Origin of the sequence: Nonomuraea sp. NPDC049129 (assembly GCF_040648495.1) — a bacterium.
Classification (GTDB): domain Bacteria; phylum Actinomycetota; class Actinomycetes; order Streptosporangiales; family Streptosporangiaceae; genus Nonomuraea.
Window position 1 is genome coordinate 328,928 of the sequence record NZ_JBEZDU010000006.1, and the last position, 57,671, is coordinate 386,598.

At 69.9% G+C, this 57,671-nt stretch carries 50 protein-coding genes and 2 tRNA genes (1 of these 52 cut by a window edge); 35 read left to right on the forward strand and 17 right to left on the reverse strand.

Annotation, left to right across the window (positions count from 1 at the left end):
* The 3 genes in view from AB0B64_RS21095 to AB0B64_RS21105 are tightly spaced (at most 53 nt apart) and all read left to right on the forward strand, a layout consistent with a single transcriptional unit that may run on beyond the window.
* Positions 1–190 carry the 3' portion of a glyoxalase gene (locus tag AB0B64_RS21095; protein WP_358179183.1) on the forward strand. It extends 146 nt beyond the left edge of the window, so the window shows 190 of its 336 coding nt (coding positions 147–336); the start codon falls outside the window, past its left edge; it ends in the stop codon at positions 188–190.
* A gap of 53 nt (positions 191–243) precedes the next feature.
* Positions 244–1,734: a CYTH and CHAD domain-containing protein gene (locus AB0B64_RS21100; protein ID WP_358179185.1), complete on the forward strand. Its 1,491-nt coding sequence runs from the start codon at positions 244–246 to the stop codon at positions 1,732–1,734.
* Positions 1,731–2,906 (forward strand): cytochrome P450, encoded by a 1,176-nt coding sequence (locus AB0B64_RS21105; protein WP_358179187.1) that lies wholly within the window; start codon positions 1,731–1,733, stop codon positions 2,904–2,906. Before AB0B64_RS21100 ends, AB0B64_RS21105 begins: the two co-directional genes overlap by 4 nt.
* A 3-nt stretch (positions 2,907–2,909) precedes the next feature.
* On the opposite strand, the gene AB0B64_RS21110 is transcribed toward AB0B64_RS21105, so the two are convergent.
* The 4 genes from AB0B64_RS21110 to AB0B64_RS21125 form a co-directional block, all read right to left on the reverse strand.
* Complete coding sequence (locus tag AB0B64_RS21110) at positions 2,910–3,743, reverse strand: NUDIX hydrolase (protein WP_358179189.1); 834 nt, start codon at positions 3,741–3,743, stop codon at positions 2,910–2,912.
* Positions 3,736–5,796 carry an RNA degradosome polyphosphate kinase gene (locus AB0B64_RS21115; RefSeq protein ID WP_357943914.1) on the reverse strand — a complete coding sequence of 687 codons (2,061 nt, stop codon included), beginning with the start codon at positions 5,794–5,796 and terminating at the stop codon, positions 3,736–3,738. The genes AB0B64_RS21110 and AB0B64_RS21115 overlap by 8 nt, the downstream gene beginning before the upstream one ends.
* Before the next feature lie 53 nt (positions 5,797–5,849).
* Complete coding sequence (locus AB0B64_RS21120) at positions 5,850–6,716, reverse strand: TetR family transcriptional regulator (RefSeq protein ID WP_357944594.1); 867 nt, start codon at positions 6,714–6,716, stop codon at positions 5,850–5,852.
* A gap of 94 nt (positions 6,717–6,810) precedes the next feature.
* Entirely contained in the window at positions 6,811–7,749 is a 939-nt protein-coding gene (locus tag AB0B64_RS21125; RefSeq protein WP_357943915.1) for an acyl-CoA desaturase, read from the reverse strand.
* A gap of 232 nt (positions 7,750–7,981) precedes the next feature.
* On the opposite strand from AB0B64_RS21125, the gene AB0B64_RS21130 reads away from it, so the two are divergent.
* The 12 genes from AB0B64_RS21130 to AB0B64_RS21185 all read left to right on the forward strand — a co-directional run bounded on the left by AB0B64_RS21130 (position 7,982) and on the right by AB0B64_RS21185 (position 20,002).
* Positions 7,982–8,053: transfer RNA gene (locus tag AB0B64_RS21130), tRNA-Gln, on the forward strand.
* A gap of 119 nt (positions 8,054–8,172) precedes the next feature.
* Positions 8,173–9,624 (forward strand): bifunctional UDP-N-acetylglucosamine diphosphorylase/glucosamine-1-phosphate N-acetyltransferase GlmU, encoded by a 1,452-nt coding sequence (gene glmU, locus AB0B64_RS21135; RefSeq protein ID WP_358179191.1) that lies wholly within the window; start codon positions 8,173–8,175, stop codon positions 9,622–9,624.
* Positions 9,625–9,688: 64 nt separating this feature from the next.
* Positions 9,689–10,666 (forward strand): ribose-phosphate diphosphokinase, encoded by a 978-nt coding sequence (locus tag AB0B64_RS21140; RefSeq protein ID WP_357943919.1) that lies wholly within the window; start codon positions 9,689–9,691, stop codon positions 10,664–10,666.
* A gap of 92 nt (positions 10,667–10,758) precedes the next feature.
* Entirely contained in the window at positions 10,759–11,373 is a 615-nt protein-coding gene (locus tag AB0B64_RS21145; protein ID WP_225296327.1) for a 50S ribosomal protein L25/general stress protein Ctc, read from the forward strand.
* A 74-nt stretch (positions 11,374–11,447) separates the two neighbouring features.
* Positions 11,448–12,032 (forward strand): aminoacyl-tRNA hydrolase, encoded by a 585-nt coding sequence (pth, locus tag AB0B64_RS21150; RefSeq protein WP_357943921.1) that lies wholly within the window; start codon positions 11,448–11,450, stop codon positions 12,030–12,032.
* 199 nt (positions 12,033–12,231) lie between these two features.
* Entirely contained in the window at positions 12,232–13,584 is a 1,353-nt protein-coding gene (locus AB0B64_RS21155; RefSeq protein ID WP_358179445.1) for a sugar transferase, read from the forward strand.
* Complete coding sequence (locus tag AB0B64_RS21160; protein ID WP_357943923.1) at positions 13,584–14,348, forward strand: 3'(2'),5'-bisphosphate nucleotidase CysQ; 765 nt, start codon at positions 13,584–13,586, stop codon at positions 14,346–14,348. Before AB0B64_RS21155 ends, AB0B64_RS21160 begins: the two co-directional genes overlap by 1 nt.
* Positions 14,349–14,366: 18 nt before the next feature.
* Positions 14,367–15,281 carry a sulfate adenylyltransferase subunit CysD gene (cysD, locus tag AB0B64_RS21165; protein WP_357943925.1) on the forward strand — a complete coding sequence of 305 codons (915 nt, stop codon included), beginning with the start codon at positions 14,367–14,369 and terminating at the stop codon, positions 15,279–15,281.
* A 4-nt stretch (positions 15,282–15,285) separates the two neighbouring features.
* A complete protein-coding gene (gene cysN / locus AB0B64_RS21170) occupies positions 15,286–16,548 on the forward strand; it encodes a sulfate adenylyltransferase subunit CysN (protein ID WP_357943927.1) in 1,263 nt (420 codons plus the stop codon).
* A 269-nt stretch (positions 16,549–16,817) separates the two neighbouring features.
* Positions 16,818–17,726: a sulfotransferase gene (locus AB0B64_RS21175; protein ID WP_357943928.1), complete on the forward strand. Its 909-nt coding sequence runs from the start codon at positions 16,818–16,820 to the stop codon at positions 17,724–17,726.
* Positions 17,727–17,955: 229 nt separating this feature from the next.
* Positions 17,956–18,876, forward strand: coding sequence for a glycosyltransferase family A protein (locus AB0B64_RS21180; RefSeq protein WP_357943930.1), 921 nt, complete (start codon positions 17,956–17,958; stop codon positions 18,874–18,876).
* A gap of 289 nt (positions 18,877–19,165) precedes the next feature.
* The gene (locus AB0B64_RS21185) at positions 19,166–20,002 is read left to right on the forward strand and encodes a WecB/TagA/CpsF family glycosyltransferase (RefSeq protein WP_357943932.1); all 837 of its coding nucleotides are present in this window, start codon (positions 19,166–19,168) and stop codon (positions 20,000–20,002) included.
* A gap of 240 nt (positions 20,003–20,242) precedes the next feature.
* Here the strand turns inward: AB0B64_RS21185 and AB0B64_RS21190 are convergent, their stop codons facing one another.
* The 6 genes from AB0B64_RS21190 to AB0B64_RS21215 form a co-directional block, all read right to left on the reverse strand.
* A complete protein-coding gene (locus AB0B64_RS21190; RefSeq protein WP_358179193.1) occupies positions 20,243–21,139 on the reverse strand; it encodes a sulfotransferase in 897 nt (298 codons plus the stop codon).
* A gap of 115 nt (positions 21,140–21,254) precedes the next feature.
* Positions 21,255–22,526, reverse strand: coding sequence for a polysaccharide biosynthesis C-terminal domain-containing protein (locus tag AB0B64_RS21195; protein ID WP_358179195.1), 1,272 nt, complete (start codon positions 22,524–22,526; stop codon positions 21,255–21,257).
* Positions 22,514–23,359, reverse strand: coding sequence for a sulfotransferase domain-containing protein (locus AB0B64_RS21200; RefSeq protein WP_357944598.1), 846 nt, complete (start codon positions 23,357–23,359; stop codon positions 22,514–22,516). The genes AB0B64_RS21195 and AB0B64_RS21200 overlap by 13 nt, the downstream gene beginning before the upstream one ends.
* Before the next feature lie 5 nt (positions 23,360–23,364).
* Positions 23,365–24,270 (reverse strand): hypothetical protein, encoded by a 906-nt coding sequence (locus AB0B64_RS21205; protein WP_358179197.1) that lies wholly within the window; start codon positions 24,268–24,270, stop codon positions 23,365–23,367.
* Positions 24,267–25,544 carry a hypothetical protein gene (locus tag AB0B64_RS21210; protein ID WP_358179199.1) on the reverse strand — a complete coding sequence of 426 codons (1,278 nt, stop codon included), beginning with the start codon at positions 25,542–25,544 and terminating at the stop codon, positions 24,267–24,269. Before AB0B64_RS21210 ends, AB0B64_RS21205 begins: the two co-directional genes overlap by 4 nt.
* The gene (locus AB0B64_RS21215; protein WP_358179201.1) at positions 25,541–26,842 is read right to left on the reverse strand and encodes a Wzz/FepE/Etk N-terminal domain-containing protein; all 1,302 of its coding nucleotides are present in this window, start codon (positions 26,840–26,842) and stop codon (positions 25,541–25,543) included. The genes AB0B64_RS21210 and AB0B64_RS21215 overlap by 4 nt, the downstream gene beginning before the upstream one ends.
* Before the next feature lie 347 nt (positions 26,843–27,189).
* Between AB0B64_RS21215 and AB0B64_RS21220 the strand changes: the two genes are divergently transcribed.
* On the forward strand, positions 27,190–28,233 hold the full coding sequence (locus tag AB0B64_RS21220) for a hypothetical protein (protein ID WP_357943943.1): 1,044 nt from the start codon (positions 27,190–27,192) through the stop codon (positions 28,231–28,233).
* On the opposite strand, the gene AB0B64_RS21225 is transcribed toward AB0B64_RS21220, so the two are convergent.
* The 3 genes from AB0B64_RS21225 to AB0B64_RS21235 form a co-directional block, all read right to left on the reverse strand.
* On the reverse strand, positions 28,178–29,059 hold the full coding sequence (locus tag AB0B64_RS21225; protein WP_358179203.1) for a sulfite exporter TauE/SafE family protein: 882 nt from the start codon (positions 29,057–29,059) through the stop codon (positions 28,178–28,180). The two genes, AB0B64_RS21220 and AB0B64_RS21225, sit on opposite strands and share 56 nt — an antisense overlap.
* Positions 29,056–30,270: an adenylyl-sulfate kinase gene (cysC, locus tag AB0B64_RS21230; RefSeq protein WP_358179205.1), complete on the reverse strand. Its 1,215-nt coding sequence runs from the start codon at positions 30,268–30,270 to the stop codon at positions 29,056–29,058. Before cysC ends, AB0B64_RS21225 begins: the two co-directional genes overlap by 4 nt.
* 449 nt (positions 30,271–30,719) lie before the next feature.
* Positions 30,720–31,436: a methyltransferase domain-containing protein gene (locus tag AB0B64_RS21235; protein WP_357943949.1), complete on the reverse strand. Its 717-nt coding sequence runs from the start codon at positions 31,434–31,436 to the stop codon at positions 30,720–30,722.
* Positions 31,437–31,498: 62 nt separating this feature from the next.
* Here AB0B64_RS21235 and AB0B64_RS21240 point away from each other — a divergent pair, with 62 nt between their 5' ends.
* From AB0B64_RS21240 to AB0B64_RS21320, 17 genes are all read left to right on the forward strand, one after another.
* On the forward strand, positions 31,499–31,954 hold the full coding sequence (locus AB0B64_RS21240) for a signal peptidase I (RefSeq protein ID WP_358179207.1): 456 nt from the start codon (positions 31,499–31,501) through the stop codon (positions 31,952–31,954).
* Positions 31,955–32,023: 69 nt separating this feature from the next.
* Positions 32,024–35,512: a transcription-repair coupling factor gene (gene mfd / locus AB0B64_RS21245; RefSeq protein ID WP_357944601.1), complete on the forward strand. Its 3,489-nt coding sequence runs from the start codon at positions 32,024–32,026 to the stop codon at positions 35,510–35,512.
* Positions 35,513–35,539: 27 nt separating this feature from the next.
* Positions 35,540–36,157, forward strand: coding sequence for a SurA N-terminal domain-containing protein (locus AB0B64_RS21250; RefSeq protein WP_358179209.1), 618 nt, complete (start codon positions 35,540–35,542; stop codon positions 36,155–36,157).
* 2 nt (positions 36,158–36,159) lie between these two features.
* Entirely contained in the window at positions 36,160–37,098 is a 939-nt protein-coding gene (locus AB0B64_RS21255) for a MazG family protein (RefSeq protein WP_358179211.1), read from the forward strand.
* Between the two features lie 42 nt (positions 37,099–37,140).
* The gene (gene eno / locus AB0B64_RS21260; protein WP_357943957.1) at positions 37,141–38,418 is read left to right on the forward strand and encodes a phosphopyruvate hydratase; all 1,278 of its coding nucleotides are present in this window, start codon (positions 37,141–37,143) and stop codon (positions 38,416–38,418) included.
* A 110-nt stretch (positions 38,419–38,528) separates the two neighbouring features.
* Positions 38,529–38,921 (forward strand): septum formation initiator family protein, encoded by a 393-nt coding sequence (locus AB0B64_RS21265; RefSeq protein ID WP_357943959.1) that lies wholly within the window; start codon positions 38,529–38,531, stop codon positions 38,919–38,921.
* A 43-nt stretch (positions 38,922–38,964) separates the two neighbouring features.
* Complete coding sequence (locus AB0B64_RS21270; protein WP_357943961.1) at positions 38,965–39,453, forward strand: DUF501 domain-containing protein; 489 nt, start codon at positions 38,965–38,967, stop codon at positions 39,451–39,453.
* Positions 39,444–40,388 carry a Ppx/GppA phosphatase family protein gene (locus tag AB0B64_RS21275; RefSeq protein WP_357943962.1) on the forward strand — a complete coding sequence of 315 codons (945 nt, stop codon included), beginning with the start codon at positions 39,444–39,446 and terminating at the stop codon, positions 40,386–40,388. The genes AB0B64_RS21270 and AB0B64_RS21275 overlap by 10 nt, the downstream gene beginning before the upstream one ends.
* A 177-nt stretch (positions 40,389–40,565) precedes the next feature.
* On the forward strand, positions 40,566–42,014 hold the full coding sequence (locus tag AB0B64_RS21280; protein WP_357943964.1) for a hypothetical protein: 1,449 nt from the start codon (positions 40,566–40,568) through the stop codon (positions 42,012–42,014).
* Between the two features lie 318 nt (positions 42,015–42,332).
* The gene (locus tag AB0B64_RS21285) at positions 42,333–43,127 is read left to right on the forward strand and encodes a uracil-DNA glycosylase (RefSeq protein WP_357943966.1); all 795 of its coding nucleotides are present in this window, start codon (positions 42,333–42,335) and stop codon (positions 43,125–43,127) included.
* Positions 43,128–43,222: 95 nt separating this feature from the next.
* Positions 43,223–44,539 carry an NAD(P)/FAD-dependent oxidoreductase gene (locus tag AB0B64_RS21290; RefSeq protein WP_357943968.1) on the forward strand — a complete coding sequence of 439 codons (1,317 nt, stop codon included), beginning with the start codon at positions 43,223–43,225 and terminating at the stop codon, positions 44,537–44,539.
* Positions 44,540–44,618: 79 nt separating this feature from the next.
* Complete coding sequence (locus AB0B64_RS21295) at positions 44,619–45,131, forward strand: ACT domain-containing protein (protein WP_357943970.1); 513 nt, start codon at positions 44,619–44,621, stop codon at positions 45,129–45,131.
* 26 nt (positions 45,132–45,157) lie between these two features.
* The gene (locus tag AB0B64_RS21300) at positions 45,158–45,652 is read left to right on the forward strand and encodes a peptide deformylase (RefSeq protein ID WP_357943972.1); all 495 of its coding nucleotides are present in this window, start codon (positions 45,158–45,160) and stop codon (positions 45,650–45,652) included.
* A gap of 49 nt (positions 45,653–45,701) precedes the next feature.
* A tRNA-Leu gene (locus tag AB0B64_RS21305) sits at positions 45,702–45,774 on the forward strand.
* A 170-nt stretch (positions 45,775–45,944) separates the two neighbouring features.
* Positions 45,945–46,733: a Bax inhibitor-1/YccA family protein gene (locus AB0B64_RS21310; protein ID WP_358179213.1), complete on the forward strand. Its 789-nt coding sequence runs from the start codon at positions 45,945–45,947 to the stop codon at positions 46,731–46,733.
* Between the two features lie 167 nt (positions 46,734–46,900).
* Entirely contained in the window at positions 46,901–47,134 is a 234-nt protein-coding gene (locus AB0B64_RS21315; protein ID WP_357943976.1) for a DUF4287 domain-containing protein, read from the forward strand.
* A gap of 61 nt (positions 47,135–47,195) precedes the next feature.
* Positions 47,196–47,606: a PPOX class F420-dependent oxidoreductase gene (locus tag AB0B64_RS21320; RefSeq protein ID WP_357943978.1), complete on the forward strand. Its 411-nt coding sequence runs from the start codon at positions 47,196–47,198 to the stop codon at positions 47,604–47,606.
* Positions 47,607–47,710: 104 nt separating this feature from the next.
* On the opposite strand, the gene AB0B64_RS21325 is transcribed toward AB0B64_RS21320, so the two are convergent.
* The 3 genes from AB0B64_RS21325 to AB0B64_RS21335 form a co-directional block, all read right to left on the reverse strand.
* Positions 47,711–48,928, reverse strand: coding sequence for an acetyl-CoA C-acetyltransferase (locus AB0B64_RS21325; protein ID WP_357943980.1), 1,218 nt, complete (start codon positions 48,926–48,928; stop codon positions 47,711–47,713).
* A 69-nt stretch (positions 48,929–48,997) separates the two neighbouring features.
* Positions 48,998–50,341, reverse strand: a complete 1,344-nt coding sequence (locus tag AB0B64_RS21330; protein ID WP_357943982.1) for a PQQ-binding-like beta-propeller repeat protein — start codon at positions 50,339–50,341, stop codon at positions 48,998–49,000.
* Between the two features lie 58 nt (positions 50,342–50,399).
* A complete protein-coding gene (locus tag AB0B64_RS21335; protein ID WP_357943984.1) occupies positions 50,400–51,383 on the reverse strand; it encodes an SGNH/GDSL hydrolase family protein in 984 nt (327 codons plus the stop codon).
* 129 nt (positions 51,384–51,512) lie between these two features.
* Between AB0B64_RS21335 and AB0B64_RS21340 the strand changes: the two genes are divergently transcribed.
* Positions 51,513–52,883: a cystathionine beta-synthase gene (locus AB0B64_RS21340; RefSeq protein WP_357943986.1), complete on the forward strand. Its 1,371-nt coding sequence runs from the start codon at positions 51,513–51,515 to the stop codon at positions 52,881–52,883.
* Positions 52,884–52,894: 11 nt separating this feature from the next.
* Here the strand turns inward: AB0B64_RS21340 and AB0B64_RS21345 are convergent, their stop codons facing one another.
* Positions 52,895–53,752: an NAD(P)-binding domain-containing protein gene (locus AB0B64_RS21345; protein ID WP_358179215.1), complete on the reverse strand. Its 858-nt coding sequence runs from the start codon at positions 53,750–53,752 to the stop codon at positions 52,895–52,897.
* Between the two features lie 66 nt (positions 53,753–53,818).
* Here AB0B64_RS21345 and AB0B64_RS21350 point away from each other — a divergent pair, with 66 nt between their 5' ends.
* Positions 53,819–57,490: a BTAD domain-containing putative transcriptional regulator gene (locus tag AB0B64_RS21350; protein ID WP_358179217.1), complete on the forward strand. Its 3,672-nt coding sequence runs from the start codon at positions 53,819–53,821 to the stop codon at positions 57,488–57,490.
* Positions 57,491–57,671: the final 181 nt, after the last annotated feature.

The window sequence follows — 57,671 nt, forward strand, 5'->3', positions numbered from 1 at the left end:
CCGCGGGGTTGAGGTGCATCTCGGCATCGAGGACGACTTTCGGCCCGCCAGGAAGGCGCACCCGGCGTTCCTGGTGGACGACCTCGGCGCCTTCAGCACGGAACGACCCGACGACCTGCTCCCCGGCTACCGCCGGATCTACCTCATGGACCCGGTGGGGAATCGAATCGAGCTCCTCCAAGGCGTGTGAAGTTCGTCCAGCGGTGGCATGATTGTCCAAATCGGCCAAGGCTGTGAGGTGCTGTGGGCATCGAAATCGAGGACAAGTTCGACGTTCCCTCCGACTACGCGATACCCGACCTGAGCAAGCTGGCAGAGATCGCGGGCCCGAAGAGTTACCAGCTCGTGGCGCTCTACTACGACACGCCCGACCTGCGGCTGGCCACCCGGGGCATCACGCTCCGGCGAAGACGCGGCGGTGACGACGCCGGCTGGCATCTGAAGCTGCCCAAGGCCAAGGGCGTACGCCAGGAGATCACCCACCCGCTCACCCGGAGCACGAAGGTAGTGCCCGCCGAGCTGGCCGAGCTCGTCCGCGCCTACACCCGCGGCGCGGAGCTCCAGGTGGTGGCCGAGCTCGACACCCGCCGGACCGTGACGCTGCTGCACGACGGCCCGACCGGGCTCGTCGAGATCGCCGACGACCGCGTCAAGGGCACGGTCTTCGATGCCGAAGAATCAGCAGGCGGGCCGCGGGTCGTACGGTGGCGTGAGGTCGAGGCGGAGCTGCTGGAAGGCGACCAAGCCCTGCTCGCCAAGGTCGGCAAACGGCTCAGGAAGGCCGGCGCCACCCCGTCGGAGTCGGCCAGCAAGCTCGCCAGGCTCCTCGAACCGCCACCTGTCGCCCATGCCCCCACGAAGGACGGCTCGGCCGGCCAGACCGTCATGGACTACCTGGCGGGCCAGGTGACGGCCCTCCTCTCACAAGATCCCCGCGTACGGCGAGCGGAACATGACGCCGTCCATCAGATGCGCGTCGCCTCCCGGCGGCTGCGGAGCGCGCTCAGGGCGTTCGGCGGCATCATCACCGGCACGAAGCGGGTCCAGGACGAGCTCCGCTGGCTGGCCACGGTCCTCGGCGAGGCGCGTGACCTGGAGGTGATCAGGGCCAGGTTCGCCCGCGAGCTGGCGGCGCTGGCCCCCGAGCTGGTCACCGGCCGCATCCTGGCCAGGCTCGGCGACGACCTGCACGCCCGCGAGCTGGAGGCGTACGAGCGCATCAAGGACACGCTCAGTGGCGAGCGCTACTACGCGCTGCTCGACGCCCTCGACGCGTTGACGGCCGTCCCGAAGCTGACCAAGGCCGCGGCGGAGCCGGCGCACGACAAGCTCAGCGACGTGGCCGCCGAGAACTGGGACCGGGTGGCCAAGATCTATGACACCGCCCAGGCGATCTCGGACCTCGAACGCCGCGAGCTCGCCATGCACGATGTCCGCAAGGCGGCCAAACGCGCCCGCTACACCGCCGAGGCCCTCCAGCCCACGCTCGGCAAGAGCATGGTCAAGCTGGCCAAGCACGCCGCGGCCGTACAGGAGGTGCTCGGCACCCATCAGGACGGTGTGGTGGCGCAGGAGACGCTGGCCAAGGAGGCGGAGGCCGCGCGGCAGGCGGGTGAGGACACCTTCACCTATGGCCTGCTCATCGGCCTCGAACGGGGCACGGCGGAGCGAGCACACGCGGACTTCCCCAAGGTCTGGGCCGAGACGGCGCGAGCCATTAGGAAACTACTATGAGTGACTTACCAGTCATACCTTTCGAACGACAGGACGCCCTGGAGGTCCCCGCGGCCTATCGGGAGCTGCGGGCCGAGAAGGGCATCACCAGGGTACGCACCCGGGTGGGCGACGAGATCTGGTTGGTCAGCGGCTATGAGGACGCCCGCAAGCTGTTCGCCGACCCCCGGCTCGGGCGTTCGCACCCCGAGCCGGAGAAGGCCGCCCGCGTCTCCGGCTCCGCGCTGCTCGGCGGGCCCCTGGGCGAGAGCGCGACCGAGAAGGCCAACAACGAGCGGATGCGCCGGCTGCTCATGCCCTCCTTCTCCGCCCGCCGGATGAAGGCCCTCAGCGACCACGTGGGCACCTTGGTGGACGAGCGGCTGGACCACCTGGCCACTCTGACGCCGCCCGCCGACCTGCACGCCGAGCTGTCCTTCCCGCTGCCCGTGCTGGTCATCTGCCAGCTGCTCGGCGTCCCCTTCGAGGACCGGGACTACTTCAGCGGCGTCTCCGGCCGGATGGGCGACGTCGCGGACGAGGCCAAGGGCATGGCGGCGCGCGAGGAGCTGGGCGCGTACATGGCCGGGCTCATCGAGCGCAAGCGGCACGAGCCCGGCGAGGACGTCTTGTCTGATCTGGCCGGGGTGCTGGACGACGACGGCAGTGTGGCGCAGCTGGCCGGCGGGCTGCTGTTCGCCGGGCACGAGACCACGGTGAACCGCATCGACTACGGCGTACTGTTCCTGGAGGCCAACCCCGACCAGCGCGCGCTGCTCAAGGCCGATCCCGGACGGGCGCCGGCCGCCGTCGAGGAGATCCTGCGCATGGCCTCGCCCAGCCTGCACGGTCTGCCCCGCTACGCCCACGGCGACATCGAGATCGGCGAGGTAACGATCCGCCGGGGCGAGGCCGTGCTGATCATGCCCGGCGCCGCCAACAGGGACGAGCGGATCTACTCCGACCCCGACACCTTCGACGTCGGCCGGAAGTCCCTGGACCCGCACCTGAGCTTCGGGTACGGCCCGCGCTACTGCATCGGCGCCAGCCTGGCCAGGGTCGAGCTCGAAGGGGTGTTCAGCCGGCTCTACCAGCGCTTCCCCGACCTGCGCGTGGCCGTGCCGCTCGATCAGCTCCGCCGCAACGAGGGCCGGATCACGGAAGGCGTTGCCGAACTGCCAGTCACCTGGTGACTGTCAGGTCGGGTATCGCTCCACGCTGACGACCCGCTCGCCCAGCCGGTGCAGGACGGCGAACGCCCCCTTGCGCAGGTGCACGTCCTTGCCGCTGAGCGAGCGGATCAGTTCGGGCAGCACCTTGCCGTGGCTGGACACGGCCGCCGCCGTCCTGAGCTCCGCGACCAGCGCGGGCGTCTTGTCCGAGTCCTGATCTTCCTCGCTGAGCAGCGGCTCGGTCCTGATGTCCCTGCCGTACGGCTGGAGCGTCTGTACGCATCGGAGGCTGGGCGAGCTGACCAGGACCTCGGGACGGTAGGCGGGCAGTACCCGGGCAATGGTCTGCGCCTGGGCCCTGCCGTCCGTGTCGAGGGGGCGCAGGGCGTCATCACCCTTCCACGCCTGCCTGGAGCCGGCGGAGCCATGCCGTACCAAGACAAGAGGGACGGTGGCCAGCGGCGCCGCCTCCAGCGAGTGGAGCAGCCCGGCGTCCCATTCCCAGGTCAGCAGCTCGCGGGCGCGGTCGAGCGGCAGCCAGCGCAGCTCGTCCACCTCGTCGCCGGGGGCGAACGCCTCGCTCTCGTCCGTGGCCTGGGCCGCCCAGTAGTCGACCCGCTTGAGCCGGTCCGTGATCAGGTAGTGGACGGGCGGCAGGGCGCGGCCGAGCGTCGTGACCAGGCCGGTCTCCTCGCGCACCTCGCGCAGCGCGGCGGCGATCACGTGCTCGCCCTGCTTCAGCTTGCCCTTGGGAAAGGTCCAGTCGTCGTAGGCCGGGCGGTGGATGACGGCCACCTCGGGGTGGCGCTCGTCACCGCGCCACACCACGGCTCCGGCCGCGCGGAGCGGGTCAGTCATCAACGCTCCTCCAGCGGCGGGTGCCGATCAGAATGCTCTGCAGGTCCTCGCCCGGATGTCGCACCCAGGTGCCGTCGGAGTTCAGCAGCCACGCGCTCGTCGTGTCGGCGGTGGCGCGGTCCATCAGGTCGATGAGGTACGCCCGGTGCTGCTGGCTGGTCACCTTGACCAGGGCCTCGACCCGGCGTTCCAGGTTGCGGCGCATCAGGTCGGCGCTGCCGATCCACACCTCGGGCCGCCGGCCCAGCCCGAACTCGTAGATGCGGGAGTGCTCCAGGAAACGCCCCAGCACCGACCGTACGCGGATGTTCTCCGACAGGTCCGGGATGCCAGGGCGGAGGGTGCAGATACCCCGCACCCACAGATCCACCTGCACACCGGCCCGGGACGCCCGGTAGAGGGCGTCGATGAGCGGCTCGTCCACGAGGGAGTTCGTCTTGATCCTGATGCGCGCGGGACGGCCCGCCTCCTGGTGCGCGATCTCCCGCTCGATCCTGGCCATCAGGCCGCCGCGCAGCGAGTGCGGGGCGACGAGCAGCCTGCGGTAGGCCGAGTGGTTGGAGTAGCCGGTCAGGTGGATGAACAGGTCCGTGATGTCCTCGCCGACCAGCGGGTCCGCGGTGAGCAGGCCGATGTCCTCGTAGTGCCTGGCCGTCTTGGGGTTGTAGTTGCCCGTTCCGATGTGGCAGTAGCGGCGCAGCTCGCCGGACGGCTCCTGCCGGACGACCAGGGCCAGCTTGCAGTGGGTCTTGAGCCCGACCACGCCATAGACGACGTGGCAGCCGGCCTTCTCCAGCTTGCGCGCCCACTCGATGTTGGCGTGCTCGTCGAAGCGGGCCTTGATCTCCACCACCACGACGACCTGCTTGCCCGACTCGGCCGCGTCGATCAACGCGTCGACGATCGGGGACTCGCCGCTGGTCCGGTAGAGCGTCTGCTTGATCGCCAGGACGTTCGGGTCCTCGGCCGCCGCCTCGATGAAGCGCTGCACGCTGGTGGCGAAGGAGTCGTACGGGTGGTGCAGGAGCACGTCCCGCTCGCGCAGCGCGGCGAAGATGTCGTCGTCGGCCAGCACGGCCTCGGCGGGGACGAACGGCCGGTAGCTCAGCTCGGCCCGGTCCAGGTCGGCGAGGGCGTGCAGCCCGGTCAGGTCGAGCGGCCCGGCGAGCTGGTAGATCTCGTGCGGCGCGACTTCGAGCTCCTCGACGAGCAGGTCGAGCACCTCGGGCGTGATGGTGTCCTCGACCTCCAGCCGCACGGCCGGGCCGAAGCGGCGGTTCTTCAGCTCCCGCTCCAGCGCCTGCATGAGGTTCTCGGTGATGTCCTCGTCGACGTCGAGGTCCTCGTTGCGGGTCACCCTGAAGGCGTGGTGCTGGACGATCTCCATGCCCTTGAAGAGCTGGCCCAGATGGGCCGCGATGACATCCTCCAGCGGGACGAATCTGTCCTTGGAGGCGGTGACGAACCTCGGCAGCTGCGAGGGCACCTTGACCCGGGCGAACACGGTGTGATCGTTAGCCGGATTCCGCACCAGGACCGCCAGGTTAAGGCTGAGTCCCGAAATATACGGAAAGGGGTGTGCGGGGTCGACGGCCAGCGGCGTCAGCACTGGCCGGATCCGTTCTCTGAACAGCTTGCGCAGCTCCGTGCGCTCCTCGCGGCCCAGGTCGTCCCATCTGACGATCTCGATGCCCTCGGTGGCCAGCTGCGGGCAGACCTGCTCGTGGAAGACGGCCGCGTGCCGCTTGGCCAGCGTGTGGGAGATCGCGGCGATCCGGGCCAGCTCCTCGCGCGGTTTCAGCCCGCTCTTCGTCCTGAGCAGCAGTCCGGTGGCCATCCGCCGTTTCAGCCCGGCCACGCGTACCCGGAAGAACTCATCCAGGTTGCTGGCGAAGATGGCCAGGAACCGCACCCGTTCGAGGAGAGGGAGAGAGGAGTCTTCGGCCAGTTCCAGCACACGTTCGTTGAACTGTAGCCAGCTCTCCTCACGGTTGAGGAACCTCTCCTGCGGCAGGGGAAGGTCACTCTCGGGGTGAAGCGGTTCCGCGGACATATGAGAAATATGCCCCATTTGGTTGAACAGAACGTGAACTAAGCGGCAACGGCTTATTCCACCTGGTCAGGTTGCTCCAACCGGGCCGCGCGCTCGACCAGCCGGGCCTCCCGCTGGCGCAGTTTCTCCTCGCGCTCGCGGGCCTTCTCGGCCTCCTTCAGCACCCGCTCGCGCTCCTTCAGCTCGCGGACCCTGGCCTTCTCCGCCTCTTTGAGCTCCCGCTGGCGGGCCTTCTCGGCCTCCTTGAGCTCCTTGTCGCGGGCCTTCTCCAGCTCGCGCAGCTCCTTCTCGCTGGCGCGTGGCACGGCGACGACGGGGTGGGCGCGTCCTGTCGCCGTGATAGCCGGCTGCGGGTTGAGCCCGGTCAGGCCGTTCCAGGCCAGGTTCACCACGTGGGCGGCGACCTCCTCGCGGCCCGGCTTGCGCACGTCGAGCCACCACTGGCCGGTCAGGGCCACCATGCCGACGAGCATCTGCGCGTACATCGGCGCCAGTTTGGGGTCGTAGCCGCGGGAGACGAACTCGTCGGCGAGTACGTCCTCGACCTGGCTGGCGATCTCGCTGATCAGGCTCGCGAACGTGCCCGTGCCCGAGGCGGCGTGCGAGTCGCGCACCAGGATGCGGAAGCCCTCGCTGCTCTCCTCGATGTAGTGGAGCAGCGCCAGGGCCGCCCGCTCCAGCTTGATCAGCGAGTGGGAGGCGGAGAGCGCCTCGGTGATCATGCTGAGCAGCTTCTGCATCTCCCGGTCGACCACGACCGCGTAGACGCCCTCTTTGCCGCCGAAGTGTTCGTAGACCACCGGCTTCGAGACCTGGGCCGTTGCCGCTATCTCCTCGATGGAGGTCCCGTCGAACCCCTTCTCGGCGAAGAGGGTGCGGCTGATCTGGATCAGCTGCTCTCTTCGCTCTCTGCCGGTCATCCGCCTGCGAGATCTGGGTTCGGTCACGGTTTCCATAATGGCGGTGCTCGAAGAAGAGCCCGTCATCAACGGACTGGTCATCAACGAGCCGGAATCAGCCAATGCGCTTCGCCGCCAGGCGTTCGGGGGTCGGCCAGCGCACGTCGTGGACCCAGCCGAGCCGCTCGAAGATCCTGATGACGCCGGCGCTGAGGTCGATCTGACCCTTCAGCGCGCCGTGCCTGGCGCAGGTGGGGTCGGAGTGGTGCAGGTTGTGCCACGACTCGCCGAAGGAGGGGATGGCCAGCCACCACACGTTGCGCGACTTGTCGCGGACCTGGAAGTCCTCCTCACCGAACACGTGGCAGATCGAGTTGATCGACCAGGTCACGTGGTGCAGCAGGCCGATGCGGACCAGCGAGCCCCAGAACAGCGCGGTCAGCGCGCCCTGCCAGGACCAGGTGACCAGGCCGCCGAGGATGCCGGGCAGCAGGAGCGAGGTGAGGGCCAGCGGGCCGAACCACTTGTGCAGCTTGACGACGTCTTCGTCCTTGACCAGGTCGGGGGCGTACTTCTCGCGGTTGGTGCGGTCGGCGTCGAACATCCAGCCCATGTGCGCGTACAGCAGGCCCTTGGACAGCGACTTGAAGCCGGGGCCGAAGCGCCACGGCGAATGCGGGTCGCCCTCCTTGTCGGAGAACTTGTGGTGCTTGCGGTGCGTGGCCACCCAGTCGAGCACGGACATCTCCAGCGAGAGGCTGCCCGCGATGCCCAGCGCGATCTTCAGGGGCCGCTTGGCCTTGAACGAGCCGTGCGTGAAGAAGCGGTGCAGGCCGACGGTCACGCCGAGCCCGCTCACCACATAGAAGACGAACGCGATGACGATGTCGCTCCAGCCGAGACCCCATCCCCACGCGAACGGCACCGCGGCCACGATCGCGATGAGGGGGAGCCCCACCACGAGGGCGAAGGTGATGAGTTCGGCCTTGGTCCGGGGCTCGGGTTCGACGTCGGGCTTCGGTCCTGGGGAGGTGCGCTCGGTGATAACGGTCATGGGCTACCTCTCACGACATGTATGAGGATGAATGTCCTGGCTACGCCACCGTAACCTACGCCATCGTAAGTTAGTAAGACCTAAGCGGCGAGTGTGGCGAAGGCGACTTCTGTCCTATGAGAGGAGTAGCTTCTGTGCCTTGCGGCTTTTCGGGCGGTCTGTTATGTGGCGCGCGCGTGGGCCAGGGATCGGTATCGTAGGAGTGCGTCGGACGCTCAGGTGTCCGATTTAGTCCCGGATCGTCTAATCGGCAGGACAAGTGGTTTTGGTCCACTTTGTAGGGGTTCGAGTCCTCTTCCGGGAGCTTGGAGGCACTCCCCGCCGCTAGCGCGCGAGTGTCGGTTGGGTATCCTCACGGTGTCGGGAGGGTGGCGGTGCGACAGCTGCCGCCCCGAACCGCCCAGCCACAGGGAGCCCCAGTCCGTGAGTGTGCCGCGCCCGGCCGCAGTCATCGTCCTCGCCGCAGGCGAGGGCACCCGGATGAAGAGCCAGACCCCCAAAGTCCTGCATGAGATGTGCGGCCGCACCCTGGTCGACCACATGCTCACCGCCGCTCGCGACCTCGGTCCCGAACGGCTCATCGTTGTCATCGGCCATGCCTCCGAACGGGTCGGCGCGCACCTGGCGGAGACGAGCCCTGACGCGCGCGCCGTCGTCCAACGTGAGCAGCGCGGCACCGGCCACGCCGTCCGCACCGTGCTCGAAGAGCTCGGCACGATCGCCGGCACCGTCCTCGTCACCTACGGAGACGTGCCGCTGCTGCGTACGGAGACCCTCGCCGAGCTGCTCCACCGGCACACGGGTGACGGCAACGCGGTCACCGTGCTGACGGCCGAGGTGCCCGACCCGACCGGCTACGGGCGCATCATCCGCGACTCCAGCGGCGCCGTCCTGGAGATCGTGGAGGAGAAGGACGCCACCCCGGAGCAGCGCGCCATCACGGAGATGAACTCCGGCATCTACGCCTTCGACGGTCTGTTGCTCGCCGACGCCATCAAGCGGGTCTCGACCGACAATTCGCAGGGCGAGGAATACCTCACCGACGTGCTGGCCATCCTGCGGGAGGACGGCCACCGGGTCGGCGCGCACGCCGCCGCCGACTTCACCGAGGTCGAGGGCGTCAACGACCGGGTGCAGCTGGCCGTCGCCCGCAAGGTGCTCAACCAGCGGCTGCTCGAGGGCCACATGCGCGCCGGAGTCACGATCATCGACCCGGCCAGCACGTGGATCGACGTCGGCGTCGAGATCGAGCCCGACGCGGTCGTCCACCCCGGCACGCAGCTGCACGGCCATACCGTCATCGAGGCCGGAGCGGAGGTCGGGCCGGGCTCCACGCTCACCGACACCAAGGTCGGCGCGGGCGCGGTCGTGCGCAACGCGGTCTGCGACCACGCCGTGGTCGGCCCGGAAGCGAGCGTCGGCCCCTACGCCTACCTGCGCCCCGGCACCGTGCTCGGGCACAAGTCCAAGGCGGGCACGTTCGTCGAGATGAAGAACACCCAGGTCGGCGACCGGTCGAAGGTGCCGCACCTGTCGTACGCGGGCGACGCCACGATCGGCGAGGACGTCAACATCGGCGCGGCCGTGATCTTCGTCAACTACGACGGCGTCAACAAACATCGCAGCACGGTGCGCGACGGCGCGTTCGTCGGCTGCGACTCCATGCTCGTCGCCCCCGTGACCGTGGGCGACGGCGCGTACACCGCGGCCGGTTCGGTCATCGACGGCGACGTCCCTCCGGGCGCTATCGGCGTGGCCAGGGCGCGACAGCGCAACATCGAGAAATGGGTCTTGCGCAGGCGCGCGGGCACGAAGTCGGCTGCGGCGGCCGAAAAGGCGCTGGCCGAGCAAGAACAGCAGGAGAGTGGCGCATGACCGAGCTTGCCGAGGTCATCAGTAACAATCGCACCGTGGTCACGAGACCGACGAAGGAGATCTCATGACCAGCATCAAGCAGCCAGGCGAGAAGAACCTCATGCTCTTCTCCGGCCGGGCCTACCCGGAGCTCGCCGAGGAGGTCGCCGAGCACGTCGGCGTCTCCCTCACGCCCACCAAGCTGATCGACTTCGCCAACGGCGAGATCTACGCCCGCTACCTCGAATCCGTCCGCGGCTGCGACGCCTTCGTGATCCAGAGCCACACCGGGCCCATCAACCAATGGATCATGGAGCAGCTCATCATGGTCGACGCGCTGAAGCGGGCCTCCGCCAAGCGCATCACCGTGGTCATGCCGTTCTTCGGCTACGCCCGGCAGGACAAGAAGAGCCGGGGCCGCGAGCCGATCACGGCCCGGCTGATGGCCGACCTGTTCAAGACCGCGGGCGCCGACCGGCTCATGTCGATAGACCTGCACACCTCGCAGATCCAGGGCTTCTTCGACGGCCCGGTCGACCACCTGTTCGCCATGCCGGTGCTCGAGAGCTACCTGAAGAACCGGCTCGACCTGGCCAACACCACGATCGTCTCGCCCGACACCGGCCGGGTCCGGCTGTCGGAGCGCTGGGCCGACACGCTCGGCACGCCGTTGGCCTTCATCCACAAGCGCCGCGACCTCGACGTGGCCAACTCGGTGAAGGTCAACGAGGTCGTCGGCAAGGTGCGGGGCCGCACCTGTGTGCTGATCGACGACATGATCGACACCGCGGGCACCATCTGCAAGGCCGCCGACGCCCTCTACGAGCAGGGCGCCACCAACGTGATCACCGCCGCCACCCACGCGGTGTTCTCCGATCCCGCGGTCGACCGGCTGAAGAACTCCCGGATCTCCGAGGTCATCGTCACCAACACCCTGCCGTTGTCCCAGGCCAACAGGTTCGACAAGCTCACCGTCCTGTCGATCGCACCGCTGATCGCGCGCGCGATCACCGAGGTCTTCACCGACGGGTCGGTCACCAGCCTGTTCGAGGGCGACACCTGAGCCGGTAGACTTTTACGGTTGCGTTCGTAACGCCTTCCGCTAGGGCGGGTGAGGGGGAACGCAAATCCCGCAAAGCATCCCTAGGAGATGTCGTGTCTGAAGTACGTATCGCCGCCGAGCCGCGCACCACGTTCGGCAAGGGCGCCGCTCGCAAGATCCGTCGTGACAACAAGGTGCCCGCGGTCCTCTACGGCCACGGCACCGACCCCAAGCACCTGACGCTGCCCGGCCACGAGGTACTCCTCGCGCTGCGCACCGCCAACGTGCTGATCCACCTCAAGGGCGACGGCGTCGACGAGCTCGCGCTGCCCAAGGGCGTTCAGCGCGACCCGATCAAGGGCTTCGTCGAGCACGTCGACCTGCTCCTGGTCCGGCGGGGCGAGAAGGTCACCGTCGACATCCCGGTCACCACGGTCGGCGCCGTCAACTCCGAGGGCCTGCTCGACCAGCAGCTCGTCTCCGTCTCGGTCGAGGCCGAGGCCACCCACATCCCGACCGGCGTCGAGGTCGACGTCGAGGGTCTGGTGATCGGCACCGTGATCACCGCCGCGGACCTCAAGCTGCCTGAGGGCTCCACGCTGATCGCCGAGGGCGAGACCGTCATCCTCCAGGTCATCCCCAAGCCGGTCGAGGAGCCCACCGAGGCCGAGGCCGAGGCCGCCGAGGCTGCCGCGACCGCCACGGTCACCGAGGAAGCCGGCGAGTAACCACCGCTGTTCGGCGACGGGGCAGCCGGTTGGCTGCCCCGTTTCGCTTGAGGGAGACACGTTAAGGAAGGCACATGGACCGCTGGTTGATCGTCGGGCTCGGCAACCCGGGCGCCGAATACGCCGGCAACAGGCACAACGCGGGCTTCATGGTGCTCGACGAGCTGGCCGCCAGGGCCGGCGGGCGGTTCAAGGCGCACCGGAGCCGGGCCGAGGTCCTGGAGTCCAGTCGCGCGGTGCTGGCCAAGCCGCTGACGTACATGAACCTTTCGGGCGGCCCGCTCAAGGCACTGTCCGACTTCTACAAGCTCGGCCCCGACCGGCTGATCGTGGTCCACGACGAGCTCGACGTCCCCTACGGCGCGCTGCGCGCCAAGTTCGGCGGCGGCGACAACGGCCACAACGGGCTGAAGTCGATCACCAAGGTGCTCGGCACCCGCGACTACCTGCGGGTCCGCTTCGGCATCGGGCGCCCGCCCGGCCGCATGGACCCAGCCGCCTACGTGCTCAAGGACTTCGCCACGGCCGAGCGCAAAGACCTGGGCTTCCTGGTCGACCGGGCGGCCGATGTGGTGGAGTCGCTGATGGAGCGTGGGCTCGAGACCACGCAGAACGAGTTCCACCGCGCCGATCTGCACATTTCCGGCCCTCCTCGCTGACCATCGCATAGAGGCGTTCGCGGTTTCCCACGCGTCGCTCAGCGCTACGATCTGGTGACTGTCTGTTGATCATCGGTCACGTGGAGGATTCGTGCGCGACGGCGATGGGCTGCTGACCGCTGTCCGGTCCGGCCACGCCAGGTCCGGGCGGCCCAGTCCGCACCTGCCCCCTTGGATACGCGCCTACCGTGTGCGCACCATGCTCGGCGACTTCCTGTGCGCGGGGGCGGCGTCCGGGTTCGCGTTCTTCGCCAGGTTCGGCGGTGTCACCGCCTACGCCGCGCCGTACCTCATGGTCAGCATGGTCCTGCCGGTGCTGTGGATCTGCACGGTCGCCTTCAACCGGGCCTACGAGCCGCGCATGCTCGGCATCGGCTCCGAGGAGTTCCGCCGCGTCGTGCAGTGCGGCGTCGCGCTGACCGCCGCGACGGCCATCGGCTCCTACGTGACCAAGACCGACATCGCCCGCGGCTACGTGGTCCTCGCCCTGCCGCTGGTGACACTCCTCACTCTTTTCTGCAGGTACGCCCTGCGCCGCTCGCTCCACCGGCGCCGGGCGGCGGGCGCGTGCATGCGCAAGGTGGTGGCCGTCGGGCACGCCTCCGCGATCGCCGAGCTGGTCCACCTGTTCCGCAGGGAGCCCTATCACGGCATGGAGGTCGTGGCCGCCTGCCTGCCCGACGACGCGCCCGGTGAACGGGTCGGGGAGGTGCCCGTCGCGGGCGGCTTCAGCGACGTGTCGATCGTGGTCGACCAGTCCGGCGCCGACACCGTGGCCGTGCTCGCCTGCCCCGAGATGGACGGCCAGGCGCTGCGGCGGCTGGCCTGGCGGCTGGAGCGCACCCGCACCGACCTGGTGGTCGCCCCGGCGCTGATGGACGTGGCCGGGCCGCGCACGATGATCCGGCCGGCCGCCGGGCTGCCGCTGCTGCACGTCGAGCACCCCGAGCTGGCGGGGGTCAGGCAGCTGGTCAAGAACGGTTTCGATCGGGTGGTGGCCGCCCTGCTGCTGGTGTGCCTGGCTCCGTTGCTGGGCGGGCTGGCGCTGGCCGTACGCGTGACCAGTCCCGGGGCGGCGCTGTTCAAGCAGATCAGGGTCGGCAAGGACGGCCGGCCTTTCATGATCGTGAAGTTCCGCACGATGCGGCGCGGCTCGGAGCAGCAGAAGATCACCCTCGTCAGCGACAGTGATGGTGTGCTGTTCAAGGTCCGCAACGATCCCCGGGTGACGCCGCTCGGCACGCTGATGCGGCGGCACTCGCTCGACGAGCTGCCGCAGCTCATCAACGTCGTGCTCGGGCACATGTCGCTGGTCGGGCCGCGCCCGCCGCTGCCGGAGGAGGTCGCCCGCTACGGCGACGACGTCCGCCGGAGGCTGCTGGTCCGACCTGGTTTGACCGGTCTATGGCAAGTCAGCGGAAGATCCGACTTGTCCTGGGAGGAATCGGTCCGCCTCGACCTGCGTTACGTGGAGAACTGGTCTCTCATGCTGGATCTACAGATTCTTTGGAAAACCTGGTCGGCCGTCGCCCGCGGGCAAGGAGCTTATTGATGACGATTCGGGACGACCATGCCCTCGCTGCCGATCTGGCGACGGAGGCTGGCGAGCGGTTGCTGGAGGTTCGCCGGCGTACCGGTTTCGCCGACGCGTCCGCGTTGCGGGCCGAGGGCGACCGTAGCGCGCACGTCTTCCTGATGGAGTCGCTGGCCCGGCTGCGGCCGAGCGACTGCGTGCTCTCCGAGGAGGCCACCCGCGAGGAACGCCTCGACCCACGCAGGCAGAGCGCCTCACGGGTGTGGATCGTCGACCCGCTCGACGGCACCCGCGAGTTCTCCGAGGAGGGCCGGTCCGACTGGGCCGTCCACGTGGCGCTCTGGGAGCAGGGCGCGCTGAGCGCGGGCGCGGTGGCGCTGCCCGCCCAGGGCCGCACCCTCACCACCGCCGAGCCGCCCACGCTGCCCACCTTTGACAAGGGCCGCTTCCGCATCGCGGTCAGCCGCACCAGGCCGCCCGAGTTCGTCCAGAAACTGGCCTATCTGGTCGGCGCCGACCTCGTGCCGATCGGGTCGGCCGGGGCGAAGATCTCCGCCGTGCTCACCGGAGAGGTCGAGGCGTACGTGCACGCCGGCGGCCAGTACGAGTGGGATTCGGCCGCGCCCGTCGCCGTCGCGCAGGCGGCCGGGGCCCACGCCAGCCGCATCGACGGCTCGCCGCTGACCTACAACCAAGCCGACCCCTCACTACCAGATATCCTTGTTTCCCTACCTGACTTGGCGTCTGCCCTGCTCGCCGGGATTCGGGACCTGCATCGCTGAAGGCCGGAGGAAGCCCCTATGCTCCAGCGCGACTACACGACGTCGCAGCTCGACGTACTCGAAGCCGAGGCCATTCACATCATGCGTGAAGTGGCGGCGGAGTTCGAGCGCCCCTGTCTGCTCTTCTCGGGCGGCAAGGACTCCATCGTCATGCTGCGGATCGCCGAGAAGGCGTTCTGGCCGGCACCGATCCCGTTCCCGCTGATGCACGTCGACACCGGCCACAACTTCGACGAGGTCATCGAGTTCCGTGACCGCCGTTCCGAGGAGCTGGGCGCCCGCCTGGTCGTGGCCAGCGTGCAGGATTCGATCGACGCCGGGCGCGTGGTCGAGGAGACGGGCCGCCGCGCCTCGCGCAACCGCCTGCAGACCACCACGCTGCTCGACGCGATCGAGGACCAGGAGTTCGACGCCGTCTTCGGCGGTGCCCGGCGTGACGAGGAGAAGGCCCGCGCCAAGGAGCGGGTCTTCTCCTTCCGCGACGACTTCGGCCAGTGGGACCCCAAGAACCAGCGCCCCGAGCTGTGGAACCTCTACAACGCGCGGATCCGCAAGGGCGAGCACATCCGGGTCTTCCCGCTGTCCAACTGGACCGAGCTCGACATCTGGGACTACATCCGGCGCGAGGGCATCGAGATCCCGTCCATCTACTTCTCCCACACCCGCAAGGTCTTCGAGCGCGACGGCATGCTGCTGCCCGACTCCGAGGTCGTCAAGCGGGGCGATGACGAGCCGCTGTTCGAGGCGGTGGTGCGCTATCGCACAGTGGGCGACATGACCTGCACCGGGGCCGTGCAGTCCACGGCCGCCACGGTCGAGGAGATCATCGAGGAGATCGCGGTCACCCGGATCACCGAGCGCGGGGCCACCAGGGCCGACGACCGCGCCTCGGAGGCCGCCATGGAGGATCGCAAGCGGGAAGGCTACTTCTAAACCCATGGACATTCTGCGTTTCGCGACCGCGGGAAGTGTCGACGACGGCAAGTCCACCCTGATCGGCCGCCTGCTCTTCGACTCCAAGGCGATCTTCGAGGACCAGCTGGAAGCGGTCGAGCGCACCTCGCGCGACCGCGGCACCGAATACACCGACCTGTCGCTGCTCACCGACGGCCTGCGGGCCGAGCGGGAGCAGGGCATCACGATCGACGTGGCCTACCGCTACTTCGCGACGCCGCGCCGCAAGTTCATCATCGCCGACACGCCCGGCCACATCCAGTACACCCGCAACATGGTCACCGGCGCCTCCACCGCCGACCTGGCGATCATCCTCATCGACGCGCGCAAGGGCGTCCTTGAGCAGTCGAGGCGGCACGCCTTCCTGACCACGCTCCTGCGGGTCCCCCACCTGGTCCTGGCCGTCAACAAGATGGACCTGGTCGACTACTCCGAGGAGCGCTTCGAGGAGATCCGCGAGGAGTTCACGGCCTTCGCCTCGAAGCTCAACGTGGCCGACCTGACGTTCATCCCCATCTCGGCGCTCAACGGCGACAACGTGGTCTCCCGGTCCGAGAACATGCCCTGGTACCACGGCTCGTCCCTGCTGCACCACCTGGAGAACGTCCACATCGCCTCCGACCGCAACCTGGTCGACGTGCGCTTCCCCGTCCAATACGTGATCCGCCCGCAGCGGGCCACCGACCACGCCTTCCACGACTACCGCGGCTACGCGGGGCAGGTGGCGGGCGGCGTGCTCAAGCCCGGCGACGAGGTCGTCCACCTCCCCTCGGGCCTGGCCACCCGGATCGCCTCGATCGACACCTTCGACGGGCCGGTGGAGGAGGCGTTCCCGCCCATGTCGGTGACGCTCCGCTTCGAGGACGACATCGACATCTCGCGCGGCGACATGATCGCCCGGCCCAACAACCAGCCGCAGGTCGCGCAGGAGATCGACGCCATGATCTGCTGGATGGCCGACAGCGCCAAGCTGGCGCCGCGCTCCAAGCTCGTGATCAAACACACGACGCGGACCGCTCGGGCGCTCGTCCGTGACCTGCACTATCGGCTCGACGTCAACACGCTGCACCGCGACGAGACGGCCACCTCGCTGTCGCTCAACGAGATCGGGCGGGTGTCGTTGCGGATCACCCAGCCGTTGTTCGTGGACGACTACTCGCGTAACCGGCTGACCGGTGGGTTCATCCTGGTGGACGAGTCCACGAACGCGACCGTCGGGGCCGGCATGATCATGGATCTGCGGTAGCCGACTGATTCATGGCGGGCGTCCGGCGGGCTGGGCGCCCGTGTCGGCGCGCCTGCGGCTAAGGGTTTGGCACAAGCGTCCGGTGGGCCGGGCGCTCGCATCCGCGCCCGTGGCTGAGGGGCTGACGCGGGTGTCCGCCTGGGCTGTGACGGATTGGCGCAGGTGACTCGGGGGCTTAGGTAGATCCTTTGTCGTTTCGCGGATGCGATGATTACTCTCCGCGCTAGCCTCTCCACGTTCCGTATCCGTGACGTGAAGGCCATTCCCCCGTGACGCACCGTTCGACCGCCTACCAGGTGGTCTACCTGGGCGGCCTCGGCCGTAGCGGCACCACGCTGCTCGAGAGACTGCTCGGCGAGATCCCCGGCGTGGCACCCCTCGGCGAGGTCGTACACCTCTGGGCCCGAGGCGTACTGGCCGGCGAGCCATGCGGCTGTGGCGAGCCCTTCCCCGCCTGCCCGTTCTGGCGCGAGGTCGGCGAGACCGCGTTCGGCGGATGGACGCAGGACCTGGCCGAACGCGTCCTCACCCTGCGACACCGCGTCGACCGCACCCGCAGGATCCCCCGCATCGCTCACCCGGAGCTGGCGGAGTACGCCGGCACCTACCAGCGCCTCTACGACGCAGCGGCCAAGACCGCCGGCGCGACGGTCGTGATCGACTCCGGCAAACACGCCTCCCTGGCCTTCTGCCTGGCGGCGGCCGGAGTGGACGTGCAGGTGGTCCACGTGGTCAGAGACCCGCGAGCCGTCGCCCACTCCTGGCGCAAGACCGTCGAACGCCCTGAGGACGGCCGCCCGATGACCCGCTGGGGCTCCGCCCGCACGGCAGCCCACTGGACGGCCCAGAACCTCGCCCTGGACCTCCTCGCCGCCCGCGGGGTCCCGGTGACGAGACTCCGTTACGAGGACCTCCTGGCCGACCCAGCGGCCGCTCTGGCGACATTGGCCGACATCCTGGGCCTGGGCACGGCGCTGCCGTTCCTGACCGGCACGACCGCCCACCTGACCACCGCCCACACCGCCTCGGGCAACCCCATGCGCTTCACCGTCGGCCCGGTCGAACTGCGACGGGACGACGCGTGGCACTCCGGCCTCCCGCGCCACCACCGGCACCTGGTCACGGCCCTCACCTGGCCGCTCAGGTCTCGGTACGGCTATGGGGAGGCGGCGGCATGAGCGGGCCTGGTGCGGACGGGCCTTGGGTGGTCGGTATTCGTGCGGTCGGGTCTCGTGCGGACGGACCTTGGGTGGTCGGTATTCGTGCGGTCGGGTCTCAGGTGGTCGGGTCCCGTGCGGTCGGGTCTCGTGTGTTCGAGTCTCGTGAAGCCGAGCCCTGGATGGTCGGGCCTCGTGAACTGGTTGCCGACGCGGCAGCGTGGGCCGTACCTCTCGAAGTGGGGGTCGCATGAGTGCGTCCGTCGGCGTGGTGATCCCCACTCGGGGTGACCGGCCCGAACAGCTGCGGGCGGCCGCCCGCGCCGTCCTGACCCAGGACTACCCCGGCCGGATCTCCCTGGTCATCGTCGTCGACGGTGGCGATCCCGCCGCAGTCGCCGAGCAGGTGGCCGACGTGGTGACGCCGGGCGCCGCCACGAACGCCCGCCACCGCGTACTCGTCCTGCCCAACGCTCTCAGCGCCGGGCTGCCGGGCGCGCGTAACACCGGCATCTCCGCGTGCGACACCGATCTGATCGCCTTCTGCGACGACGACGACGTGTGGCTGCCGGGCAAGCTGGCCGCGCAGCAGCAGGCGATCGAGGATGGCGCCGAGTTCGTCAGTTGCGGCATCGAGGTCGAGTACGGCGTGCGCCGGGTGCCGAGGCTCGCGGGCAGCGACACGGTCACGGCGGCCGACCTGGTGCGTTCGCGCATGGTGATGGTGCACTCGTCGACGTTCTTGTTCAAGCGTGGCGCCCTGTGGGTGGACGAGAGCGCCCCGGCCGGCCAGAACGAGGACTGGGATCTGGCCCTGCGCGCGGCCAAGCGGCATCCGATCGCGAACGTCGATCGCCCACTTGTACGTATCCGTTGGGGCAATTCCCACTATGTCGCCTGCTGGGCCGACCGCATCGCCGGGCTGGAGTGGATGCTCGCCCGACACCCCGAACTGGCCGTGGATCCGCGCGGCGCGGCGCGGGTCTACGGCCAGCTCGCCTTCCACCACGCCGCGCTGGGGCGGCGCCGTGAGGCCGGTCGCTGGGCCCTGCGCACGTTCGCCGAGCGCATCGGCGAACCACGCGCCCCGATCGCCCTCGCCGTCGCCGTCGGGCTGATCTCCGCGCCGGCGGTGCTCGCCCTGCTCCACGATCGGGGGCACGGCATTTGAGCGCGGTTACGGCGGACGTGGTCGCCGCGGGCGTGGTCACGGCGGCCAGGGTCTCGGCGGGCGTCCTCTCGGGGGATGTGTTCTCGGCGGGCGTGGCCACGGCGGGTGTTGTCACAGAGAGCCCCGGCGCAGGGCTTGATGCAGGGAACCGCGATGTGGGGTTCGGTGCAGGGAGCCGCGGCGCGGGGCTCGGTGCAGGGAGTCCCGATGTCGACCCCGTCACACGGGGGCCGGATATCGGGGTTTGACACGGGTGGGGTTCATGGGGACGCGGGGAAAGGGGCCGGGGATGGTTGGGGAGCAGGCGAGGCCGGTGCGGGTGCTGGTCGGGGGTGTTGCCGTCGATCCGCTGACCGAGCGCCAGGTCGTCGAGCACGTCGATGGTGAGCTGGGCGCGGGGAGGGGTGGGCGGATCGTGACGCCGAACGTCGACATCTGCCGCGCCGTCGCGAAGGACGTCAAACTCCGTCACCTCGTCAACTCCGCGGACCTCGTCGTGGCCGACGGGATGCCGCTGGTGTGGGCGTCGCGGCTGCTCGGCACGCCGATACCCGAGCGGGTCACCGGGGCCGACCTGATCTGGTCGTTGAGCAAGCTGGCCGCTCGCCGAGGGTGGCCCGTCTATCTCCTGGGTGGCCCGCCGGGGGTGGCCGCGTCCGCCGCTCATGAGCTCACCGCCTGCTATCCCACGCTTCAGGTCTGCGGAGTGGACGCGCCGCCCTACCGGTTCGAGAGCGGTGCCGGTGAGCGTGAGCGGGTGCGACGGAAGGTTGTGGGGGCGGAGCCGAAGATGGTGTTCGTCGGGCTCGGGTTTCCGCGCCAGGACCGGCTGATCGCGCGGCTTAGTAAGGATCTGCCGGGGGCGTGGTTCGTGGGGTGCGGGTCGGCGATCGCGTTCGCGGCCGGTACGGTGCCCAGGGCGCCCGAGTGGATGCGGGGCGCGGGGCTGGAGTGGGCGTTCCGGCTGGTGAGTGAGCCCGGTCGGCTGGCCAGGCGCTACCTGGTCGACGACCTGCCGTTCGCGGCCCGGTTGCTGGGCGACTGCCTGAGAGCACGGGCCTCGTCGGGAAATACCCAGGACTCGTCGGGAGGCGCACGCGACTCGTCGGGGAGCGCACGCGAATAGGTCGGCCAGGCGACGGTCTCGCTTCCTCAGGGACCCGTACAGACCGCACAGACCTTTCAGGCCCGTCTTACGCCCGGTCCGGTCCCGCGCAGACCCGTCCAGGACACCTTGGATCGGCCCAGACTCGCCGAGACCAGGCCCGCCCAGACCGGCCCAGACCAGACCCGCCCAGGCCCGCTCAATGGCAGGAGCGGTGGCTGGCTGGCCCACGGTTCCGGCGGGACGAGTTCGCCGGTGGGCTCATTCAGCGCAGGTGAGCTCCCGTACGCGGGCCGCTTCCGCCCGCGTCAGGCCGAGGGTGGCCGTTTCGAGGGCGCGGCGTGAGTTCATGGGCCGGAAAGCCGTGCGGGACAGGCCCGACCAGGCGAAAGCGCTCCTCGCGCCGACGGGGGCCGTGCATGCTCGGGTGATGCGGCGCTCGGCCGTGGGTGACCAGGCGAGGCCCGCGTACTCGTACAGCTGCCGGAAGCCCTGGACCGGCGCGGAGGCCAGTTCGTCGTAGGAGGTCAGCAGGATGCCGGGGGTACGGGCGAGGATCGCCTGCGTGACCCGCCACAGCGCCGCCGCCTTGGCGATGCGGTCCTGGGAGCCGACCAGGGCGCGGAGGTCCAGGAGTTCGGGGTGGTCGCGGACGAGCAGGGGTTGTTCGAGGAGCTCGTGGAAGTAGACGGTCCAGCCCAGGCGCTGCCAGCTGGCCACGAACGCCACCGGGTCCCGGGTCAGCGCGATCACCTTGCAGCCCAGCCGCTTGGCGAACCAGCCTGCCGAGAGCACCGCGAACGGGTCGTCGAGCAGGGCCCGCCGTCCCAGCAGGCGGCCGAGGGTGAAGGCCGTGCCATAGCGGGTCATGCGGGCCAGGTCGTACGGCGAGCGGTTGGTACGCAGTTCGGCCAGGTACCGGTAGCGGAGCGCGACCGTGTCCTGGAAGGCGGGCAGCCAGTCGGCGGTGTTGTCGTCGCAGATGTACTGGAAGCGGTGGGTGACCTGGGCCCGCAGGACGCCGGGACAGCGGCCGGGCGGGTGCTGGGGGTTGAGCGGCTCGTTGACATAGACGAGGTCGCCCCCGGCCGCCAGCATCTTGCCCGTCCAGCTCGTGCCGCTCCTGGGCAGGCCCGTCACCAGAATGGGACCGCTCATGCCACGACCGAGGACTGCGGGAAGGGCGCGCTTGCGAGGCGCGGGACGGGGCCGCTCATGCCGTGGTCCTGGAGTGCGAGAAGGGGCGCGCTCGCGAAGCGCGGGGTGCGGCCGGTCACGCTGTGGTCCAGGAGCGGAAGCGGAGTGCGGGGAGGCTGTGGCGGCCGAAAGGGTGCAGGCCGTAGCGGTGGTGCAGTTGCCAGAGCGGGAGCAGGTTCTTGGCGATCATTCCGCCCGCCCAGCCGAGCACCGCGCCGAACGCGCCGTGGACCGGGATGAGCGCCACGTCCAGCGCGACCGTGCAGGCGATGGCCGCCACCAGGTTGAGCAGGCTGGCCGTGGTGTGCCCGGCGGCGGTCAGTACGACGTCGACCATGCCGCACGCGGTCGCCAGCATCATCGTGCCGGCCAGCACCAGCGCCACCGGCACGGCGGCGCCGTAACCCGGCCCGAACAGGCGCAACAGCCACGGCGCCAGCGCGGCGTACCCGAGCCAGATCGGCCAGGTGAGCAGCACCAGCCAGATCGTCGCCGCCTGGTACAGCTCCCGCGCCCGGCCCATCTCGCCGTCGGCCAGCGCCCTGACCAGGCGCGGTTGTACGGCCTGTGCCAGCCCCTGGTTGGCGAGCTGGCCGACGACCTTGAACCGGGTGGCGGCGGTGTAGACGGCGGCCTGGACCGGGCCGCCGAGCAGTGCGACGACCACGATGTCGAGCCGCTGGAACACCGCCTGGATGGCACCCGCCACCGAGCGCGGCGCCGTGTAAAGCCACAGGTCACGGGTGGTGCCCGGCAGGTACAACGTACGCGGCAGCCGTTCGCGCAGCTGGATCGCGGCGAGCAGCGCCACCGGCACGTACGGCAGAGCCCAGAGGAACGGCAGCCACTGCGGCCTGGCGGCGACGGCCGCCGCGGCGACGAGCAGGAACTGGAGCGTCGGCAACGCCATCCCGTCGAGCAGCACGGTGGGCCGCATGGCGCCGAAGCCGCGGGTGGCGGCGAGCAGGAGGTCGGTGGCGACCATCACGGGCAGGGCCGCCGCCAGCAGGCCGAGCCGCGGATAGAGGATCGCTCCGCAAGCGGTGGCGAGCAGGACCGCCGGGACCAGAGCTACCCGGATATATCCGGAAATGCCGTGGTAGTCGTAGGTCTTGGCGCGGGCGATGAAATAGATGAGGCCGTTGCCCGCGTCGAGCTTGGCCACGCCGGCCACCATGAGGGCCAGGGCGGTGGCGGTGAAGAAGGTGCCCGCCTGGTGCGCGCTGAACGCCCTGGTGACCACCGCGACCAGCAGAAACTGAGCCCCCGCGCTGATGACGGCCCCGGCGATGCCCGCGATGCCGCCCCTGGCCACCTGACCGAGCGGCCCCGTGGTCAGCGACGCCACGACGGCTCACCGCCCAGCCAGCGGGCCAGCCGCGTGTCGTACACCTCGAAGTGGTCCCTGAGCCGCTGCCTGACCGAGTCGGGCAGCGGCCGGGGGAGCGGCCGCCCGTTGTGGCGTTCGAAGACTGGGTAGCCCAGGTGGGGCAGGCCGAGGAAGTCGAGGACCCGGTCGTAGGTGCGTTCCGGCTCGGCGAAGAAGCGGTGGCTGTCGAGCACCAGGACGCGTTCGCGGCCGAACAGCGGCTCCAGCCGGTCGAGCTGCTCCGCGTAGCGCCCGCGCGCCAGGTAGGCGTGGTGGCGGTGCGCGTGGTGGACGGTGTGGGGCCGCTCGCGGATGGCCTGCTCGGCGCCCGCCAGCCGCCGCTCCTCCAGCTCCAGGGCCCGTTCGAAGTCGGACTCGGTCTCGTAGCCCCTGGCCAGCTCGTGGGCGTGCGCGGAGCACGCCCGCTCGACCGGGTCGCGCACCAGCACGATGAGCCTGACCCCGGGCAGGTCGGCCGCGATGCGCTCCCCGGCCAGCGGATGGAACAGGTAGTAGGGCGAGGACTCGAACGCCTGCGGATGCGTGCCGTGGCGGCGAGCGAGCCGCGCGGCGGCCACCCGGAGCGGAAAGTGCCCCTGGTACCAGGACAGACCCCGCCCGTAGTCGGCGTCGAAGTAGTGGACGCCCTTGTGCAGCACCGGTTTGAGCAGCAGCGGGTGCCGCGCCAGAGCCCGGTAGAGCGACGTGGTGCCGCACCGCTGCGCTCCGGCGATCAGGAACGACGGCAGCATCCGTACGCTCGACGTGAACCTCCCGGTGGTCCGGGAGACGGACAGGACCGACTGCTTCATCGTGTTCACGTCAGCGGCTCCTGGTGATCGACGAGGGGATTGAGCCATATGCCCGGTGGCCCGAGGGGTTCGTGGCCGTCGGCGGCGTGCCGGTCGGCCAGCGCGACGAGGTAGTGCAGGGCCGTCCGCCGGGCCTCCGCCGCCGACAGCCCGAGCGGGGCGAGCACGGGTACGGCCTGCGCCAGGCAGGCCCGCGCGGCCGTGGCCGGGTCCATCCGCCGCAGCGCGCGCTGGAAGAAGTGGTGCACGGCGTCGAACCCATAGGGCACGCCGACCGCGTAGCGCTCCCAGTCCCAGACGAGCAGCCGCCCGTCGTCGGAAGGGGCGATGTTCCAGGGCGACAGGTCGCCGTGCCAGGCCGCTCCCTCGGAACCGCCGGTTCCCGCGATCTCCTTGACGGCCTCGGTGAGCAGGGCGGCGGGGACCCGGCCGCGCCTGATCGGTAGCGGCGAGAGGACCAGGACCGAGTACTCGCCCCAGCGCTCGTGGCGCAGCACGGTCGGCGCGACGACCGTCTTGAGCGCCAGACTGCTCAGCTTCTTGAGCGTGGCGGCCTCGCCGTCGACCAGTTCGCGGGCGCGCGGGGTGTCGCCGATCTTCACGAAGGCCAGGCGGGAGCCCTCGCCGTACGCCTCCAGGATGGGCTTGCGGTTGGCCCGGCGAGCCGGCCGTACGTGGAGGACGGTCTCGACGGGTACGCCGAGGATGTCGCTCAGGTACGTCTCGATCGAGCCCTCGACCGGCACCATGACCGGACGGCCCAGGAGCCCGTGCCAGCGGCGCCGGGGGGCCAGGCGGCGCGGCAGCAGCCGGTGCGGCAGCACGCTGTAGGCGCGCGGCGAGCCGGGGCCGGGGTAGAGCGCCCGCACGGTCTGGTCGAGGTAGCGCAGCCGCACCTTCGCGTCGTTCACGCGCTCTCCCCGGTGTTACGCCACAGGAGGGCGAAGGAGATGAGGTAGAGGCTGAGCGGCGTGACCAGGCCGTCGTACACGAACATGTAGAGCAGCACGAGGATCATGACGAGCACCCCCGCGAGCCCGATCGGGCTGCGGTCGGGCCAGTGGCGCCGGATCGCGCCCAGGAAGAACGCCACATACAGCGCCGCCCCCACGAAACCCTGGGTGATGATCAGCAGCCAGAGCTGCCCGTCGCTGCCCAGCGGCGGATGGCCGCAACCGCCGCACCACTCGGTCTTGCCGGTGGTGATCGTGCGGTGGTTGCCCATGGCGTTGCGGGTGTTGCCGTAGCCGATGATCGGCGAGTGCGTGGCCGCCGAGATGGTCGCCGACACGGTGAAGGCCCTGATGTCGTTGGAGTGCGGGTTGTCCAGGCGCTGGCCGACCAGCGAGGCGAGCGGGCTGAGCGCGAACGCCAGCGCCGCCGCCACCGCCGTCGCGCACAGGGCCAGCCTGGTGCGTCCGCCGACCCGGACGATCAGGTAGAGCCCGGCCAGCCCCAGGCCGATCCAGAGGCCGCGGTTGAGCGAGTAGACGATCGGGATGGCGGCCACGGCGGTCAACGCGATGGCCACCGCCTTGCGGCCGCCCCCACCGTAGACCCACCAGCCGACCACGAACCAGATGAGCAGCACCGACACGTTGCTGCCCCACGCGTTGGCCCACTCGAACGGCGCCTCGGGGCGCGGCGAGGCGTAGCCGAGCACCTTCTGGGTCTGGGCGGCCGTCGGGTGGATGAGGTTCTGGACGAAGGCGTTGTCGCTGATCCACCCCGGCAGCACCATCTCCACCGGCGAGGTGAACTCCAGCCGGGGGAAGAACACGCCGAGCAGCCCGCCCGCCACGGTCGTGACGAACAGCACCCCGAGCATCCGTACGAGCCTGAGCTGCGGCAGCTCCCGCTCGGTCAGGTTGCCCAGGTAGAGCACCATGATCAACAGGGCCGCGTAGAGCGCGAACCGTATGAGGTAGCCGATGACCCGCCCGGCGTTGAACGCCCCGTACGTGTCGGGCGGCATGTCGGCCAGCATCAGCGCGCTCACCGTGTAACCGGCCAGGAGCAGCAGCCACAGCCCGAACCCGCGCGGCACCCGGATCGGCCGGCGCCGCCAGAGCACGATGGCCATGGGCACCGCCAGGACGATCACCGACAGCCCGCCGAAGCCGAGCGCCCACCACACGGGATAGCCGATGAGGAGCGCGCCGATCGGCCATGCCGGACCTCTCATGCCGAGGTGCCCGGCGGGCGGGGGAGCGAGGTCATGGGCGCCGCCTCGCCGGACTGGCCGGGCTCCAGCTCGCCGCTGGCGACCAGCTTGCCGAGCGGGTTGCCGTCGACCGGCTCGGGCCGCGGGGTCAGGTCCCTCGTCGTCACGACACCGATGATCGGTACGTTGTGCCTGCCCAGATGGCGTACGGCGGCGGCCACCTGTGCCGAGGTGGCCCGGCGCAGCCCCACCAGCAGCAAGGCCGCGTCGGCCCGGGCCAGGTCGCCCACGTCGGAGCCGGTCAGCAACGACAGCGGGGCAGTGACGGCCAGCGGCCCGACCACCGGCGTCGCGCCGAGCTCCGCCGGGATCGCCCTGACCAGCAGCCGCTTGCCCGGGCAGGCGGCGATCACGGCCGAGGCCAGGTCGTGCGGCACTCCCTGGCGGAGCGGGCCCGACAGGTCGCCGAGCACGGGCAGCCCGGTCAGCCGTTCGACGTCGGCGGCGGTGCGCAACCGGGTGTCGAGCCGGTCGCGGGCGTAGGCGGTGGCCGTGCCGAGGAGCAGGCCGATCATGAGCCCGGTGCCGAGGTAGAGCGGCAGGCTGGGCGAGCTGGGCACGGTCGGCGGCGTGGCCTGGCTGATGACCGACCCGGGAGTGATGGCGACGGTCCGCAGCGCGTCGTACTTGAGCGTGAGGCTGTAGGCCTGCCGGTTGAGCACGCTCTGCCGGTGCGCGGCGATCGTGTGCTCGATGCTGCCCTTGCTCGCCAGGGCGAGCTCCTTGATCACGGCGTCGAGCGCGGTGTTGACCTGCTTGAGCTTGACCAGCATCGCCTTCTGCTGCGCGGTCATCGTCGCCTGCGCGTTCTCGGTGCGGTTGGCCAGATAAGCGTGCGCGTACGCCCGCGACTGGGCCGCCGCGACGGCGGGGTCGGCCGCGGTGACCGAGATCCACAGCACGGCCGAGTTGGGCGGCACCGAGACCTCGACGGGCTCGGGCGTGCCCGTCTTGAGGTCTTTGGCGGCCTTGTCGGCCACCACGGACGACTGGGCGATCTGCGCCTCGGTGTCGAGATTGAGCGGCTCGCGCTGCCGGTTGGTCACCTGGTTGTTCTGGTCCTGGACGCCCACGGGCGCGACCAGGACCTGGGTGGTCGCGGTGTAGGCGGCCGGGGTGAACCGCAGCAGCGCCAGCCCCGCCGTGCCGCCGGCCAGCAGGAACCCCAGGAACAGCAGCCAGCGCCTGCGCACCAGCGACAGGTGGTCCGCCAGGTCGGTGGCGTGGCGGCGGCCCGGGAAGTCCGGCGACAGGCTCATTGGAGCGGATCTCCTTCGAGTGTGTGCGCGGTGTCGCCGATCGGCGACTGTGCGTCACAAGTCGCGGCGTCCGCCCACTATAGGCCGGACAGATATTACCCAGGCTGAATCCAGAAGATTTTCTCTGGTGCGGCCAGCAATTCACCCCACGATAGCCCGAAATAATGCGAAATTAAGGGCTGGTCGGATGGTTGTTGACCTGGCGATACACCCGCTCCGGCTGAAGTTCTGGGAATGGCATGGCATGGTTCAGGTTTGATAGGACGGGGGTCCTTGGTTGAGGGGGTTGAACGGCCTTGAACCGGTGGGGAATTTCTCATAAAGCGGTAAATATCAGCGTCAAAGGTGTGGCGCTGTTGGTCGTCGCCGTGCTCGCGGGCTGCTCAGCTGTGCAGGGTTCGGGGAGTCCGGCGCAGGTCGCCCAGCCGAGCGCCAGGCCGAACGTGGAAACTTCGCCGGCTTGCGCGGTCACTGCCCGGCTCATCCCATCTTGTGGCGCTTGGTGGGGGATCGCCCCGGAGGTCTTCACCGGCGCGGGCATCGAAAGGTCGCTCCACGGCGCCGAGTCCCGCATCGGTGGCACCGCCGACGTGCTGCACGTCTATCACCGGGGCAAGGAGGAGTTCCCCACCAGCGAGGAGGTCGCGCTGGCCCGCGACCCGGTCCGGCCCAGGCTGCTGCTGATCAACTGGAAGCCGTCGCTCGACTACACCTGGGCGCAGATCGCCCGCGGTGCCATCGACCGCAGGATCGACCGGCTGGCCGACTACATCAGGCGCACCTTCCCCGAGCGGTTCTTCCTCACCCTCCACCACGAGCCGGAGAACGACGTCGACGCCGCCCCCGGCTCGGGCATGCAGGCCACCGACTACGCGGCCATGTACCGCCATGTCGTGCTCAGGCTGCGCGACGAGGGCGTCAAGAACGCGGTCACGGTCATGACCTACATGGGTGCGCCCAACTGGGCGGCCAAGCCCTGGTTCGAGCAGCTCTATCCGGGTGACGACGTGGTCGACTGGGTGGCCCTCGACCCCTATGCCGACGGCCGGGTCCGCGACTTCGACGGTCTGGTCAACAAGACCCGGCCCGACTTCGACCAGTGGCCGGGGTTCTACCGGTGGATGCAGTGGCGCTTTCCCGGCAAGCCGGTCATGGTCGCGGAATGGGGGGTGTTCGAGCGGGCCGACGACCGTACGGCCAAGCGCTCGTTCTTCGAGTCGGTGCGTACGCAGATTCAGCGCTATCCGCAGATCAAGGCGCTGATCTACTTCGACTCGCCGCACGCGCCGCGCGGCGACACGAGCTTCGACTCCGATCCCGCCGCCGGGCGGGCGTTCAGCGAGCTCGCGCGAGATCCTTACTTTCACTCGACGCCCGTGCCGCGGCCCTGACGCGCCAGCGCCAGCCCGCGACGGTCGCGACCGAGGCGCCCGCCAGCGCCCACACCGTCACTGTGTTGCTCACGTCGAGCAGTTTGAGCGCGGAGGCGAGCAGGACGATCCCGAGCAGCGCCCTGATGAGGCCGCCCGGCGCCCTGGAGGAGATCCGGGCGCCGAGGTAGACGCCCGGGATCGAGCCGATGAGCAGCGAGACCGTCAGGGTGAGCTGGAAGTCGCCGAAGAGCAGGTGGCCGAGCGCGGCCGAGGCGACGAGCGGCACCGCCTGCACCAGATCGGTGCCGACGAGCTGGTTGGACTTGAGCGCCGGATAGAGGGCCAGCAGGGCCACGATGATCAGGGAACCCGAGCCGACCGAGGAGATGCCGACGACGAGTCCGCCTACCGTACCGACCAGTACGGTCGGGATTGGGCGCACGACAATGTCGTGGGCGCTCGACGTACCGCCCTTCCCGGCCAGCCACGTCTTGGCGACCAGGCCCGCGACGGCGAGCAGCAGCGCCACGCCGAGCGCGTACTTCACCGCGTCGCCGACCGCGAACGCGCGCGCGATGAACACCCCGCAGAACGCCGCCGGCACCGACCCCACGCAGAGCCAGCCGACCAGGCGCAGGTTGACCGTGCCCCTGCGCAGGTGTACGGCGCTGCCGACGGGTTTCATCACGGCGGAGGCGACCAGGTCGCTGGAGACCGCGGCCAGCGGCGGAACGTTGAAGAACAGCATCATCATCGGCGTCATGAGCGCGCCGCCGCCCATGCCGGTGAGCCCGACGACGATCGCGACCAGAAAGGACCCGGCGATCAGGGGGAAGTCGATCAACGAACCCAGCCTCCGCTCCGCAGCGCCCCCAGCACCTGGGTGACGGCCGCCTCGATAGAGATGTGCGTCGTGTCGATGATCAGATCGGCGTCGTCCGGCTCCTCGTAGGGGTCGGAGATACCGGTGAACTCGGGGATGAGCCCGGCGCGGGCCTTGGCGTACAGGCCCTTGCGGTCGCGGCGCTCACACTCCTCCAGCGGGGTGGCCACGTGCACGAGCAGGAAGTCGGCCCCGACCGACTCGACCATCTCGCGCACCTCCTCGCGGGTGGCGGCGTAGGGGGCGATGGGGGCGCAGATCGCCAGCCCGCCGTGGCGCGCGGCCTCGGCGGCGACGAAGCCGATGCGCCGGATGTTGAGGTCGCGGTCGTCCTTGGAGAACGTCAGGCCCTTGGACAGCAGGTGGCGGACCACGTCGCCGTCGAGATAGGTGACCGGACGGCTGCCCAGTTCGAGCAGCGAGTCGCGCAGGCCGCGGGCGATCGTGGACTTGCCGGAGCCGGACAGGCCGGTGAAGAAGACCACGAGCCCGCGCCGGTGCGGCGGTCCTGGGATGCGCACCGGCTCGGGGCCCGCCAGGTGCTCGGTCGCGCCGTAGGCGGTGGCGACGTGCTCGCGCAGCTCCAGGTCGATCTCGGGCTCCGCGCGCGGCGCCAGCGGCACCGAGATCACCAGGGTGCCCTCGGGCAGCTGCTCCTTGGCGCGCAGCGCGGCGCGTACGACGGCCGGGCCCGTCTCACCGTACGAGAGGGGGAGCAGCACGATCACCGCGTCGAGCTCCTTGGCGGTGGCGACGATCTCGGTGAGGTCGTCGAGCGGTCCCCGCATGGTGACGGCGAGCGCCGCCCGCCCATCGAGCTCTTCGCGTATCTGCGCCGGAGTGCGGCGAAGCCGGGCGAACGGCCCGTGCTCCGGGGCGCCCAGGCCCTTCACCGGACCGGAGGCCAGGCCGTCGGGCTCGCGCTCGGCGACGGTGAGCACGGCCAGCGGCACGCCCTCGGGGTCGAGCAGCGTGACCTCGGTGCCGGGAGTGGCCGCTTCCGGAAGGTGGAGTGTGACGGGAGCCGGCCACGGGGTGCCGTCGGCGAGAGTGCCGCGCTCATGCACCGTGTGCAGGTCGTCGTGCCCGAGGAACCCACTCAGCGGCTGGAACGCGCCGGAGAGCAGCAGCTCCAGGTCGGCCAGCTCGTACGCCCCTGGGGTCCACTCCACGGTCTGCCATCCCAACTATTCCGATTGACTTGGTAGGAAAGGAGTCTAGCCTTTGGTACAAGTGTGTCGCTAGTGCGGTGTCCCCGAACCTTCGCCAGACATTCCGCTCTCCCGGAGTGAGTGTCCCTCTATGGGCGCCTCTGTCGCGGCGGCCCGCCTACTACGGGACCGTCCCTCCACGGGGACTTCTTCCGCTCCCCGGAGGGGCCCTCTATGGCGACCTCGGTCACGACGGGCCGTCTTCTTCTTCCCCCCCGGAGGGGGTAGCCCACCCAAGGACCTCGGCCACGACGGACCGTCTTCCCTCTCGCCCCCGGAGGGGGTAGCCCACCCAAGGACCTCGGCCACGACGGACCGTCTTCCTCTCGCCCCCGGAGGGGGTATCCCTCCCAAGGACGTCAGCCACCACAGACCGTCGCGGTGCCCGAGACGGTCGTGACGAACCACGCCTAGATGAGCCGAGCGAAGTGATTCTGCGGCTTCTTGATCACCATGGCGATCTCATCATGCGTCGACGGAAACCGGTCGCGGGTCAGCTTGGCCGTCATTCGGACGGCCAGCCGGCCGACACGCCCCATGGCCGGACCGCTGGTAGCCGTGTGGTCGTCGGTGATCATGAGCCCGCGCGTGAGACAGAAGGTGTGGATCCCGTCGCGCGAGGTCACCGGCCCGTAGACGGCCGGTAGCGGACCCGGCGTGCCGGCCGACACCAGGTGCCGCCAGATGAGCCGCCGCAGCCACCACGGGGTGATCCGGTCGAGCAGGCCGTAGGCGGATTTCCGGTCGCGCATGCGCAGCAGGATGAGCCCGCCGGGGCGCAGCGCCTGCAGCAGCCGGTCGAAGACCAGCTCGGCGTGCTGGATCCGCTCCAGCAGGAACGACAGCTGGATCACGTCCACCGACCTCGGGGGCAGCGGGACGCAGCGCAGGTCGCCCAGTGACCACATGGCGAGATCGGCTCGCTCGCCGACCACTCTCCTGATCGGGGGCAGGTCCTCGTCGACGCCGGTGGCCCTGGTGTCGATCCGGTCCAGGACCAGTGGCTCGTCGTGCGCGCATCCGGCGACGAGCACGTCGAGCCGCCTGCCGAGCCGTCCGGCCCACTGCTCGCGGATGCGCTGACCAAAGAGATCGCCCCTTGGGGCTACCGACCGCACCTCAGACATGTCACCCAGAGTAATCAATCGACGCCAATTAGTAAGCCATTTCCCTGCTAGCGTCCTGCGCCGTGAGTGATCTCGTGTACGTGGGCAACGCGAATGTCGACGCCGCGATGGACCATGGCTGGCTCCTGGGCCATTTCAAACCCTATGGCGACCCGAGACACAGCGACGGGGTGGAGATCAAATGGGGCACCCACTCCCCGGGTGACGAACGCGCCGAGTGGGTGCGGGGCGAGGAGCGTACGGCGCTGCTCATCCTCATCTCGGGTCGCTTCCGCGTCGAACTACCGGGCAGGAGCGTGCTGCTCGCCGAGCGGGGCGACTACGTGGTCTGGGGCAAGGGCGTGGACCACTCCTGGCACGCGGAGGAGGAGTCGGTGGTCCTGACGGTCCGCTGGCCGTCCGTCCCGGGCTACAAGGTCCGGCGGCCGGACAAGGTCCTGAAGCCGTACGAGGTCCCGGAGCCGGACGAACTCCTGGAGCCAGGCAAGGTCCCGGAGCCGGACGGGGGCGTGGGCTAGATGCGAATAGGCTTGTAGCACAACCCCCACGCCCGCCGGCTGGGGGTAATCGTCGTGGGGCTGTCGAAAATGAGTCTGTCCGGGCTGCTTGATCTTGTCGTCACCGATCCCAAGCTGACCGCCGCTCTCGAAGAGGGCGGCGACATCGCGCTGGTGGCGCCGTCCGCGCTGCGGCCGTTCGGGGTGGCCGCGCTGGCCGGGCACGATCAGCGGACCGTGCTGGCGATCACCGCCACCGGCCGCGAGGCGGAGGACCTGGCGAGCGCGCTGACCAGCCTGATGGAGCCCAGCTCGGTGGCCGTCTTCCCCGCCTGGGAGACGCTGCCGCACGAGCGGCTCTCCCCGCGCAGCGACACCGTGGGGCAGCGGCTGGCCGTGCTCAGGAGGCTCGCGCACCCGGTCAAGGACGACCAGGCGGCCGGGCCGCTCAGCGTGGTGGTCGCGCCGGTCAGGGCGCTGCTCCAGCCGATCGTCAAGGGCTTGGGCGACCTGGAGCCGACCCGCCTGCGCGCGGGCGACGACGCCGACCTCGACGGGGTCGTACGGCGGCTGGTCGACAACGGCTACCACCGGGTCGACATGGTGGAGAAGCGCGGCGAGGTGGCGGTCCGCGGCGGACTGCTCGACGTGTTCCCGCCGACCGAGGAGCATCCGCTGCGGCTGGAGTTCTGGGGCGACACGGTCGAGGAGATCCGCTGGTTCAAGGTGGCCGACCAGCGCTCGCTGGAGGCGGCGGACGGCGGGTTGTTCGCGCCGCCGTGCCGCGAGCTGCTGCTCACCGCGGAGGTCAGGGAGCGGGCGCGCGAGCTGGGCCGGGAGCACCCGGCGCTGGCCGAGGTGCTCGACCAGCTCGCCGAGGGGACGCCGGTCGAGGGCATGGAGGCGTTCGCGCCCGTGCTGGCCGGGGAGATGGACCTGCTGCTCGACCACCTGCCCGGCAACGCCGCGGTGTTCGTCTGCGATCCCGAGCGGATCAGGGGCCGGGCCGAGGAGCTCGTACGTACCTCGCAGGAGTTCCTGGAGGCGTCGTGGATCAACGCGGCGGCCGGTGGCGAGGCGCCGATCGACCTCGGGGCGGCGGCGTTCCGCTCGCTCGACGACATCCGTGGCCACGCCGACGTGCTGGGGCAGGCGTGGTGGACGATGGCGCCGTTCGGGGCCGGGGTCGAGCTCGACGCGCAGGACTCCGAGGCATACCGGGGAGACACCAGGAAGGCGCTCGAAGACGTCAAGGGCTGGCTGGCCGAGGACAAGGCGGTCGTTCTGCTGAGCGAGGGACACGGCCCGGCAGAGCGAATGGTCGAGGTCCTCAAGGGCGTGGACGTTCCCGCCCGGTTGGTGAAATATCTGGATAAGTCGCCTGAGGCGAAGGTTGTCCATGTGTCGACGGGGTTGATCGAGCACGGGTTCATCACCCCCAACCTGGCCGTGCTCACCCACCTCGACCTCGTCGGCCAGAAGGCGTCCACCAAGGACATGCGCCGCCTGCCCTCCCGCCGCCGCAACATGGTCGACCCGCTCCAGCTCAAGGTCGGCGACAACGTGGTGCACGAGCAGCACGGCGTCGGCCGCTACATCGAGATGGTGCAGCGCACGGTCCAGGGCGCGACGCGCGAATACCTGGTCATCGAGTACGCCAAGGGCGACCGCCTCTACGTCCCCACGGACCAGCTGGACGAGGTCACCCGCTACGTCGGCGGCGAGGCCCCGACGCTCAACCGGATGGGCGGCGCCGACTGGGCCAAGGCCAAGACCAGGGCGAAGAAGGCGGTCAAGGAGATCGCGGGCGAGCTCATCCGCCTCTACTCCGCCCGCATGGCCTCGCCCGGTCACGCCTTCGCCGCCGACTCCCCGTGGCAGCGGGAGATGGAGGACGCCTTCCCGTACGTCGAGACCGGCGACCAGCTGGAGGCCATCGACGAGGTCAAGCGCGACATGGAGCGCGGCGTCCCGATGGACCGGCTGATCTGCGGCGACGTCGGCTACGGCAAGACCGAGATCGCGGTGCGGGCGGCGTTCAAGGCCCTGCAGGACGGCAAGCAGGTCGCCGTGCTGGTGCCGACGACGCTGCTGGTGCAGCAGCACATGTCGACGTTCACCGAGCGCTTCTCCAGCTTTCCCGTCTCGCTCAGGGCGGTCTCCCGCTTCCAGACCGACGGCGAGGTCAAGGGCACCCTTGAGGGCCTGCGCACGGGCGCCGTGGACCTGGTGATCGGCACCCACCGGCTGCTCAGCCCAGAGGTCCGGTTCAAGGACCTGGGGCTGATCATCATCGACGAGGAGCAGCGGTTCGGCGTCGAGCACAAGGAGGCCATGAAGCACCTGCGCACCCAGGTCGACGTGCTGGCCATGTCGGCCACGCCGATCCCGCGCACGCTGGAGATGGGCCTGACCGGCATCAGGGAGATGTCGACCATCCTCACCCCGCCGGAGGAGCGGCACCCGATCCTCACCTTCGTCGGACCGTACGACGAGAAGCAGATCGGGGCCGCCATCAGGCGCGAGCTGATGCGCGACGGCCAGATCTTCTTCGTCCACAACCGGGTGGCCTCGATCAACCGGGTCGCCGCCCGGATCAGGGAGCTGGTGCCCGAGGCGCGCATCGCGGTGGCGCACGGGCAGATGAACGAGCACCAGCTGGAAAAGATCATGGTCGGCTTCTGGGAGCGCGAGTACGACCTGCTGGTCTGCACCACGATCGTGGAGTCCGGGCTCGACGTGCCCAACGCCAACACGCTGATCGTCGACCGGGCGGACAACTACGGACTCTCGCAGCTGCACCAGCTCAGAGGCCGCGTCGGGCGAGGCAGGGAGCGGGGTTACGCCTACTTCCTCTACCCGCCGGAGAAGCCGCTCACCGAGACCGCCCACGAGCGGCTGGCGACGATCTCGCAGCACACCGAGATGGGCGCGGGCATGTACGTCGCGATGAAGGACCTGGAGATCCGCGGCGCGGGCAACGTGCTCGGCGCCGAGCAGTCGGGCTTCATCGCGGGCGTCGGCTTCGACCTGTACGTCCGGCTCATGGCCGAGGCCGTGCAGGAGCAGAAGGCCAAGCTGTCGGGCGTGGAGGTGACGGAGGAGCACCCCGACGTCAAGGTCGAGCTGCCGATCAACGCGCACATCCCGCACGACTACGTCACCTCCGAACGCCTGCGTCTGGAGGCGTACAAGCGGATCGCCACCATCTCGGCAGAGATCCACATCGACGAGGTGCGCGCCGAGCTGACGGACAGATACGGCAAACCGCCCGTCGAGGTGGAGAACCTCCTGGCCGTCGCCCGCTTCCGCATCAGCGCCCGCCAGGCCGGGCTCACCGATGTCACACTGCAGGGCCAGAACATCAAGTTCGGTCCGGTCAGGTTGCGGGAGTCGCAGCAGGTACGCCTCGACCGCCTGTACAAGAAGGCCATCTACAAGCAGGCGGCGGAGACGCTGCTGGTGCCCGCGCCGAAGACCAAGCCCCTGGGCGGGCAGCCGTTGCGCGACCTCGACCTGCTCAAATGGTGCGGTGACCTGGTCGAGGCCATGTTCTTGGAGCCCGCGAGGGTAAGCTAGCCGCGGTTTTGTCGGGAAAGGACGCACGTGAAGTCGATTCGAGTGGCAGTGGCCGCTGCCGTGGTGGGTGTCGCGCTGACCGCCTGCTCCTCGCCTATGGAGGCCGGAGCCGCGGCCGTCGTGGGCAGTGAGCGGATCTCGTCGCGCGACCTGAACAAGAACGTCCAGGAATACGAGGCCGCGCTGCGGAAGGTCAACATCGAGCCGTCGCAGCTCGGTGTGTCGGTCAACCAGTTCGTTCTGTCCAGGATGGCGGAGCAGAGCCGGCAGCAGCAGCTGGCCGACAAGTTCGGCGTACAGGTCAGCGATTCGGAGATCGACGCCGCGGCCCAGGACAAGGGCGAGCAGCAGACGGCCGAGATGAATCTGCTGTCCAAGGCCGTCTCCCCGGCCAACCCGCGCGGTTACCTGCGGGCGGCGCTCGGCGTGAACAAGGTGCTGGAGAAGCTCGGCGGGCCGCAGAACCAGCAGGCCGTGGAGAAGTTCAAGGCCGCCTACAACGCGATCGCCCCGGTCTTCAGCCCGCGCTACGGCACGATCAGCCAGCAGGGCTTCGTCGACGCCGGCCGGTTCGGCAAGCCGTCGGCGACGACCGAGCAGGCCGGCCAGGGCGAGCAACAGCAACAGCAGCAGTCGCAGGGCTAGCCGTGCCGCTGATCATCGTCACCACCTCACCGCGGGTCGCGCCAGGCCTGCTGAGCCACCAGGCGTGGCAGGCGTTCGGCTCGGGTCGTGTGCTGACCGGGTCCGCGGATCATCCGCAACTGCCCTACCTGGCCGAGGCCGGGGTCGAGGTGGCCGTCGTCACGCCTGTCCCCGCCGACCTGGCGCGGCGGGCGGTTACGGAGACGGTGGTCTGGCTGGCCGCCCAGGATTCCGAGGACTTCATGCGGGCGGTCGGCCACGCGGCCGTCGCGATGGCCGAGCCGCCGCTGATCGAGGTCGTGCCGGGCTCCTACGACCTGCCGGGCGCGCGGGTGCTCGACCTGGTCGCGGTGATGGAGCGGTTGCGCACCGAGTGCCCGTGGGACCGCAAGCAGACGCACGAGACCTTGGTCCCGTACCTGCTCGAAGAGGCCTACGAGGTGCTGGAGACGATCGAGCAGGGCGACTACCCGGCGCTGCGCGAGGAGCTGGGCGATCTGCTGCTGCAGGTGGTCTTCCACGCGCGGGTGGCCGACGGGTTCGACATGGACGACGTGGCCGAGGGGATCGTCGAGAAGCTGGTGCGGCGGCATCCGCACGTGTTCGGCTCGGTGCGGGCGGAGACCGCCGACGAGGTGAACGACAACTGGGAGGCGATCAAGGCGGCCGAGCGGGCGGCGAAGGACGAGCGTCCGTCGGTGCTCGACGGGGTGCCGATGGGGCAGCCCGCGCTGTCGCTGGCCGCCCAGCTGATGCGTCGGGCCGAGCGCGGGGGCGCGCCGGACGGGCTGGCCGCCGCGATCTCGCAGGGGGTGGGGCGCGAGCTGTTCGACCTCGTCCGCCGCGCCCAGGACGCGGGGATCGACGCCGAATCCGAGCTCCGCGCCGCCGCTCGCGACTACCGTGACCGCGTGCTCCGCTGGGAGTCGGAGCACCGATAGGCTCTGAAGGCATATTGCCTTTCGATTTAGGAGCGCAAACCCGTGGCTACCATCGAGGTCGTATACGCGCGCGAGATCCTCGACTCCCGGGGCAACCCGACCGTCGAGGTCGAGGTGATCCTCGACGACGGCGGCAGGGGGCGCGCGGCGGTGCCCAGCGGCGCGTCGACCGGCCAGTTCGAGGCCGTGGAGCTGCGTGACGGAGACGAGCGCTACGGCGGCAAGGGCGTGGAGAAGGCCGTGCTCGCCGTCACCGACGAGATCTTCGAAGAGATCAACGGCATCGAGGCCGAGGACCAGCGCATCATCGACCAGATCATGATCGATCTGGACGCGACGCCCAACAAGTCCAAGCTGGGCGCCAACGCCATCCTGGGCGTCTCGCTGGCCGTGGCCAAGGCCGCCGCCGACAGCGCCGACCTGCCGCTCTTCCGTTACCTGGGCGGTCCCAACGCCCATCTGCTGCCCGTGCCGATGATGAACATCCTCAACGGCGGCGCCCACGCCGACACCAACGTCGACATCCAGGAGTTCATGATCGCGCCGATCGGCGCGAGCACGTTCCGCGAGGCCGTGCGCATGGGCACCGAGGTCTACCACGCGCTCAAGGGCGTGCTGAAGGAGAAGGGCTACGCCACGGGGCTGGGCGACGAGGGCGGCTTCGCGCCCAACCTGCCGTCCAACCGCGACGCGCTCGACCTGATCCTGGTCGCCATCGAGCGGGCCGGCTACACGCCGGGCGACGACGTCGCGCTCGCGCTCGACGTGGCCGCCTCCGAGTTCCACAAGGACGGCGTCTACACGATCGACGGCAAGGGCGTCTCGGCCCAGGAGCTCATCGCCTTCTACGCGGACCTGGTCGACAACTACCCGCTCGTCTCGATCGAGGACCCGCTCGACGAGGAGGACTGGGCCGGCTGGAAGGCCATCACCGAGGCCCTCGGCGACAAGGTCCAGCTGGTCGGCGACGACCTGTTCGTGACCAACCCGGAGCGGCTCGGCCGCGGCATCGCCGAAGGCACCGCCAACGCGCTGCTGGTCAAGGTCAACCAGATCGGCACCCTGTCCGAGACCCTCGACGCGGTCGACCTGGCCCACCGCAGCGGCTACCGCTGCATGATGAGCCACCGCTCCGGCGAGACCGAGGACACGACGATCGCCGACCTGGCCGTGGCGGTCAACTGCGGCCAGATCAAGACCGGCGCGCCCGCCCGCTCGGACCGCGTGGCCAAGTACAACCAGCTCCTGCGCATCGAGGAAATTCTCGACGACGCCGCTCGCTACGCGGGTCGCGGCGCTTTTCCGCGTTTCCAGCGCTAGTTTCGGGTACGGCTCGCGGCATGGCGGGTATGCCGCGAGCCGGTCAGAAGGGTGCAAATAGCACCATCCGCTAAGTTCGGCCACCGAACTGGACACGGAGGTGTGAACCGTTGGCTAAGAGGCCGCAGCTGACCGGGCGGGCCGCCATCCTGGCGATCGTGGTGTGCGCGATCGCGATGAGCCTGGCCTACCCTGTACGCGAGTACATCGCGCAGCGCCGCGGCATCGCGGAGTTGCGGGCGGAGAAGGCACGGGTCGAGGCCGACCGCCAGGCGCTGGCCGAGCAGGCGCAGCGGATCCGCGATCCCAACTGGATCAAGCGGACGGCCAAGGAACGGCTGCACTACTGCGGGCCGGGCGAGAAGTGCTACGTGGTCATGGACGCCAAGCCCGACAAGACCACGACGACGGTCAAGCAGCCCGCCGCGACGCCGCCGTGGTACCAAACGCTGTGGGAATCGGTCGAAGCCGCCGACACGGGCCAGGGCCGCAAGGCCGGATGAGCACCGGCGCGGAGGAGCGTCGGCGGCGTGTGAGGGGAGAGCGTTGGACAGCAGAGACGTCGACGCGGTGCAGCGGCAGCTGGGCCGCCCGCCGAGAGGGCTGCGCGAGGTGGCGCACCGCTGCCCGTGCGGCAACCCCGACGTGGTGGAGACCGCGCCGAGGCTGCCCGACGGCTCGCCGTTCCCCACGCTCTACTACCTGACCTGTCCCAAGGCGGCCTCCGCGATCGGCACGCTCGAAGGCTCGGGGCTGATGCGCGAGATGCAGGCCAGGCTGGCCACCGATCCGGAGCTGGCCGCCGCCTACCAGGCCGCCCACGACGACTACGTGGCCAGGCGCGACAAGGCGGCGGAAGAGCAGGGCACGGAGCCGCTGCCGCGTGACATGCAGAGCACCGGCGGCATGCCGCTGCGGGTGAAGTGCCTGCACGCGCTCGTCGCGCACGAGCTGGCCGTGCCCGGATCCAACCCGTTCGGCCGGGAGGCGCTGGATGCCCTCCCCGAGTGGTGGAGTGACGGACCATGCGTGTAGCCGCCGTTGACTGCGGCACCAATTCCGTACGCCTGCTGATCGCTGACGTCGGCGACAACGACCTCACCGAGATCGAGCGGCGGATGGAGATCGTACGACTGGGCGAGGGGGTCGACCAGACGGGGCGGCTGGCTCCTGAGGCGCTGGAGCGGACGTTCACCGCGATGCGCACCTACCGCAAGCTCATCGACCAGCACGGCGCCACGGCGACCCGGGTGGTGGCGACCAGCGCGACGCGCGACGCCGCCAACAGGCAGGAGTTCGTCGACGGGGTGCGCGAGATCTTCGGGGTGGAGCCCGAGGTGGTGACGGGCGCGGAGGAGGCCGAGCTGTCGTTCGTCGGCGCGACCAGGGGGCTGGTCCGGCTGTCGCGGGAGACCGGGGTGCCGCAGGGGCCGCTCCCGCCCTACCTGGTCGTCGACATCGGGGGCGGCTCGACCGAGTTCGTGGTCGGCTCCGAGCACGTCATCGGCGCGCTGTCGGTCGACATCGGCTGCGTACGCCTGACGGAGCGGCACCTGCGCGACGCGGGCGATCCGCCGTCGGCGGAGGCGCTGGAGGCCGTCGTGGCCGACATCGAGGCCGCGCTCGACCGGGTCGCCGAGGCGGTGCCCGTCCACGAGGCGCACACGCTGGTGGGTCTGGCCGGCTCCGTCACGACGGTGGCGGGCATCGCACTGGACCTGCCCGCCTACGATTCGGAGCGGATCCATCACTCGCGGATGACCGCCGAGCAGGTCCACGAGGTCACGCGACGGCTGCTCGCGATGACCCATAGTGAGCGTTCACAGATTCCAGTGATGCACCCAGGTCGAGTTGACGTGATTGGCGTGGGTGCCCTGATTCTGGACCGCATCGTGCGGCGTTTCGCGTTTACGCAGGTCGTCGTGAGCGAACACGACATCCTCGACGGAATCGCCTACTCCATGGCCTGATTTTTCCGGCGAAAATCGGACAATTCTGGGATTCGGCTGTGTTGAGTGTGCAATCAGTTTTATGCTTAGGTAAAGGGGCATTGCGGGGGCTTTGTCATATTGCCGGACACGGGTGGTGTCGGCGTGGCGACCGTTCCCGGAGCGCATCTTTTCCCTAACGGAATGGAGCACTCTCACATGAACTCATCTCGTCCATTAGCGCGTAAGGCGGCGGCGTTCGGCGCCTCCGCCGCCGTGCTGGGCGCCATGGTCGCGGGGCTGGCAGCCGCTCCCGCGCAGGCGTCCACCCAGGCCACCGCGGGCAAGGCCGGCGCCGCGGCGACCTCCACCAAGGCCAGGCCCAAGGTCTCGGTGTCCACGCCCAAGGCGTCGAGCCGCGACAACGACGGTTCCTGCCCGGTGAAGGTCGACATCTCGGCCAACATCAACGTCAAGCTCGACGGCAAGACCGAGCTCGCCTACCGCTGGCTCCACGGAGACGGCTCCAAGGGCAAGGTCAAGGTGCTGAAGCTCAAGGGCCACGGCACCAAGTCGGTCAAGATCGGCCAGACGCTCACCTTCAACGAGGACGTCAAGGGCTGGGAGGCCGTGCAGATTCTCGGTCCGCGCAAGGTGACCTCCAAGAAGGGCTACTTCTCGGTCACCTGCCAGGACGCCGTCGTCATCGACAAGGATCAGCTCAGCGGCAGCAAGAGGATCTCGGTCAGCGCCTGGGCCGACCCCAGCTCGTACGTCGGGCCCTGTACCCCCGGCGACAAGGTCAACTTCCTTGGCCGGATCAAGGTCAACGACCCGACGTGGGTCAAGTACCGCTGGGTGCTGAACGGTCGCGTCGTCGACTATGGCCGGACGAAGGTCTACCACTCGAAGACCGTCTCCTTCGGCTACTCGCCGCGTGACAGCCAGCGGGGCTACGCCGACCTGCAGGTCGTCGGGCGCGGCGGCTCCTCCTCCGACCGGGCCTACTACAAGGTCTGGTGCAAGGACGAGGCTCCCTCGGTGCGGGTGTCGGCCACCAACCTGGTGACCGCGACCAACAACGACGGCTGCAAGGTCGGCGCGCACGCCACCATCAACTCGACCGGCCGCGCGCGGGTCGAGTACACGTGGTACGTCAACGGCCAGTCCGTTGACCGTGGTGAGGTCGGGTTCGGCCGCGAGGGCTCGCGTACCGTCGAGCTGTCCGACCGCGTTCTCTCCGGTTCCGCGACGAAGGGTGGCCGGATCACCCTGGCCATCTCCGGGCCGAAGAACAACGACTCGATCAGCCAGTCCTACGCCGCCTGCGAGGCGCCGAAGCCGAAGATCTCGGTCTCGAGCCTTTCGGTCTCCGGCCAGCGCAACGAGTTCTGCGCCGACAAGCGCGGCCCCGGCGTCGACTTCAAGGCGACGATCTCCAGCACCGCCCCGACCACCGTCAAGTACTACTGGGTGATCGACGGCAAGCGGGAGAACCCGGACCTCGAGCGTCAGGTCAACGGCAGTGTCGACGTGACCTGGGGCGTCGCGGGCGCGCAGAGCGCCAGCGAGACCAAGGGTTCCGTCCAGCTCGTGGTCTTCAGCCCCGACTCCGCTTCCGCGGCCACCAGCTTCTCGGTGAGCTGCCCGAAGCCGGCCGGCGCCTGATCAGTTGAGTTGAGTTGAACCGGGTGGTGCCCTCGTGGCGCCGCCCGGTTTTTCTGTTTGCCACTACTGTGTGGCCTCGGACGAGGGACCCCATCGCAGTTGGCCGCCTACGGGGGCCGGCCTGCGAGCGGCCGGAAGCCCCGCCGCCGGACGAAGGAGCGGATGGCGACCTTGCACTCGCGGCTCCTGCGCCAGGCGCCCTACCGGGGCCTCACGGGCTTCCTGCCCGAATTACCGGAATCCTCGCCTCTTCGGGCCGAGGAGCGCGTGCCCACGCCGAGTCCTTCGGCGACCAGGTGATGGGGCACCATCGGTGCCATGAGCTTCGTACCTCCAGGCACCGGCTGGCCCGGCGATCCGGCGACCGCTGACACCCCGGTCGCCCACGACCCCGCGGACGTGCGCCGCCTCGCCGCCGCCGGCAGCACCCTGGCGGAGCTCACGGCCGCGCAGTCCGTCTGCCGGGCCTGCCCGCGCCTGGTGGAATGGCGCGAGGAGGTGGCCGAGGTGAAGCGGCGCGCGTTCGCGGACGAGACCTACTGGGGGCGGCCGGTCGCCGGGTGGGGCGATGACCATCCGCGCGTCCTGCTCGTCGGCCTGGCCCCGGCCGCGCACGGGGGTAACAGGACGGGGCGGATCTTCACGGGTGACCGCAGCGGAGACTGGCTGTTCGCCTCGCTGTATCGCGCCGGACTGGCCGTACAGGAGACGAGCACGCACGCCGGTGACGGGCAGCGGCTGATCGGTGCCCGGGTGGTGGCCTCAGTGCGGTGCGCGCCACCCGCGAACAAGCCCACGCCCGAGGAGCGGGCCACCTGCTTCCCGTGGCTGTCGCGGGAGCTCACGCTGACCGCGCCGAGCGTGCGGGTGGTCGTCGCGCTGGGTGGGTTCGCCTGGCAGGCCATGTGGCCCGCGCTGAAGGACGCGGGCTACACGCTGCCGCGCGTCAGGCCGCCGTTCGGGCACGGCGTCGAGGTCCAGGTCACGTACGGGCAGGCGCCGGTGACCCTCATGGGCTGCTATCACCCCAGCCAGCAGAACACCTTCACCGGCAGGGTGACCGCCCAGATGCTCGACGACGTCTTCGTCAGAGCCAGGGCGCTGGGGGTGTGACGCGTAGCACCACCTGGGGATTGGCTTTATGGGGTGCCCTTGACGTAGCCTTGTGAATAGTTTCACAAGCGCTCCCATGGGATGGGGAACCGAGGATGAACAAGCACATTCTGATCGTCGGCGGCGGTTACGTCGGCCTCTACACGGCATTGCGGCTACAGCGCACGCTCCGCTCGGAGCTGCGCGACGGCAACGTGCGCATCACCATCATCGACCCCCACTCGTACATGACCTACCAGCCGTTCCTGCCCGAGGCGGCGGCGGGCAACCTTTCCCCGCGGCACGTGGTCGCCCCGCTGCGCCGGGTTCTACCCAAGGTGCGCGTGCTCAACGGCAGCGTCACCGCCGTCGACCACGACGAGCGGTCCGTCACCTTCCAGCCGGTCGAGGGTGAGCCGCGCGAGATCGCCTACGACGTGATCGTGATGGCCGCCGGCTCGATCTCGCGGACGCTGCCGATCCCCGGCCTGACCGACATCGGCATCGGGTTCAAGAACGTGGGCGAGGCCATCGCGCTGCGCAACCGGGTCCTGCACCTGCTCGACGTCGCCGAGTCGACCGATGACCTGGAGGCGCGCCGCCGGGCGCTCACGTTCGTCGTCGTCGGCGCGGGCTTCGCGGGCGTCGAGGCGCTGGCCGAACTCGAGGACATGGCCAAGGACTCGACCCGCTACTACCGCAACATCAAGCCCTCCGACATCCGCTGGGTGCTGGTGGAGGCCACGAACCGGGTGCTGCCCGAGGTCGGCCCCGAGATGGGCAAGTGGACGCTGGAGCAGCTGCGCGAGCGCGGCATCGACGTGAAGCTCGACACGCGCCTGGAGTCCTGCGAGGGCGGCCACGTGGTGCTCTCCGACGGCTCGAAGTTCGACGCCGACACCCTCGTGTGGACCGCGGGCGTCAAGCCCAGCCCGGTGGTCAACGGCGGCGGCCTGCCCCTCGACGAGCGCGGCCGGATCAAGACCACGACGAAACTGACGGTCGCGGGCGTCACGGACGCCTTCGCCGCCGGTGACGCGGCGGGTGTCCCCGACGTGACCAACCCCGGCCAGTATTGCGCGCCCAACGCTCAGCACGCCGTACGTCAGGCCAAGGTGCTGGCCGACAACCTGGTCCGCCATCTCCGGGGTCAGGAACTGGTCGACTACCGCCACAAGTATGTCGGATCGGTCGCCGGTCTCGGCCTGCACCAGGGGGTCGCGAACGTCTATGGAGTCAAGCTTCGCGGATTCCCTGCGTGGTTCATGCACCGCACTTACCATCTGTCGCGGGTGCCGACGCTGAACCGCAAGGTCCGTGTCGTCGTCGACTGGACTCTGGCCCTGTTCTTCAAGCGGGAGACCATCTCACTGGGCGAGATGGAGCACCCGCGCGACGGGTTCAGAGCCGCCGTGGCGACGACCCGCCGCTAGCCCGCGTACAGCAGCGCCCCGGTGCGGCCGCATCGGGGCGTTTCGGCATTCTCGGTCTCAATCGAGAGGGGATCCACGAGTGGGGCTCTCAGCGGTGACGGTGCTCGGCGTGGACCGGCCCGGCGTGATCGCCGCGGTCACCGGCTCGCTCGCCGACTGCGGGGCGAACATCCAGGACTCGACCATGACGCTGCTCGGCGGCCATGTCGCGATGATGCTGCTGGTCTCGGGCGACCTGAGCGCCGACGAGCTCACCAAGCACCTGTGCGCGCCGGACCTGGTGGTGACCGCCTCGGCCGTCGAGGCCCGCCGCTACTTCGGCGGCCGGCCGACCGGGCTCGGCTATGTCCTGACCGTCCACGGGCCGGACCGGCCGGGCATCATCTCGGCCATCAGCGCCGAGCTCGCCTCGGTGGGCGGCAACATCACCGGCATGAGCACCCGGCTCACCGGCCGGCTGTACGTCCTCATCGCCGACGTCGAGCTGCCCGAGGAGGTCGACGTGGCCGGGCTGATGCGCGGGCTGGCCACGGTCGGCTCGGGCCTCGAGTCCGAGATCACCTTCCGGCCCGTTGAACCGGACCTGTTGTGACCCCGCCGGACGGGATCGCCCGCGGAGTGCTCGACGCTCCGCACCCGCTCCTGTCCGCCCGGGCCCGGCAAGTGGATCCCACCGACCCCCGCGTGGTGGCCGCGGCGGCCGATCTCCTCGCCACTCTGCGCGGCGAGCCGGGGACCGCGGGTCTGGCCGCCCCCCAGATCGGGCTGAGTTGGCGGCTGATCGCCTTCGACGCCGCCGGGCACCCAAGGGGTAGGTCGTGGGCCGGCGAGCTCGTGGTGGTCAATCCACGGCTCGCTGAGGCGTCTCACTGGTGCGTCGGGCGGGAGGGGTGCGCCTCGATCGCGGGTTTGACCGCTGACGTACGGCGAGCGACGCGTATCACAGTGCTCGGCAGCTTGCCTGGCACGGGAGATCCCGTCACCATCGAGGCGGATGCATTCGAAGCTAGGTGCATTCAGCATCAACTGGACCATCTCGACGGCGTTCTGTTCCTGGACAGAGTGTCAGGAGCCCTATCACTTCACCGCAGACTTCACAGTTGTGACGCCTGATACGAAGTTGTGCTCCTCGGAAGCATGGTCCGTTTCGTATGATTGCGGCGCCCCCGTAGCCCAAAGGCAGAGGCAAACCCCTTAAAAGGGTTGTAGTGCGGGTTCGAATCCCGCCGGGGGCACCCGCATCTACCAGAGGAAATGCCTCGCTAAACAACCCTCAGTAACCGCGGGAACTCAGGAACGGATCCGTTCGTTGTCCTCCTGCTGAAGTCTCGAAACCACATAGATCTGAGTGCGTGTTGACCTAGGTGACGCCGCGTCCAATAAGCTCGGCGCACAGGAGGCAGCGATGGAGAGCAAGAACCCCGTTTTCAACCGGTCCCGGCAGGCCGGCGGGTGGCAGGGCGCGACGCCCACCCCCGGGCAACTGCAGAACATGTACGACTCCCCGTCGTACGCGCCCCCGGCACCGTCCGCCTACCGGACGATGACGATCGACGACGTCGTGGTGCGCGGTTTCATGACCCTGGGCACGCTCGTCGTGGCCGCGGCCGCCGCCTGGTACCTCAACGTCCCTCTGGGCGTGGCCGTCGGCGCGGCCATCGTGGCGCTCGTCCTGGGGCTGATCGCCTCGTTCAGGATGAGCACCAACCCGGTGTTGATCCTCAGCTACGCCGCGTTCGAAGGGATCTTCCTCGGCGCGCTCAGCAGCGCCTACGAATCCCTCTACAACGGGATCGTCCTCCAGGCGGTGCTCGGCACCGCGTTCGCTTTCGGCGGAGTCCTGACCGTCTACGCGCTGCGCGTCGTCAGGGTGACACCGAAGTTCGTTCGGTTCGTGGTGGCCGCGGGCTTCGCGGCCATCGGTCTGGTGCTCGTCAACCTGATCGCCGGGATCTTCATCCCGGGCGGCCTCGGGCTGCGCACCGACTCCCCGATCGGGTGGATCTTCAGCGTCGCGATGATCCTGCTCGGCTGCTTCTTCCTGCTGCTCGACTTCAACTCGATCGAGGAGGGCGTCCAGCAGGGCGCTCCGGAGAAGTTCGCCTGGCAGTGCGCCTTCGGGCTGACGCTGAGCCTGGTGTGGATCTACCTCGAGGTGCTCCGGTTCATCAGCATTTTCACGCGTAGCGACTGACCGTTCGCCTCCCGGACCCCGTCTGGACCCCGCCGATCCGGCGGGGTCCTTCTCTTTGCGCGACCGAAAATCTACCCGCCGTTACAAAAACCTCGGAGGTTGGGGCTTGTCATTCGGGGGGACGTGTTGCAGTGTCGAGCAAAGGACCTTAATCCGTGGAGGTGCCCATGTCCTTGAACCACTCACCGGAGACGCAGACGAAGCTGATCGCAAGGGTCCCAACGATAACGGGACGCGAACTCCCCGAGTGGTTTCAAGCCATCGACAACGGCCCGTCCTTCCTGAGGTGTGACGAGCGGGCCAACTGGCTCGCCGACGAGCACGGGCTGTCCCATGGCTACGCCGCCGCCATCGTGCACGAACACGAGCGGTACCGCCATAACCGTATGGGCTTCCTGTAGAGCCCACACGCCGACCCGACCCGCGCCCGTGCCCTCGGTACGGGCGCGGAATCATGGGTGGATGGACCTAGACAAGGCACGCGACTTCCTGCGAGACAACCACCGCGCGGTGCTCCTCACCAAGCACGGCGACGGCCGCCCGCAGATGTCCCCGGTGACGGTGGGCGTGGACGACGAGGGCTACCTCGTCATCAGCACCAGGGAGACGGCCGCCAAGACGCGCAACATCCGGCGCGACAACAAGGTGACGATCTGCGCCTTTACGGACGCCTTCTACGGAAACTGGATCCAGGTGGAGGGCGAGGCGGAGATCATCTCCCTCCCGGAGGCCATGGATCACCTGATCGCCTACTACCGGGGGATCTCGGGCGAGCACCCTGACTGGCCGGACTACGAGGCGGCGATGGTCCGCGACAAGCGGGTCCTGGTCCGCGTGACCCCGACCAAGGCGGGCCCGGACCGCCACGGCTGAGGCCGGTCCGCACTGCCCGGCTGACGCGAGCTCCTGGGTGGGCGCCAACCCCGTATGGCGGTTGGCGCCCACCGGCCCGGGCGTCGAACGCCCGGTCGTGAGACTTAGGAAAGGCGTTCGAGGACCATCGCCATGCCCTGCCCGCCGCCCACGCACATGGTCTCCAAGCCGATCGACTTGTCGTGGTGGCGGAGGCTGTTGATCAGCGTGGAGGTGATGCGCGCGCCCGTCATGCCGAAGGGATGCCCGACGGCGATCGCGCCGCCGTTGACGTTGAGGCGGTCGAGGTCGATGCCCAGATCCCGGTAGGACGGGATGACCTGCGCCGCGAACGCCTCGTTGATCTCCACCAGGTCGACGTCGTCGATCGCCATCCCCGCGCGGGACAGCGCCTGCTTCGACGCCTCGACCGGCCCGAGGCCCATGATCTCGGGGGACAGGCCGGTGACGCCGGTGGAGACGATGCGCGCCAGCGGCGTGATGCCCAGCTCGGCCGCCCGCGTGTCGCTCATCACGATGACGGCGGCGGCGCCGTCGTTCAGCGGGCAGCAGTTGCCGGCCGTGACCGTGCCGTCGGGGCGGAAGACCGGCTTCAACCCGGCCACCCCCTCGTACGTGGTCCCGGCCCGCGGCCCGTCGTCCTTGCTGACCACGGTGCCGTCGGGGAGCGTCACCGGGGTGATGTCCTTCTGCCAGAAGCCGTCGGCCAGCGCCTTCTCGGCCAGGTTCTGGGAGCGGACGCCGAACTCGTCCTGGTCGCGCCGGGTGACTCCCTTGATCTGGGCGAGGTTCTCGGCGGTCTGGCCCATCGCGATGTAGACGTCGGGGATCGTGTCGTCCTCGCGCGGGTCGTGCCAGCTGTGCCCGCCCTCGGCGGAGGCCTTGCTGCGCCCGATGGCGTCGTTGAAGACCGGGTTCTGGGTCTCGGGCAGCGAGTCGGAGTTGCCCTTCACGAACCGCGACACCATCTCCACGCCCGCGGACACGAACACGTCGCCCTCGCCCGCCTTGATCGCGTGGAAGGCCATCCGGGTGGTCTGCAGCGACGACGAACAGTAGCGGGTGACCGTGGTGCCCGGCACGTTGTCGAGGCCGAGCAGCACCGACACCACGCGGGCCATGTTGAAGCCCTGCTCACCACCGGGCAGGCCGCAGCCGAGCATGAGGTCGTCGATCGTCGTCGGGTCGAGCTGCGGCACCTTGGCGAGCGCGGCCTGGATCATCTGCACGGTGAGGTCGTCAGGGCGTATGTCCTTCATCGAACCCTTGAAGGCCCGCCCTATGGGCGAGCGAGCGGTAGCGACGATCACAGCTTCAGCCATCTTCATCCTCCTGTGTCGGCCTTTAGAACTATATTCCAGTCCTGGTGGCGGAACACGGTGGGTGGGGCGTCAGCCGTACATGCCGGGTGCCGTGGCCGTGCCGTCGTTGACGGCGTGGACGGCGCCCTTCTCGTCACGCCAGAGGCGCCAGCCGCCCTGGCTGCCGGTGAACCAGGGGGGCGGGGTCGTCGTGGAGGCGAGCCGCTTGCCGGTCGCGAGGTCGTACTCGCAGGCGGCGGCTATCGAGTAGAAACCGGGGGCCTGGCCGCGGAGCGGGAGCGGTTTGGGGTCCGTGACGCAGAAGGACCAGCCGCGCTGGTCCTCGACCGGGACCGGCTCGCCCGTCGTCAGGTCGAAGGCGGCGCCCTTGGCGTCGTGCTTGAGGAAGCCGAGCTTCTCCATGCGGTCGGGGAAGGCCAGCCACCAGCCGGAGCCGGGCACCTCGGAGGCGGGGATCTGGCCGATGACCCGGCCGCTCTCGGCGTCGAGCCGGGCGAAGCCGCCGTAGGTGCCCTGCCGGTCGACCGGGCGTACGACGGGAGCGTAGCCGGGGCTGCCGCTGGGGTAGACGCGGACGACCGAAGGACGCATCCAGTTGATCGTGCCGTCGCCGATCTTGATGGAGAACAGGCCGAAGGTGGAGGCCTTCTTCGTCCGCGGGTTGGTGTAGGGGGCGACGTAGCCGATCAGGTTGTCGCTGGTCGCGCCGAAGGCCCACCCGCCCGACATGTCGATGCCAGGGCCGAGCGCCTGCTCGATCGGCTGCTGCCACTGCAGCTTGCCGGTCTTGAGCTCGTACGACTCGATCATGGGGTTGGCGGCCAGGCGGAGCAGCAGCACCCGGTCGGGATCCGACCACTCGACCTCGGCGATGCCGGGCAGCTTCCACATCTGCTTGCCGCTGACCGGGTCGAGCACCACCACGCGGGCGGTGGAGAGCGCGGTGTGCTCCGGCAGGCAGATGTAGGGCCCGCAGCGCTGGGGGCCGAACGTCGAATGCACCGGCCGCGCCCACTTCTGCGCGCCGGTGCGCGCGTCGCGGGCGACGACGGTGGCGTTCCAGCGGCCCTTCTTGACCGGGTCGACCGCCACGACGACAGCCTGGCCGGGGGCCGTCTCGACGATGGCGGGCGCGGAGACCCCCATGCCGGGCAGGCGGCCCGCCATGGTGGCCGGCTGGGCCCAGAGTTTGTTGCCGTGGGTGAGGTCGACGGCGACGGTCTCCAGCGAGCCGTCGGGCTTCATGGAGGTGGTCGTGACGACCCCGCCAGCGGCGGACATCCGGCTGACCGCGTCGATCTCGTCGTTGTGCCAGGTCGGGAAGTGGACCGTGGCCGCGCCGCTGTCGGAACAGCCGGCCAGGGCCAGGATTCCGGCGAGAGTGAGGGCGGCGTTCGCGAGGGGCCGAAGCACGAGCAATCCACTCCAAAGGGACGAGGAGTGACGGCTTCGGTTCGGAGGGTGACCGGGATCAGGCGTCGTTGGGCGACTCTCCCAGCCGGCGGCGGAACAACGTCGCCCACTTGCCGTGGAGACCCGTCGCCCGCCCGGCGACCGTGGTCGCGGAGACCTCGGTGCCGGGCTCCTCCGCGGCCGTAGCCGCCGCGAGGTAAATCGGTTGCAGTCCTTCGCCGCGCGCGGGTCGAGGCTCTGGCCACAATCCCAACGCAGCGCATACAGAAGGTAGCACTGCGTAAGCTGCCTGTGCGTAACCTCGGGCAGATGGGTGAAAACGATCGGGTCCGAACATCTCGCCCGGATTTGTCGCGAAATCCGGCCCCAGGACGTCGGCGAACGAGACCGTACGTCCGCCCGCGTCGACCACCGCGACCGTCTGGGCCGCGGCCAGCTGGCGGCTCCAGCGCCGCGTCACCCAGCGCAGCGGCTGCGCGATGGGCCGTACGGTGCCAAGGTCGGGACAGGTGCCCACGACCACCTCGGCGCCCGCCTCGCGCAGCCGGCGCACGGCCTTGCTCAGGTGGCGTACGGCAACCGCGGGCGGGGTCTGGGTGGTGACGTCGTTCGCGCCGACGAAGATCACGGCCAGCTGGGGCTCCGCCGTCAGTGCCCGGTCGACCTGGTCGGCGAGTTCGGCCGACGGGGCTCCCGACTTGCCGACCACGCGGAGGCGTACGGGGCGCTCGGCGACGGAGGCCAGGCCGTGCGCGAGCAACACGCCCGGGGTTCCGGCCGGATCGGTCATCCCCAGGCCGACGGAGAGGGAATCGCCCAGCAGGACCATGGAGACCGGGGTGCCGGGGAAGTCGCCGTAGACGCCGTCGGACGGCGGCCCCTCCATGCCGTGCGGACGGCCGATCACCTTCCTGGCCAACAGGCTTTCGGCCATCAGCAGGCCGTACGCGGTGGCGCCGAGGGCCGTCAGCCCGCCACCGCCGAGTGCCGCCGCCGTCGCGATCTTGCGCGCTGCCCGCGCCGTGCCCGCTGCCCAGACCACGTGCGTGCTCCTCTCGGCCGAACACGGCGGTAGCGTTTGCCTTGAAAACTAGCCGAGTGCCCGCCACCCCCACGGGAGCTCGGCCCTCGGCAAGCTGACCAAGCTTCGGCAAAGAAGGTGAACACCTCGGTGCGCGTTTACGATTCCCTGGTCGAGCTCATGGGCAACACCCCGCTCGTCAGGATGCACAAGGTCTCCGCCGGCCTACCCGCCCAGGTGCTCGCCAAAGTCGAGTACTTCAACCCGGGCGGCTCGGTCAAGGACCGCATCGCGGTCCGCATGATCGACGCGGCGGAGGCGTCGGGGGAGCTCCGGCCCGGTGGCGTGATCGTCGAGCCGACGTCCGGCAACACGGGCGTGGGTCTGGCCATCGTGGCCCAGCAGCGTGGCTACAAGTGCCTGTTCGTGGTGCCCGACAAGGTGGCCCAGGACAAGATCGCCGTGCTGCGCGCCTATGGCGCCGACGTCGTGGTCTGCCCGACCGCCGTGTCGCCCGACCACCCCGACTCTTACTACTCGGTGTCCGACCGGCTGGCCCGTGAGGTGCCCAACGCCTGGAAGCCCGACCAATACTCCAACGTCAACAACCCCGACTCCCACTACTACTCGACCGGTCCCGAGGTGTGGGAGCAGACCGAGGGCCGGGTCACCCACTTCGTGGCGGGCATCGGCACCGGGGGCACGATCAGCGGCGCCGGCCGCTACCTCAAGGAGATCTCCGACGGCCGCGTGAAGATCATCGGGGCCGACCCCGAGGGTTCCGTCTACTCGGGCGGTTCGGGCCGTCCCTACCTGGTGGAGGGTGTCGGCGAGGACATCTGGCCGGCCACCTACGACACGAAGATCTGCGACGAGATCATCGCGGTGTCCGACAAGGACTCCTTCAACATGACCCGGCGGCTCGCCCGCGAAGAGGCCCTGCTGGTCGGCGGCTCGTGCGGGATGGCCGTGGTCGCGGCGCTGGAGGTGGCGGCCAAGGCGGGGCCCGAGGACGTGGTGGTCGTCCTCCTGCCCGACGGCGGGCGCGGCTACCTGTCCAAGATCTTCAACGACGACTGGATGGCCGACTACGGCTTCCTGACCACTTCGTCCGAGGAGGGGCTGGTCCGTGACGTACTGGCTCGTAAGGGGGCGGGCCTGCCGGAGTTCGTGCACGTGCACCCGCACGAGTCGGTCGGTACGGCCATCGCCATCATGCGCGAATACTCGGTGTCGCAGCTCCCGGTGATGAAGGAGGAGCCGCCGGTCATGGCGGCCGAGGTGGTCGGCTCCATCGTCGAGCGCGACCTGCTCGAAGCCCTCTACCGCGGCCGGCTCTCCTCCGAGGACACGATCGCCGAGCACATGTCGTCGCCGCTGCCGATGATCGGCAGCGGCGAGTCGGTGGCGCGCGCGGTGGAGGCGCTGGAGAAGGCGGATGCCGCGGTGGTGCTGGAAGAGGGCAAGCCGGCCGGGCTACTGACCCGCCAGGACCTGCTCGCCTTCCTCGCCAACCACTAGGGCCTTGACCACTAGGGCTTTTTGATCGACTCGATCACGGTGCCGAGCCCCTCCGAGCCGCGTCCCTCGGCGTCGGCGCGTTCGAACAGCTCCTTGAGGGCGTTCGGCACCGTGGTCTCCAGCCCGGCGTCCTTCAGCGCGTGGACGGCGTGGCCGATGCCGACCGCCTGCATGTGCAGGGAGTTGAGTTCACCCGGATACACCCGGGCCTCGGCCTCCTCGGCCAGGATCTTGGCGAAGCCCATCGGCCCGTCGCCCCCGAGCTGCGTGAACGTCTCCCTGGCGAACGGCAGGAAGTCCCGGGGCGGCACCCCCGCCGTGCCGAGCAGCGCGAGCGCGTGCATGTAGCTGGTCAGGCTGGACCAGAAGATCAGCAGCTGCGCCTGGTAGTACATCATCGCCAGGCCCTGGTCCTCGCCCACATAGGTGATCGTGGCCAGCGCCTTGAGCGTCTCGGCGTGCCGGTCGACGGCCTCCTTCGGGCCGCTGTAGAAGGTGTACGCCATGGGCAGGCCGATGCCCGGCGGCGGCACCATGATCCCTCCGGTGACGAGCGTGCCGCCCCGCCCGGCCACCCACTCCGCCGCCGCGCGCAACTCCTCGGGCGTGCCCGAGCTGAGGTTGACCAACACCTTCCCGTCCAGCCGCGCGTCGCTCAGACTGTCGTACATGGCCTGGTAGCTCACCTGGCTGATGACCAGCAGCTCGCCTTCGGCCGCTTCGGCCGCTCGCCGGGCGCCTCTGGCCACGAGCGGGTCCGTCTTGCTCTTCGTACGGTTCCAGACGGTCACCTCGTGACCCGCCGCGAGGAACGTCTCCGCCATCTTCGACCCCATCGGGCCCATTCCGATCACTGACACTCGACTCATGAGCCCCACCATCGAACGTCCCCCTACGGAAATCCTTCCGTCTCACTACGGGTTGTCTCTGACGTGGTGAGTTTCGGGGTGCTCGGGCCGCTGGCGGTCTGGACGGACGACGGCCGCCCGATCCAGGTGACGGAGCCCAGGATGCGGGCGTTGCTGGCCGACCTCCTGGCTCACGGGGGCGGGCCGGTCTCGATGGACCGGCTGATCAACGACCTGTGGGGGGAGCGGCCCTCCCGCAATCCCGTCGGCACCCTCCAGGCACGCGTCTCCCAGCTCCGCCGTACCCTGGGCGACCCCGGCTCGATCGTCCACACCCCGGCCGGCTACCGCCTGGCGTTCGCCGACCCTTCTCGGGCCAGGGGCCGATGGGAGGGGGGGCACTCCGGTGTCGCGCTGGGTGAGGGGCGCTTCGGTGTCGCGCTGGACGCCGACCGGTTCCGTGAGCTCGTCGGCGAGCGTGCCGCGGATCCGCGTGAGCGGGCCGCCCAGCTTCACGAGGCGCTGAGCCTGTGGCGTGGTCCCGCGTACGCCGACCTCGCCGACGAGGAGTTCCTCCGTCCGGAGATCGCGCGTCTGGAGGAGCTGCGCCTGGCCGCCCTCGAAGAGCAGGCGGAGGTACGGCTAGCCCTGGGCGAGGACGTGGACCTGGCCGACCTGGTCTCCCGGCACCCGTTGCGCGAGCGTCTGCGCGCCCAGCACATGACGGCCCTGTACCGGGCCGGTCGGCAGAGCGAGGCCCTGGCCAGCTACGGGGAGCTGCGCGAGCGGCTGGCGGAGGAGCTGGGCCTGGACCCCACGCCCGAGCTGGCGGCACTTCAGGAGGCGATCCTTCGGCAGGATCCTTCGCTCGTCCGGCAGGCCCCCCCGCCCGCTGCCCAGCCGCCCCGCTCCAACCTGCCGTCGCCGCTCACGGAGCTGATCGGCAGGGACGCGGAGGTCGCCCAGGCCCGCGACCTGCTGGACGTCGCCCGTCTGGTGACGCTCACCGGACCTGGCGGCGTCGGCAAGACCCGCCTCGCCTTGGAAACCGCCCGTTCCCTCCTCGACGAAAGCACCGCCTTCCCTGACGACAGCACCGTCTTCCCCGACGCAAGTGCTGCCCTCCCCGACGAGAGCTCCGCCCTCCCCGACGGGGTGTGGCTGGTGGAGCTGGGCGGGATCACGGACGTGGCCGAGGCGGTCGCGGACGTGCTCGGCGTACGCGACGACGACGCCGCGCCACTGCCGCCGAGACTGGCGACCGCCCTGGCCACCAAGCGCGCGTTGCTCGTACTCGACAACTGCGAACACCTGGTGGAGGAAGCGGCGGAGCTGATCTCCGCACTGCTACGGGCCGCCCCAGGGCTGCGGATCCTGGCGACCAGCCGGGAACCGCTCCGGGTGGCCGGCGAGCGCATACATGCCGTACCGCCGCTGACCGAGCCCGACGCCGTACGCCTCTTCACCATCCGCGCCGGAATCAAGCTGAACGAGCCGAACGCCACCCCCACAGACGCGACCAGCAGGGCGAGTAAGTCGAACGAGGTGGGTGAGGCGGTCGCGACCATTTGTCGGCGGCTCGATGGCCTTCCGCTGGCGCTGGAGCTGGCCGCGACACGGGTGCGGGCGTTGGGTGCGCGGGAGGTGGCCGAGCGGCTTGACGACCGGTTTCGCCTGCTCAGCTCCGGTATGCGTGACGCGCCCTCACGTCAGCGCACGCTCCGGGCGGTGATCGACTGGAGCTGGGACCTGCTGTCCGACCACGAGCGGGTCGTGCTGCGGCGGCTGGCCGTACACGCGGACGGGTGCGCGCTGGAGGCGGCCGAGGAGGTCTGCGCTGAGCCCGGCGTGGACGTGGTGGACGTGCTGGCTGGTCTGGTCGACCGCTCGCTGGTGGTGGTGTCCACCGGGCCCAGGTACCGGCTGCTGGAGTCCGTCGGGGTCTACTGCGCCGAGCGTCTCGCGGAGGCGGGTGAGCATGGGCGGATCGCCGCACGTCACGCCCGCTACTACACGGCGCTGGCCGAACGGGCGGACCTGCGCGGGCCGGGGCAGAGACAGTGGCTCGAACGCCTGGACGCCGAGACCGCCAACCTGCGGCTCGCCCTGTCGGGTCCCGAGCCGCTCCGCCTGGTCAACGCGCTGGCCTGGTACTGGTTCCTACGCGGCCGCATGGGCGAGGCCCGCCGCTCCCTGGCCACCGCCCTGTCCAAAGCCGCCCCGGCGCCCAGTGCCGCTCTGGCGTCCAGAGTCCCCTCGACGTTCGGAGCCGCTCCGGCGTCTAGCGCCACCTCGGCGTCCGGGGTCGCCCGGGGGGCCGGGATCGCCCTGGAGTTCGGGGTCGCTCCGACGTCCGGGGCCGCTCCGACAGCCGGGGCCGCTCCGACGTCTAGCGCCGTGCCAGGGTCCGGGGTCGTGCAGGGGCCCGGCTCGGGGTCCATAGCCACCTCGGCCGTGCCCGTCACGGATCTGACCGCCGGGCGGGCGGCTGTGGCGTCGGTGTGGTTGGCGGGGATGGCGTTGTCCGTCGGGGAGGTGGCGCCGCCGGTGCGGGTGGCCGGGCTCGACGCCCGAGGGCGGGCACTGGCCGACTGGTTTCTGACCCACGTGCGCTGGGCGTACGGCGATCATGGTGCGCACGAAGCGGCGGCGAGCCGGGCGCTGGCCGCGTATGAGGCGCTCGGCGACCGCTGGGGGATCGCCGCCGCGCTCAGCCTGCGCGCGAAGCTGGCCGTCGGGCGGGGGGACCTGGTCGCGATGGAGCGGGACGGGCGGCGGAGTCTGGAGCTGTTCGGCGAGCTGGGTGACGCGTGGGGGCGGTTGGAGGCCATGGACGCGCTTGACCGGCTGGCCGAGATACGGGGTGATTACGCCGAGGCCGCCAGGTTGCGCGAGGAGCAGTTGCGGCTGGCGGAGGAGCTCGGCTTCGAGGTCGCGTTCAAACTGGCCGGGCTGGGCCGTGTGGCGCTCCTGGCGGGCCGGTACGAGCGAGCCGACCACTACCACGAGCGGGCCAGACTGCTGGCCGTGGAGCAGTCCTACAAGGCCGCGGAGGAGCATGCCGTGCTCGGGCTGGCACTGAGCGCCAGGCGGCAGGGCGACTACGTACGGGCGGAAGGGCTCCTGACGCCGTGGCTCGGCTGGCTGCGTGAGGTGCGGGGGACGCCCGGCATCGCGTTCGTCCTGGCCGAGCTGGGGTTCGCCGCCGAGCAGCGCGGTGACGCCGCGACGGCGCTGGCCAGGCAGCGGCAGGGCTACGAGGCGGCCCAGGCCACCGGGGACCCGAGAGCGATCGCGCTCGCCCTGGAAGGGCTGGCGGGCGCGCTGTCACTCACGGCCGAGCAGACCGGGACGGGGCAATCGGCCGAGCGAACCGGGACGGGACAACCGGCTGAGCAGACCGGGAGGGGACGCCAGGCCCGATGGGGCCTTCCCGAGAGGCATCGGGAGCCCGAGGGGTACCGGGAGGCGGCCGGGATGCTCGGCGTGGCCGCCGCGCTCAGAGAGGCGGTGGGCGTGCCGCTGCCCGCCCCCGAGCGGGCCGACGTCGACCGGATCACCGCCAGGCTGCGCGCGGCGATGGGTGCCGAGTTCGACCCGGCGTACGCCTCAGGACGTGGGAAACTCCGCGACCACTTCCCAGGCCCCGTCGGAACCGGGCCCGGCGTACAGGCGGCCGCCCAGCGCCTCCACCCGCTCGGCCATCCCGACCAGCCCGAACCCGCCGCCCAGGCGCGAGAGCCGGGGGTCGGAGGCTGAGCCGAAGTTGCGGATGCGCAGCAGCACGAGCTGGTCGAAGCGGCGCAGCTCGGCCTCGACCCAGCTGGCGCCCGGCGCGTGCTTACGGATGTTGGTGAGCGCCTCCCGCAGCACCCGGTGGACCGTGGTCATGACCTCCGGCGCCAGGGTGTGGTCGTCGATGCCGGACCCGATCTCGAAC

Excerpts from the sequence above, each read along its gene's own strand:
- AB0B64_RS21190 (WP_358179193.1), bottom strand. The coding sequence starts at position 21,139 with ATGAGCGGTCCCATTCTGGTGACGGGCCTGCCCAGGAGCGGCACGAGC.
- AB0B64_RS21310 (WP_358179213.1), top strand. The coding sequence starts at position 45,945 with ATGGAGAGCAAGAACCCCGTTTTCAACCGGTCCCGGCAGGCCGGCGGG.
- AB0B64_RS21140 (WP_357943919.1), top strand. The coding sequence starts at position 9,689 with ATGACCAGCATCAAGCAGCCAGGCGAGAAGAACCTCATGCTCTTCTCC.
- AB0B64_RS21280 (WP_357943964.1), top strand. The coding sequence starts at position 40,566 with ATGAACTCATCTCGTCCATTAGCGCGTAAGGCGGCGGCGTTCGGCGCC.
- AB0B64_RS21110 (WP_358179189.1), bottom strand. The coding sequence starts at position 3,743 with ATGACTGACCCGCTCCGCGCGGCCGGAGCCGTGGTGTGGCGCGGTGAC.
- cysN (WP_357943927.1), top strand. The coding sequence starts at position 15,286 with ATGGACATTCTGCGTTTCGCGACCGCGGGAAGTGTCGACGACGGCAAG.
- mfd (WP_357944601.1), top strand. The coding sequence starts at position 32,024 with ATGAGTCTGTCCGGGCTGCTTGATCTTGTCGTCACCGATCCCAAGCTG.
- AB0B64_RS21290 (WP_357943968.1), top strand. The coding sequence starts at position 43,223 with ATGAACAAGCACATTCTGATCGTCGGCGGCGGTTACGTCGGCCTCTAC.
- cysD (WP_357943925.1), top strand. The coding sequence starts at position 14,367 with ATGCTCCAGCGCGACTACACGACGTCGCAGCTCGACGTACTCGAAGCC.
- AB0B64_RS21120 (WP_357944594.1), bottom strand. The coding sequence starts at position 6,716 with ATGACCGGCAGAGAGCGAAGAGAGCAGCTGATCCAGATCAGCCGCACC.
- AB0B64_RS21160 (WP_357943923.1), top strand. The coding sequence starts at position 13,584 with ATGACGATTCGGGACGACCATGCCCTCGCTGCCGATCTGGCGACGGAG.
- AB0B64_RS21275 (WP_357943962.1), top strand. The coding sequence starts at position 39,444 with ATGCGTGTAGCCGCCGTTGACTGCGGCACCAATTCCGTACGCCTGCTG.
- AB0B64_RS21325 (WP_357943980.1), bottom strand. The coding sequence starts at position 48,928 with ATGGCTGAAGCTGTGATCGTCGCTACCGCTCGCTCGCCCATAGGGCGG.
- AB0B64_RS21115 (WP_357943914.1), bottom strand. The coding sequence starts at position 5,796 with ATGTCCGCGGAACCGCTTCACCCCGAGAGTGACCTTCCCCTGCCGCAG.
- AB0B64_RS21235 (WP_357943949.1), bottom strand. The coding sequence starts at position 31,436 with ATGTCTGAGGTGCGGTCGGTAGCCCCAAGGGGCGATCTCTTTGGTCAG.
- pth (WP_357943921.1), top strand. The coding sequence starts at position 11,448 with ATGGACCGCTGGTTGATCGTCGGGCTCGGCAACCCGGGCGCCGAATAC.
- AB0B64_RS21315 (WP_357943976.1), top strand. The coding sequence starts at position 46,901 with ATGTCCTTGAACCACTCACCGGAGACGCAGACGAAGCTGATCGCAAGG.
- AB0B64_RS21285 (WP_357943966.1), top strand. The coding sequence starts at position 42,333 with ATGAGCTTCGTACCTCCAGGCACCGGCTGGCCCGGCGATCCGGCGACC.
- AB0B64_RS21215 (WP_358179201.1), bottom strand. The coding sequence starts at position 26,842 with ATGAGCCTGTCGCCGGACTTCCCGGGCCGCCGCCACGCCACCGACCTG.
- AB0B64_RS21345 (WP_358179215.1), bottom strand. The coding sequence starts at position 53,752 with ATGAGTCGAGTGTCAGTGATCGGAATGGGCCCGATGGGGTCGAAGATG.
- AB0B64_RS21180 (WP_357943930.1), top strand. The coding sequence starts at position 17,956 with ATGAGTGCGTCCGTCGGCGTGGTGATCCCCACTCGGGGTGACCGGCCC.
- AB0B64_RS21125 (WP_357943915.1), bottom strand. The coding sequence starts at position 7,749 with ATGACCGTTATCACCGAGCGCACCTCCCCAGGACCGAAGCCCGACGTC.
- AB0B64_RS21155 (WP_358179445.1), top strand. The coding sequence starts at position 12,232 with ATGCTCGGCGACTTCCTGTGCGCGGGGGCGGCGTCCGGGTTCGCGTTC.
- AB0B64_RS21105 (WP_358179187.1), top strand. The coding sequence starts at position 1,731 with ATGAGTGACTTACCAGTCATACCTTTCGAACGACAGGACGCCCTGGAG.
- AB0B64_RS21200 (WP_357944598.1), bottom strand. The coding sequence starts at position 23,359 with ATGAAGCAGTCGGTCCTGTCCGTCTCCCGGACCACCGGGAGGTTCACG.
- AB0B64_RS21320 (WP_357943978.1), top strand. The coding sequence starts at position 47,196 with ATGGACCTAGACAAGGCACGCGACTTCCTGCGAGACAACCACCGCGCG.
- AB0B64_RS21185 (WP_357943932.1), top strand. The coding sequence starts at position 19,166 with ATGGTTGGGGAGCAGGCGAGGCCGGTGCGGGTGCTGGTCGGGGGTGTT.
- AB0B64_RS21210 (WP_358179199.1), bottom strand. The coding sequence starts at position 25,544 with ATGAGAGGTCCGGCATGGCCGATCGGCGCGCTCCTCATCGGCTATCCC.